We start from the raw sequence: 57671 nt of genomic DNA on the forward strand, positions 1-57671 counted from the left end.
GCGCAGGCGATAGAGGAACTGGCTTGTGAACGTGTTGTCGTCGGTGAGGCCTTCGAGGCTCTTCAGAAGCTCGCCACCGGCAGTCTCGTCGTTGAGACGAATGATCTCGTCGGCGGCGTCGTTGGCGCGGCGGCGCATGTTGCGCGAGCGATCGACGCGGCTGGCGATGCGGCGCAGGTTCTCGATGAGGACGAAGCGGATGAACGATGGCAGCGCCCAGAGTTCACCGATCTCCAGCGGCTCGTCGGTCTGGTAACCCTCGACCATCTCGGCCAGCGTTTCGCGCGAAATGCTGCTGTGGGTGTGCGCCACATAAAGCCATGCCAGCGAGAGAACGCGCGGGATTTCCTGGCTTCCGATCTTGGTCGTCGGCAACTGCTTGAAGAATTTCTTCGGGAAGTCGCGGCGGACTTCCTGGATCGCTTCCTCGACGATGTAATAGTTGTCGAGCAGCCATTCCGCGGCAGGCGTGATCGAGGCACCCGCATCGACATCCTGCGCGGCGGCGCGATAGACCCTCAGAATTTCCTTCTCGTTTTCCGCGTGGCGCGTGAAAAACTCGAATTTCATGAAGCCCGGCAGATCGGCTGCACCTTGCCGACCCAGCGTTTCTCCACATTGCCGAAGATCATCAGCCGTAAAATACGTCGCGCGGATCGAATCGTTATGATCGATCTGCTTGCTTTCCGTTTCGCGGGTAGAAGCCGAAGGCTGAATATCAGGGGACATGGATGAACTTCTGAATGAATTTCGTTTCACGAACTAAGATGCGAAGCATGAGATAGAGAGCGATCCTTATATTGCAAATCGTGGATCAATCGCTATCGCATCTGCTCACGCAGTAAGACATTGTCGGCTCTAGGGCCAACAGCCTGAATAAATGCTGAATGCGAGGCTGTTCATTTGCCTGAACGGTGATGGCACTGCTAAACGTGAACGATACGAGTGAGCAGCTTGGACGCGTTTGCAGGCAGATAGGGTGATGGAACGATGACGATCAAGTTTACCAACGACATGAGCGAAGTTGTGGCAACCCGCCACTTTCTGCATCAGCATCCCGAACTTGGCCTCTCAGAATTCACCACTTCGGACTATATCGCGGCAAAGCTTGAGGAATTCGGTTACGCCGTCACCCGCGGCCTCGGCAAGACCGGCATCGTTGCGACCCTGAAGAACGGATCGAGCGATCGGTCGGTCGGCATTCGCGCCGATATCGACGCGCTTCCGATCGAGGAAGAAACCGGCGCGGACTATGCCAGCCTCAACAAGGGCGTCATGCATGCCTGCGGTCACGATGGCCATACCGCCATGCTTCTGGGTGCCGCAAAGATACTCGCACAGCGCAAAAACTTCGACGGCACACTCAATCTGATCTTCCAGCCGGCCGAAGAAAATTTCGGCGGCGCCAGGCTGATGATGGAGGACGGACTGTTCGATCGCTTTCCCTGCGACGCCGTCTTCGGCCTGCACAATGACCCGAGCCTGCCCTTCGGCAAGATCTTCGTCAAAGAAGGGCCTATCATGGCGGCGGTCGACGAATGCCGTATCGTCGTCAACGGCCGCGGCGGCCATGGTGCCGAACCGCAGGATGCCGCAGACCCGATCGTCGCCGGCGCCAGCATCATCATGGCGCTGCAGACTGTCGTTTCTCGCAACATCCATCCACTCGATCCGGCCGTCGTCACGGTCGGCGCATTCAACGCCGGCATCGCCAGCAATGTCATTCCGGAGCGGGCAGAAATGGTTATCACCATCCGGTCCTTCGACCCTGCCGTGCGAGACAAGCTAGAGGAACGGATCCGCGGTGTAGCAGTTGGCCAGGCGGCAAGCTACGGCATGACAGCGACGATCGAATATACCCGCGGCTACGACGCGACCGTCAACCACAAAGCGGAGACGGACTTTGTCAGGGACCTGGCGAAGAAGGTTGTCGGCCCGGAAAACCTTGCCGAAATCGAACGGCCGATGATGGGCGCCGAGGACTTCGGTTATTTCCTTGCAGAGAAGCCAGGCACCTATTTCTTCTTAGGCACCGCAAGAACCAAGAACGATCCCCCGCTCCATCATCCGAAATTCGACTTTAACGACGACGCCTTGCCGATCGGGACGAATTTCTGGGTGGAACTGGCCGAAGCCTATCTGCCGACGACACAGGGCTGAAACAATAAGCCTTCCGATCCGGGCGCGGATCGGAAGGCTTCGTTGCTATTGAAACCTTGAATTTCGGATACGTGTCAGGCGAGAATACCGAGCGTGACTGCCCCGATGAACACGAAGGCGGCAGTCACAAGGCCTGCATATGCTACCCACTGCCACCTGCTGACGACGCCCGCGGCGCGGTGAGGGAATGCCCGAGTATGATGCTGGATCGGCTGCATGCGAACCTCCCGGTTTTGTGTCTCTTCCCATGTAGTTTAGCTTAACTCTACCAAGCTGATAGAGATAACTTTCTCCTGAGCACCACGTTCCTTGGAAAATACTTTTTTCTTAACGCCCCAACGTGCCGGTTAACGGTTTATTATGCCTGCGGCCTAAAACGAGACCTCAGGCGGCAAACCTGTCGAGCGCCAGGCGGAACACGTCCGGGTCGATATTGCCGCCTGAGCAGACCGCAATCACCGTCTCACCAAGGCTCTCGCCATGGAAAAGCGCTGCCGCCAGCGCAACCGCGCCGCCCGGTTCAACGACGATCTTCAGACGGTTGAAGGCAAGCGCCACCGCATGCAGTGCCTCATCGTCCGTCACCACGATGCCGGGGCCGCAGAGACGCGACATGATCGGAAAGGTGATCGCACCTGGCTGCGGCGTGACGATCGCGTCGCAGAGTGAACCCGATTGCGTGGCGTTCTTCTGAATCGTTCCGCTCGCAAGCGAACGGGTCACGTCGTCGAAGCCTTCAGGTTCGCAGGGATGCACGGTAAAGCCCGGTGCACGTGCTTCGAGCGCCAGCGAAATCCCGGAGATGAAACCGCCCCCGCCGGTCGGCACCAGAACACTGGCCTGGGTGATCCCTTCTTCCGAAGCCTGTTCGGCGATTTCCAGACCTGCCGTCCCCTGCCCGGCGATGACAAGCGGTTCGTCGAATGGCTTAATGAGGGTCAGTCCTCTTTCGCTCGACAGCTGCCGGCCGATCTCGTCACGATCCTCCCTGGCGCGATCGTAGAGCACCACTTCGGCGCCGTAGGCCCGCGTGTTTTCAATTTTGATGCGCGGCGCATCGGCGGGCATGATGATGACGGCCGGAATGCCATGCATCCTGGCCGCCAGCGCCACGCCCTGCGCATGGTTCCCGGACGAAAAGGCGATAACGCCCTTCGCGCGAACGTCCGCCGGAAGATACGAAATTGCCGACCACGCGCCACGGAACTTGAACGAGCCGGTCTGCTGCAGGCATTCGGGTTTCACGAAGATGCGCCGCCCGGCGATGTCATCCAGAAATGACGAGGACAGAAGCGGCGTGCGGCGGGCATGGCCGGAAAGACGGCCGCGCGCGGCTTCGATCATAGCAATATCGGTCATCGGGAAATCCTTGGGGACGAACAGGCGAGACCCCGAACCTATTCGCCGATACTGCAGGCGTAAAGATGCCGAGGACCGACAAGTGCCGCTATCCTTCAGCCGTTGAACCGAGTTTCACCACCGTCTTGATCGGAAGATGGTCGGACGCGAGACGCGCAAGCGGCGTGTCATGGGTCACGACCCTCTCGATCAGGCCCGGCCGGTTCGCCATGATGCGATCGAGTGCCAGCACCGGCAGGCGCGACGGAAAGCTTGGAACCGCCGGCGGCAGGCCGAATACGGTAGCGAGTGTGTTGAGCGCCGAGCGGTCACCCAGCCGCCACTCGTTGAGATCGCCCATCAGCACTGTCGGATGCTCGTCGCGGGAGCCGATGATCTCGAGCAGCATGCGCGCCTGCTGCTGACGCGACCGGTTAAGAAGACCAAGATGTGCCGCAATCACGCGAAGTGTGCTGCCATCCTTCATCTCGAGTTCGGTGATCAGCGCCCCGCGCGGCTCCAGCCCCGGCAGTTTGACCTGATGCACGTCGCGGACGAGACCTTCGCGGAAAAAAATCACATTGCCGTGCCAGCCATGCGCCTTGGCGACGCCGGAGATCGGCACCGGAAGCAGCCCCGTTTCACGCTCCATCCAGCCGAGATCGAGCAGGCCGCGACGTTCGCCAAACCGGCTGTCCGCCTCCTGCAGAGCAATCACATCCGCGCCGATTTCGCGGATCACGTGAGCGATACGGGCCGGATCGAACTTGCGGTCGATGCCGACGCATTTATGCACGTTGTAGGAGGCGATCAGCATGCCGCTGTCTCTGTCATGCACGGAATGAACGCCTTCGCCGCGGTTCTTGCGGGCCTTGATCGATGCCAGGATGCTGGCCGGAAGGTTGGGACGTTTCTGATGCATGATATCGCGCTTCGGTCTTGCCGGTTTAAAGATAGGGCGATCCCAACCAAAGAACTTTCTCGATCAGGCGAACGGGAAACGGCCGTGATCTCAGGCTGTGAAGCGTCACCTCGGTCGAAGAGGAAATCATCAAGTCTATCCTTCGTTCCAAAGTTCGCGCAAAAGCCTCGTCCAGCACTTCCAGATCCACCTCGAAATTCAGCCGCAGCGAACGCGGATCGAGATTGGAAGACCCCACATAGGACCAGCGGCTGTCGACGGACAGAAGCTTGGAATGATTGAAGGCGCCGCTTGCCCGCCAGATACGGCAGTAGTTCTTCAGCATCTGGTCGAACTGCGCCGTCATCGCCCGATCGACAAGCGTCAGGTTGTTCGCGCCGGGCACGACGATATCAACCCGCACACCGCGCCTTGCCGCCGTAACCAGCGCGGTAATCAGCTCCCGGTCCGGCAGAAAATAGGGCGACACGATGCGGATCGATGACCGGGCGACGGAAAATGCGCCCATCAGCATCTTGTGGTTGGTCTCGACGCTACGGTCCGGTCCGGTCGAAACGACCCGGGCAATGACCGCCTTGCCGGGTTCCGCCGCGGGCGCGACAAGCTCCCACGCATCATCTTCCAATGTCTCGCCCGTGGTGAACTGCCAGTCGGCTGCGGCAACGGCAAAAAGGTCGGCCACCAATGGCCCGGTAACCTTGAAATGCGTATCGAGCGAAAACCCATCGCCATTGAATTCGCTCGAGAAACTTTCGCGGATGTTGATGCCGCCGGTAAACGCGACGCGGCCATCCACGACCAGGATCTTGCGGTGGGTTCGAAGGTTTGCGTAAGGCAGCCGCAAGCCGACGATGACGTTGCCGTTGAAGACGCTGACCCCGACGCCGCCATCGCGCAGCATGCCGAGTACGCTTGGAACCGAGTAGCGGGCGCCGACCGCATCGATCAGCACACGCACTTCCACACCCCGCTTTACCGCAGCAATCAGGGCCTCGACAAACTGGCGTCCGATCCTGTCCCGATCGAAGATGTAGGTTTCCAGAATGACGCTCTTCTTCGCCTTGCGGATCGCACCCAGCATGGCGGCATAGGCGGCGTCGCCGGTATCCAGCGAAAGAATGGAATTTCCGGATGTGAGGTGATGGGAAGTAACCCGGTCTCCCAGCGTCTTCATCGCGCGGAACCGGTGACCAAAATCCTTGATGATCAGTGCATCTGTCGCGTCGTAGGAGGCAAAATGCGCCCACTCGCGGCCCTGCAGCAGGGCACGGCGATCACTGATGACCGTTCGGCGGATGCGATTGACGCCGGCAAGCATATAGAGCGACGCGCCGATGATGGGCGACAGGACGATGATGCCGACCCAGCCAATCGCCGAGCGCACCTCTTCCTTCGTCATGGCCGCATGGATAGCGGCTGCCGTGCCGGCAACGAGCGAAAAGACGAACAGGATGTGCGGCCAGTAGGTATGGAAGAGGTCAAGCATGAGGCGAATATATGCGCCCCATCGCTTTGGGCAATCGGAGCCGGACAAAGGTTAGCCCGGCTCCTGATGACATCAGGCGTCGAGCTGCTTTTTCAGCACGTCGAGCGACGCTTCGAATGTGTCGAACAGCACGTCCAGCTGTGACTCATTGATGATGAGAGGTGGGCAAAGCGCCAGCGAGTCGCCGATCGCACGGCTGATCAGCCCCTTCTCGACCATGATCGAAAACAGTTTCGGGCCGAGCTGACCGGTGGCAAACCCTTCGCGCGGAGCAAGTTCGAGTGCACCGATGAGACCGATGCCACGCGCTTCGATCGCCAGCGGATGACCTTCGAGTTCCTTCAGGCGCGACTGGAATTTTGGCGCAAGCGCCCGGACGTTTCCGACCAGATCGCGCTCTTCGATGATCGCGATATTCTCAAGCGCAACGGCCGCCGCAACCGGGTGGCCGGCGGCGGTGACGCCGTGTCCGAACGTGCCGATCTTCGCGGATTCGTCCGCGATCGGGGCGTAGACGTTCTCGTTGACGAGAAGCGCCGAGATCGGCTGGTAGGACGAGGAGATCTGCTTCGACAGCGTCATGAAATCCGGCTGCAGATCGAAGGTCTGCGTCCCGAACATGTTGCCGGTGCGGCCAAAGCCGCAAATCACTTCGTCGGCGATGAACAGGATGTCGTATTTCTTGAGGATGGCCTGGATGGCCGGCCAATAACCGGCAGGCGGCACGATCACGCCGCCAGCACCCATCACCGGCTCGCCGATAAAGGCTGCGACGGTTTCGGGGCCTTCGCGCAGGATCAGGTCCTCGAGTTCCTTGGCACACCGTTCGACGAAGGCAGCCTCGCTCTCGCCCTCGAGCTTGAAGGCGCGGTAATGCGGGCAGGATGTGTGGAAGATGCCGGGCAGCGGCAGATCGAACGACCGGTGGTTGTTCGGCAGACCGGTCAGGCTCGCTGAAACGGCGGTCACGCCGTGATAGCCCTTGATCCGGGAGATGATCTTTTTCTTCTCCGGCTTGCCCATGGCGTTCGACCGGTACCAGATCATCTTGATGGCCGTATCGTTGGCTTCCGAGCCCGAATTCGTGAAAAACGCCTTCGACATCGGCACCGGCGCCATCTGCACCAGCTTTTCGGCAAGCTCGATCGACGGGCCGTTCGCCCGCGATGTGAACGTATGGTAATAGGGCAGCTTGCTCATCTGCCGCGTGGCGGCCTCGACCAGCCGGTTTTCACCAAAGCCGACAGCGACGCTCCAGAGGCCGGACATGCCTTCGATATATTTCTTGCCGTTGTTGTCGTAGACGTAGATGCCTTCGCCGCGTTCCATCACCAGCGCACCGTCGCGCTCCAGAGCGCGGGCGTTCGTGTAGGAGTGCATGTGATAAGCCTTGTCGCGGGCTTCCATGGAATTGGGCTGTACCGTCACGAAGGGCCTCCTCTGCACCTGACTGATTTTGGCGTCATTCTTACGGCGAAACGCCGATCTTGGACAGCGCAAAACACTGTCCAAGAACTTCTCCGTTCGAAATAGTTGACACGACGGCTTACATGTTCACTTCACCGTCATTGCGGCGACCGGCGGCTCGGTACCGGCAGGCATCGGGCTGATATAGGCCTGGCCCTTCAGCCGCTTCCTCAGATCCGCCCAGGCGGCCTCGCGCAGCTGCTCGCTTTCCAGCGCCGCAAGACCCGTGGCGGCCATCGCCTTGGCAACGGACACCATGCCCTTGTGAGCAAGCTCGCTCTTGCCTTGCGCGACGACCTGCCATGTATGAAGCTGAGTTCCAATGGCAAGCGTTGCGCCATAGGCCTGCACGGTCGGCACCACCCAGCTGACATCGCCGACATCGGTCGAGCCGCCCATCTGACGAAGCTCGCCATGCGCCGGAAGCACGAAATCCGCCAGCGGAACATCGCGTTCGTCAAGCCGCTCCTGGCGCCAGCTCGCCGCGATATCCTCGGGCGTCAGCGTCGCACGGATCTTGGCCGCAAATTCCTGGTCGGCGGCATCAAAAGGCGGCGGGCCGAGGCTTTCCCAGACATCCTGCATCGCGTCCATCAGCGGTGTGTTGACGACGAGGTTGGAAACGCCGGCAAGGATCGTGCTTTCCACCTTCGTTTCGGTCATCAGCGCCGCACCTTCCGCGACCTTCTTGACCCGCTCGATCAGAGGCAGCAGGCCCGGCAATTCGGGTGCGCGAATGACGTAGCGAACCTTGGCATGCGCCTGGACGACGTTTGGCGAAATGCCGCCGCTGTCGAGAACCGCGTAGTGGATCCGGCAATCGGATGGCATGTGCTCGCGCATATAGTTGACGCCGACACTCATCAACTCGACGGCATCGAGCGCACTGCGGCCAAGTTCCGGAACCGCCGCGGCATGCGCCGCACGCCCGGTAAAGGTAAAATCGACACGGCAGTTGGCAAGCGATGTCTCGCGCTGGACGCCTGCGAAATTGCTGGGGTGCCAGCTGATGGCGATATCGACATCTTCAAACGCGCCGGACTGCACCATGAATGCTTTGGCAGCCCCGCCCTCTTCCGCCGGGCAGCCGTAATAGCGCACGCGTCCCGGCGTTCCGTTGGCTTCGAGCCAATCCTTGAGAGCCGTTGCGGCAAGAAGCGAGGCGGAACCGAGAAGATTATGGCCGCAGCCATGGCCGTTTGCGCCGGCAGTGATCGGATCGTAAGCGGTTTCGCCCGCCTTCTGGCTCAACCCGGCAAGAGCGTCGAACTCCCCGAGAAAGGCAATCACCGGTCCACCTTCCCCAGCCTCGCCGATCAGCGCGGTCGGAATGCCGGCCACGTTATCGCTGATCCGGAACCCTTGAGTTTCCAGCATTTCCCGATGCGCTGCCGCGGACAGGGTTTCCATGTAGCAGGTTTCCGGCGTCTCCCAGACGCGGTCGGACAGCTCCCGGAAAACCTCGGTCTTGCGGTCGATAAGAGTTAAGATGTGGGGAAGATTGGAATTTACGGTCGTCATAATATGCGCCTCGATCAAGCATTCGGTCCTGAAGGCGCCAAACCCTAACCGTTTCCCGCCCAATGACAATGGACCGGCAGCTTAAAAAATAAGCGCGGCTGAAAAAATCAACACGCCGCGCTCGGCAACGCAACGCGTGAAACTTGGTATCTCGACAAGTGCATCATAATCGCTATGCTCGCGCCCGACGTTACAGGAAGACCAAGGATACCGCAGAAGACGATAACAATTTTGCGTAAATAAGGCCGACGCCGTGAGTTCATGCTCATGAAAGCCGAATACTTGGAAATCCGTCGTCAATTCGAGAAAACGTGGGTTGAGTGCCGAAAAGGTATCGGAGATCCGTCGAAGACTGAAGAATACGGTCAGCAAACAAAAGATTTGCGACCAGGAGGTGAGACACACAAGCAGGATTGACGCGCACGTAAGCGTATCATCAAATTCAAAACACGGCCTAGCCTGGCAGTTAGCCGGCTCAAGGTCATTGGGAGACCGATATGAAATACAAGCTCGCCCTTGCCACAGCCCTGCTGTCGGCAACAATTTTCGCAGGCGCTGCGAACGCCAAGACCTTCGTGTATTGCTCCGAAGGCTCGCCAGAAGGCTTCGACCCCGGCATGTACACCGCCGGCACGACGTTCGACGCTTCGGCCCACCCGATCTACAACCGCCTGCTCGAATTCAAGCCTGGCACGACGCAGCCGGAAGCCGGTCTTGCCGAGAGCTGGGACATTTCGTCCGACGGCACCGTCTACACATTCAAGCTGCGCCCGAACGTGAAGTTCCAGACCACGGAATTCTTCACCCCGACGCGCGCGCTGAATGCCGATGACGTGATCTTCTCCATTGGTCGTCAGATCGACGAGAAGAACGCCTGGAACAAGTACATCAACGGCGCTTCCTGGGAATATGCCGACGGCATGGGCTTCCCGAAGCTTATCAAGTCGATCGAAAAGGTCGATGACCTGACCGTGAAGATGACGCTGAACCGTCCGGAAGCACCTTTCCTCGCCAACCTGGCCATGCCTTTCGCTTCGATCCTGTCGAAGGAATACGCAGACAGCCTCGACAAGGACGGCAAGAAGGAACAGCTGAACCAGAACCCGGTCGGCACCGGCCCGTTCACCTTCGTCGCCTACCAGCAGGATGCCATCATCCGCTTCAAGAAGAACGCCGATTACTGGGGCACCGCTCCGAAGATCGACGACCTCGTCTTCGCGATCACCAGCGACGCTGCCGTTCGTTACCAGAAGCTCAAGGCCGGCGAATGCCACCTGATGCCTTTCCCGAACGCCGCTGACGTCCAGTCGATGAAGTCGGACCCGAACCTCCAGGTTCTGGAGCAGGAAGGCCTCAACATCGCCTACCTCGCCTACAACACGACCCAGGCTCCGTTCGACAAGCCGGAAGTGCGCATCGCGCTCAACAAGGCGATCAACAAGAACGCGATCGTCGACGCCGTCTTCCAGGGCATGGCAACGCCTGCGACCAACCCGATCCCGCCGACAATGTGGTCCTACAACAACTCCGTCAAGGACGACACATACGATCTCGAAGCCGCCAAGAAGATGCTGGCCGATGCTGGCGTCAAGGACCTCTCCATGAAGGTCTGGGCGATGCCGGTTTCGCGTCCCTACATGCTGAACGCGCGCCGCGCCGCTGAAATCATCCAGGACGATTTCGCCAAGATCGGCGTCAAGGTCGAGATCGTTTCCTACGAATGGGCAGAATACCTGCAGCGTTCGAAGGCAAAGGACCGCGACGGTGCTGCCATGCTCGGCTGGACCGGCGACAACGGTGATCCGGACAACTTCCTCGATACCCTGCTGGGTTGTGACGCCGTCGGCGGCAACAACCGCGCTCAGTGGTGCAACAAGGAGTTCGACGAACTGGTGAAGAAGGCCAAGGTCACGTCCGACATGGCGGAGCGCACCAAGCTCTATGAGCAGGCGCAGGTCGTCTTCAAGAAGGAAGCACCTTGGGCAACCCTCGATCACTCGCTTGCTATCGTCCCGATGGCAAAGGGTGTGACCGGCTTTACCCAGAGCCCGCTTGGCGACTTTACGTTCGAGACCGTCGATATCGCTGAGTAATCCAGCCTAATCACAACTTTTTGCCGCGGGGAGCGTTGCGTTTCCCGCGGCATTTTCTTATGAGACGCCCAAAAATGCGGCGCGACGCCGAAATGGCTCGGTTCGTGGCTTGACACGGTCTGAAATCGACCGGAGCCCCTTCCACAAAGGCTTACAATGTTTGGTTTGCTACTGCGGCGCCTCGCCGTGCTGATCCCGACCTTCCTCGGGGTCTCGATCATCGCCTTTTCCTTCATCCGGCTCCTGCCGGGCGATCCGGTCATGCTCTTGTCCGGTGAGCGCGTCATGTCGCCCGAGCGGCATGCGCAGATCAGCGCCCAGCTTGGCATGGACCGCCCGATGGTCATCCAGTATTTCGATTATCTCGGCGGCGTGCTGACGGGTGACTTCGGCTCCTCGATCGTCTCCAAGAAGCCGATCCTCGACCAGTTCTGGGCGCTGTTTCCAGCGACCGTCGAGCTGTCCATCTGCGCAATGATCATCGCCGTTGCGCTCGGCATTCCCGCCGGCGTCATCGCCGCCATGAAGCGGGGTTCGATCTTTGACCAGGGCCTGATGGGCATCGCGCTGGTCGGCTATTCGATGCCGATCTTCTGGTGGGGCCTGCTTCTGATCATTCTGTTTTCCGGCACGTTGCAGTGGTTCCCGGTTTCGGGTCGCATCTCGCTTATGTTCTACTTCCCGCAGGTCACCGGCTTCATGCTGATCGACTCGCTGCTGTCCGGGCAAAAGGGTGCCTTCTCCTCGGCCATCAGCCATCTGGCGCTGCCGTCGATCGTGCTTGCCACCATCCCGCTTGCCGTCATCGCCCGCCAGACCCGCTCGGCCATGCTGGAAGTGCTGTCCGAAGACTACGTGCGTACCGCCCGCGCCAAGGGCCTGTCGCCGTTCCGCGTCGTCGGCGTGCATGCGCTGCGCAACGCGATGATCCCGGTCATCACCACCATCGGCCTGCAGATCGGCGTCATGCTTGCGGGCGCGATCCTGACCGAGACGATCTTCTCCTGGCCGGGCATCGGCAAGTGGATGGTCGATAGCGTCTTCCGTCGCGACTACCCGGTCATCCAGGGTGGCCTGCTTCTGATCGCGGCGATCATCATGACGGTCAACCTCATCGTCGACCTCATGTACGGCCTCATCAATCCCCGTATCCGCCACTGATCCGCCGAGATAAGAAGGAGAAAAATCCCATGGCAGATGCAATAACCGCCAAGACGCCAGAGATCGTCACGACCGGGCAGATGCGCCGCCAGATGCTCAAGGAGTTCTGGTTCTACTTTTCCGAAAACCGCGGTGCCGTCATCGGCCTGTTCGTTTTCATCGCTCTCGTCGTCGTAGCCGTCCTCGCTCCGGTGATTGCCCCGCATTCACCGTTCGAACAGTATCGTGACGCCGTGCTGCGGCCGCCGGTATGGGCCGAAGGCGGCAGCTGGAGCTTTCTTCTCGGAACAGACCCTGTCGGTCGCGACATTCTTTCGCGCCTGATCTACGGCGCACAGTATTCGCTGTTCATCGGCTTGTTCGTGACGACGCTGTCGCTGCTCGGCGGCATTCTCGTCGGCCTGATCGCGGGCTACTATCGCGGCTGGATCGATACGGTGATCATGCGCCTAATGGACATCATCCTGGCGTTTCCGTCGCTGCTTCTGGCGCTGGTTCTGGTCGCAATCCTGGGGCCCAGCCTCACCAACGGCATGATCGCCATCGCGCTCACCCTGCAGCCGCATTTCGTGCGACTGACCCGCGCCGCCGTCATGGAAGAGAAGACGAAGGATTACGTCACCGCTGCCCGCATCGCCGGCGCCGGTCCGATCCGTTTGATGTTCCGCACCATCCTGCCGAACTGCACCGGACCGCTCATCGTCCAGGCGACTTTGTCCTTCTCGAACGCGATCCTCGATGCAGCGGCGCTGGGCTTCCTCGGCATGGGCGCACAGCCGCCGGCGCCCGAATGGGGCACGATGCTGGCCGAAGCACGCGAGTTCATCCTGCGCGCCTGGTGGGTCGTCACCTTCCCCGGCCTTGCAATTCTCATCACCGTTCTTGCCATCAACCTGATGGGCGACGGCCTGCGCGATGCGCTTGACCCGAAACTGAAGAGGTCCTGATCATGGCGCTTCTGCAAATCGACAATCTCACCGTTGAGTTCGAAACCGCGACCGGCTGGTTCCGGGCCGTCGACGGCGTCTCGATCACGGTCGAAAAGGGCGAAGTGCTCGCCATCGTCGGCGAAAGCGGCTCCGGCAAGTCCGTTTCGATGCTGGCCGTCATGGGGCTTCTGCCGTGGACGGCGAAGATCACCGCCGACCGCATGCTGTTTGAAGGCAAGGACTTCCAGAAACTGAGCCCTGCCGATCGTCGCAAGCTGATCGGCAAGGATATCGCGATGATCTTCCAGGAGCCGGTGGCAAGCCTCAACCCTTGCTTCACGGTCGGCTTCCAGATCGAGGAAGTGCTGCGCATCCACCTCGGCCTCGACAGACAAGCCCGCCGCGCCCGCGCCATCGAACTGTTCAAGCTGGTCGGCTTGCCGGACCCCGCGGAACGGCTGAACAGCTTTCCGCACCAGATGTCGGGCGGCCAGTGCCAGCGCGTGATGATCGCCATCGCGATCGCCTGCGACCCGAAGCTGTTGATCGCCGACGAACCGACGACAGCACTCGACGTCACCATCCAGAAGCAGATCCTCGACCTGATCATGGACCTGCAGACCCGCACCGGCATGGGCCTGATCATGATCACCCATGACATGGGTGTGGTTGCCGAAACCGCCGACCGGGTCGTGGTGCAGTACAAGGGCCGCAAGATGGAGGAAGCCGATGTGCTTTCGCTGTTTGAAAACCCGCAGAGCAACTATACCAAGGCGCTTCTCGCAGCCCTGCCGGAAAACGCGACGGGTGACCGACTGACCACCGTCTCCGCCTTCTTCGACGGCAATCCGGACCAGGTTTCGGGAGTGAATGCATGACCGATATGACCAACACCGACATCATGCTGGAAGTGCGCGACATCAAGCGCGACTACGAACTGCCGGCTGGCTTCATGAAGCCGAAAAAGACCGTCCATGCGGTCAAGGGCGTCTCCTTCAAGCTGGAACGCGGCAAGACGCTGGCAATCGTCGGCGAAAGCGGCTGCGGCAAGTCCACGCTTGCCCGCATGATCACCTTCATCGACGAACCGACGGCCGGCGAACTGATCATCGACGGCCAGAAAATGGATACGCGTCCGGGCCACCTGACATCAGAAATGCGCCAGAAGGTGCAGATCGTGTTCCAGAACCCCTATGGTTCGCTCAACCCGCGCCAGAAGATCGGCGACGTTCTGGGCGAACCGCTGGCGATCAACACGTCGATGCCGGCATCCGAGCGGCGTGACCGCGCAACCGAGATGCTGATCAAGGTCGGCCTCGGTCCGGAACATTACAACCGCTATCCGCACATGTTCTCCGGCGGCCAGCGCCAGCGCATCGCGATCGCCCGTGCGCTGATGATGAACCCGAAGCTTCTCGTGCTCGACGAACCCGTCTCGGCGCTCGATCTTTCGGTTCAGGCACAGGTTCTGAACCTGCTTGCCGACCTGCAGGACGAGTTCAACCTGACCTACGTCTTCATCAGCCACGACCTTTCCGTCGTGCGCTACATCGCCGACGAGGTGATGGTGATGTATTTCGGCGAGGCGGTCGAATACGGAACGCGCGAAGAGGTGTTCTCCGCGCCGAAGCACGAATACACCCAGACCCTGTTCAAGGCGACGCCGCGCGCCGATGTCGAATCGATCCGCGCTCGTATTGCTAAGAAGAAGGCTGCCTCGGCCGCTTGAACGCCTAAGATGCACTGATAATGCCGGCAGCTGTCGGCATTATCACGGAATTGAGCTTGAAGTTGACGCAGAGAGAAATCTCTCGCATCAGAAGTCATGCAAGAAGAAACCTCTGTCAGCTCGCCGGAAAGCGGCGAGCGTCATTGTGGCAGGGTGGGAGTAGCGGCATGGCATTGTTGAACTTGTTCAGAGGCAGGCAGCAGGACAAAGCGCCGGAGCCCGCCTCGCTCAAGTCCCTGGTCGAGGGATACTCGATCGAGGTGATGCCGCGCACCGCGGCCAAGATCGACGACTTCACGACGCTGCTGCCCGCAAACACTCGGGTCTATATCGCCCATATCGACGGCACACCAATCGACGATATGGTGAAGACGGCCAAACGGCTGCGTGAAGATGGCTTCGAGGTCATGCCGCACATTCCGGCCCGCAGCATCGAGAGCCGCGCCATGCTCGACGACTGGGTAAGCAGATATCACAACGAGGCAGGTGTGGACCAGGCGCTCGTCCTCGGCGGCGGTCTGTCGCGTCCTGCTGGCGCTCTCAACAGTTCGCTGCAGCTGATCGAGACCGGCATCTTTGACCGTCACGGCTTCAAGCGCCTGCATGTCGCCGGCCATCCCGAAGGCAACAGGGATATCGACCTCGACGGCACGACCAAGCTCGTCGACGAAGCCTTGAAGTTCAAGCAGATCTATTCCGAAAGCACCGACGCGAAGCTTGCCATCGTCACCCAGTTCGCCTTCGATTCGCGGCCGGTGATCCTGTGGGCGGAGCGCATCGCCGCAACCGGCGTCCGCATGCCGATCCATCTCGGCGTCGCGGGACCGACAAAGCTTCAGACGCTGATCAAATTCGCCCTCACCTGTGGTGTCGGCCCGTCGATCAGCGTCATCCAGAAGCGGGCCATGGACATCTCCAAACTCCTGGTGCCCTACGAGCCGACCGAATTCCTGACTGAAATCGCCGACTACAAGGCCCGCAACCCGCAAAGCTTGATCGAGCAGATCCACGTCTTCCCGCTGGGTGGTATCAGAGCCAGCGCGGAATGGATGAACGAGCGTCAACCTGCGCCGGGCGATATCCGCGCGATATAGGCTTCAGCCGAGCGCGCGACGATCGCCTGGCCATCCCGGCGAATATTCTGGTTGGCGAAGGCTCCGTAGATCCGCTCGAACGGCCAAGCCGCCAGCCGTTCCGCGACATCCGCCACCTCAGCTCCGCTGAGCGGCATCATGTTGGGATAGCTCCACATGAAGGAAACCCGGTCTGCCCCCGGCGTCACCTGCACGATATCGCCGGCAAGCAGCACGCCTGCTCCATCCGGGGCTGTCCAGTGCATCACGGTGCCGCCAGCAAAATGACCGCCGGCATGAACGAGCGTGGCCGATGAGGAAAGCACCAGCGCATCCTCATCCCACAGCCGGACGTGATCGGACGGACGCTGGATCCACTGACTGTCTTGGGCGTGGATGTAGATCGGGCAATCGAAGGCCTCGGCCCAATCTTGCATGGTTGAGTAATAGTGCGGATGGGAGATCGCGATGGCGCTCAACCCGCCCAGCGATTTGACCAGCGTCTTCGTCGCGTCGTCGAGGAGCGCGATACAATCCCAGAGAATGTTTCCGGACGGTGTCTGCACCAGAAGCGCCCGCTGGCCGATAGCAAACGCGGGAACGGTACGGATGGAAAGGAGGCCAGGCTCGAGTTCGAGCCAGCTATTGGCATGCCCCTGCGCAAGCTTTTCAGCGGAAACCCACGCCTGGCCGGAAGCCGGGACATATTGCCGGTCGTCGAGGCAGATCGGGCAAGATGCGGGTGGTTCGGCACGATCGGGATAGGATGTGCTACAGGCATTGCAAAGAAAAACCGTCATGAGCCCCCCGCTCCGGATAACCGCGATCAATCGGTTATAGACGAGAACGGACTTCCCGATAGAGGCTGGGACCCACATTCCGGTAAAGCGGCAAGAGCAGCCGGCCTCATTCACGCTTTCCCAACGCGGCCGCGATACGCTGTAGCGATGTTGCGGTTGCCGGGAGGCTGTGATGACGGAAGCAAAGCCTGTGCGGCTCTTGAACCTCGATCTGCTCCGGCTGGTCTCGGCCCTGCTCGTCCTGTTCTTCCACTACGGTTTTCGCATGCAGATCACTGGCGAAGGCGCCGGGATCGGCTTTCCGGAGCTCGCGCCGATAGCCAAGTGGTTCGATATCGGCCTGCTGATCTTCTTTGCCATCTCCGGCTACGTCATCATGATGTCGGCAGAAGGTCGATCGGCCTTTGATTTTGCCGCTGGACGGTTTGCAAGGCTCTGGCCGACATTCGTCGTCTGCGCCACCATCACCGCAGTCGTCCTGTCGATCTGGCCGGTCCCGGCGCTCAGTGCCCCGACGATGCAGCAATGGCTGGCCCATCTCGTGATCCTGTCGCGCGTATTCGGCCAACCCTTCCTCGACGGAGCGTACTGGACGATCGCCTACGAAATCATCTTCTACGGCTGGATCTTCGTGGCTCTCGCGACAGGCCTGTTGAAGTCGCACTGGCGTCTCATCGTCACGGTCTGGCTTGCCATTTCGGTGCTGAACGAGACAGCGCTGCAAAGCGTCGTGCTGCAGAAACTGCTGATCACCCAGTATTCAGGCTATTTTGCCTTCGGATTGGCGCTGTTTCGGACGCGACTGGAAAACTCCCGGGCAAGCTTTGCAGTGCTCAGCCTCGCAGCCGGCTGGGCCATTGCTGCACCGTTCATAACGGAGCCGGAATTCATTTCCCTGTACGGTTTCGGGAGAAATACCGCGGGCCTGGCCGCGATGGGGCCGCTGGCGCTTGCGGCCGTGACGATCGCGATCTACGCGCCGACACTGCCGATCAAGAGAGGGCTCGCGATCTCGCTCGGCGGGCTGACCTATCCGCTTTACCTTCTGCATCAGAATATCGGCTATGCCGCCTTTGCCAATTTCGGCACGTCGGACAATCGCTTCGCCATTCTGGCTTTGTTGATTGGGGGATTGTTGGCTGTCGCGATGATCATCGCAAGAACAGTTGAGCCTGCCGCGAGACGGGCGATCATTGGGCTTTCAAAGCCCGTTCAGGCCAGCCTGACGCGACTGCGCGCCCGCTTTGCCTGAGGGACCCCGCGGCGGAAAAACCGCCGCAGGGTCTTGTGCACTCAGCCGTTGATGTAAGGCATGACTTCCAGAACGCCGCGGTAGATCATCTCCAGCGAAACGTAGAGGATGACGACCAGACCGACATAGGCAATCCAGCGATGCTTGTTGAGCAGGCGGGCGATGAAGCTTGCCGCGATACCCATCAAGGCGATCGAAAGAATGAGGCCGAAGATCAGCACTTCGGGATGTTCGTGTGCGGCACCGGCAACGGCCAGAACGTTGTCGAGCGACATGGAAACGTCGGCGATGACGATCTGCCAGGCAGCCTGGGCGAAGGTCTTGCGTGGCGCACCGCTGACGGACGCGTTCTCGCCTTCCTCGACGGCCTTCGAGACGACATTTTCGGCATCGTCCTCATGGCTGTGCGGGGTGCGCAGCTCGCGCCACATCTTCCAGCAGACCCACAGAAGCAGGACACCACCGGCAAGAAGCAGGCCGACGATCTGCAGAAGCTGGGTCGTGGCAAGCGCAAAGCCGATACGCAGCACGGTGGCGGCAATGATACCGATCAGGATCGCCTTGGCGCGCTGGTCCTTGGGCAGGCCGGCAGCGGCCAGGCCGATGACGATTGCGTTGTCACCCGCCAGGACAAGGTCGATCATGATTACTTGCGCGAGGGCGGACAGTGCCTCCGGCGTAAAGAATTCCATCATTTGGTACCCGATCTTTCAATACGGAGCACCCATGTCGTGGAGAGGGGCGACGAATTACCGGCGGAACTACACCGCTATCCATTCGATTGCCGTCAAGGTCGACTGACGACCCCCACAAACACCAGGCACCTGAAGTTGAACAATCCAGTCCGACATCACAGTTCATTCGAACTGCCAGAGGGGCCCGGTCCTGGTGCGCTGAGATTTATCTTGGGAGCCGCAGAAATCAAGCCCCAACTCACGAACCAGCTCACGGGAGTGTGATTTCTTCGCGGGAAAACGGCTTCTACTTGGTCAGCCGCTTGTGGAGGCTCTCAAGAATGAGCTTTCCAAGCCCCTCGTAATCTTCATCGAAATGGTGTCCGCCTTCGATGCCGACCGTCTCGATACCCTGCGGTTTCAGCGTCGGGCAAGGATCGTCGTCTTCGTCGGTACCATAAAGGCACTGCACGACATGCGGATCGATCTTGGCGATATCGGAAATGCTGTCGCCGTTCTTGCCCTCACCGGCAACACCAAGCCAACCGGTAACGGAAATCTCGAAATCGACCTCTTTCGACAGCGCCAGCAGCGAAATCTGTTTCACCCTCGCTTTGGTCGCAGCCGGCAGGACGTTGAAGGTCGCCGGCAGGATGTCGGCTCCGAATGAATAGCCGATCAGCACCACGTTTTTCACGTTCCACTGGCGCCGGTACGTGTCGATGATCTTGACGAGATCATCCGCCGTTTCCTGCGGCGTGCGTTCCTTCCAGAAATACCGCAGCGAATCCACCCCGACCACAGGCACACCCTGGGCCTGCAGATAACCGCCGAGCTCGCTGTCGATATCACGCCATCCGCCATCGCCGGAATAGACAACCGCCATCGTGTCGAGTGTCGGTTTCGTGTCCAGGACCGTTACTGGCAGATCGAGTTGATCGCTATTGCCGTCACCTTCAATCGCCGTGTCGAGGAGATCTGCGAGCGCTTCAGTTGCAGGCCCGGATACGTCCTTGAGCTCAAGATCCGGCCAACCGGCCTTGAGGCTGGTGGCGTGGTCCTTGCCGGCGGCATCGGCCGCATCGGTCAAGCCGATCGTCACGTCGGCCGGCAGCTTTCCATCGGTAAAGCCGTAGATCGTCCGGTCTCCGGCCTTTTCCTTGGTCGCGGGGGTGCAGAGAACCTTTTCGAGCGGAATGCCGGCCGTCGGATCGACTGCGATGGCTTTCGAGACTGTCGCAAACGGGCTCTGCGCGATCATGCCGAGCGCAAGTGCTGCGCCATCCCCGATTCCGGCAATGATCGGATGCCGGTAACTGGCATTGCCGATCCGGCGCTGCACCTGCTGCGACAGGTCTTCGATATCGGAGACCATGTAGATACAATCGCCGTCATCCTTGGCGAGCGACGCAATGTAGGAGGGATAATCGATACCGACCACCGCCGCCCCCTGATCGACAAGCGCCTTGGCTTGGCTTTCTTCCTCGGCACCCCAGCCTGCGCCCTTCGAGATCAGGAAGACCATCGCCTTCAGATCCTTGTCGGCGGGCAGAGTGATATGCGGCGAGACGATCATGCCGGTCTTGTAGTCATCCGTCTGCGAACCGGTTTGCTCGGAAGCAGGCTGCTGAGCGGAGGCGAAACCGGCACCGGCCAGCAGAATGCCGACGGCGAGAATTCGGGACAGCATCATCATTTTCCGACCACTCCTCTCAAGCCCCCGCCAATCAGCAGCGTCGCATCGACCATCGCAATGGCAGGACTGACGCTTGCCACCGCCAGATAGCGGGGTTCCCAGTGCGGGTGAAACTTGGTTTTGAATGCCTTCAGGCCTTTGAAATTGTAGAAGCGCTCGCCGTGTTCGAAGATCACGCTGCCGATCCGGTCCCAGACAGGGGCGGCTTCCCTCTGTGCCATGCCGGAAAGCGGCGCCATGCCGAGGTTGAAGGTCCGGTAGCTGGCGGCCTGCAGATATTCCATGCAGCGGACGAACAGGAAATCCATCGAGCCTCTGGGCGCATCCGGCGCAAACCGCATCAGGTCGACGGTTGCCTCCTGCTTCGTTTCGGTCAGCGACAGCGTCGCAAAGGCAACGATCTTTCCCTGCGTGCGCAGCACGGCAACCGGCTGGGATGCGACATAGGCATCCTGGAAGGCGCCAAGCGAAAACGTCTTTTCGCGTGTTTCATGGGCTGCGAGCCAGGTATCGGACACCCGGCGCAGATCCTCGATCGAGCCCATCACATCCGCCTGCTCGATGACGTCGAATTCGAGCCCCTCGCGAAGCCCCTTGTTGACGGCCTGACGCAGACCCGCAAGACGACTTCCCTTGAGATCGAAGCGCTCCAGATCGACGATCGCCAGTTCTCCGAGCTTGACGGCCCGCATGCCAGCATCGGCGCAGTAAGGCAGAAGTGCCGGCGAAATCTGGTAGAACACGGCCCGTCCGCCCTGAGCCCTCGCTTCTTCCACGAAGCTCCAGACCAGTTCGGGGATTTCCTCCGCCGGGCCGACCGGATCGAACAAGGCAATCCAGGAACGCCCCTGGATGCCGTACATGATGAAGGCCCTGCCGTTTGTGGAAAACATCAACCGCTTGTCGGCCATGCGCACGACATTCGCATCGGCGACGTCCTGCTGACGGACGATCGAGATCGCCCGCTCCAGTTCCTCCGGCGTGGATTGCGCCGTGCGGGTCGCAGCCGGCCGAAGCAGGCTGGCAATCGCAATCGTGCCGGCAACGATGGCCACACCCAGGATCGCACGAAGCCCGCGCGGCGCTTCTGCCGAAAACTCGAACTGCCACCAGAGCTCGCGGCTGTAATCCACCTCGCGATAGACGAACAGAAGAACTGTTATCGCTGCCGCCACCAGCACCAGCATCGCCACGACCCACGCAGGCGTCAGCACCTGCCGGAGGAGTGACGCCGGACGGGTGAACTGCCGGGCGCTGAGCAACAGGCCGGCGAGCAGAATGACCAGAAAGATCGCTTCAAACACCGCGACCGCACGCACGAAGGCGAGCAGCAAAGCCAGCGCGGAACAAGCCGTTGCCGTCCACCACGCCCCGTCGAGCCTCTGGCTCACACCGCGGGCCGAAGCAAAAAGAACGATGCCGAGAATGCTGGACAGAAAATGCGCACCTTCGACGACCGGCAGCGGCAGATAGTTATAGAGGAAATCCAGATCCGAATCCGGCGTCGGTGTAACGCCCGAAAACACCAGCATGGCACCAGCGATCATCGCGAATGCGGCAAGCAGCAGGGGCGCCAGACGGAATTCCAGCTTGCGCAGCGTCGAGGCGACCGGATGGTTGGAAAGCTGCTGCACCTCCATACCGATCACGAACAGCGTCGCGACCAGAAGCGGCAGCACGTGATAGATGACCCGGTAGAGAACAAGGCTGCCGAGAACCTGATCGATATCGACAGTGCTTCCGAGCGCCGCAACGATGATCGTCTCGAACACGCCCAGCCCCGCCGGAACGTGGCTGAGAACGCCGGCACCGACAGCTGTGGCATAGATCGCCAGGAACGACGGCCAGCCGATATCCGTCTGCGGCAGAAGCACGTAAAGAACCGACGCCGAGGCTGCGATATCGAGCGCCGTGATCAGGAACTGTTGCGACGAGGTTTTCGTATCGGGAAGCCGCAGCTTCAGCCTGCCCAACGCCACTTCGCGGCCATTCCAGCCGGCAACGACAAGCACTGAGAGCACCACGATGATCGCAACCGCAATGCCGCGCACCCAACCCTCGCCGATGCCGAGCAGGCTGCCGATCCGAGGCGCCGTGACAAGCGATGCGATCGCAGTCACCCCAAGCAGGCCGATCCCGAAGGCGAGCGTGACAAAGGCGATCACGCGGCCGATGTCGTCGGGGCTGAGGCCCAGCCGCGAGTAACCGCGGAATCGGATCGCGCCGCCGCTCAAGGCACCGAAACCGGCTGTGTTGCCAACCGCATAGGCGCTGAACGCGGTCATCGCGACCGGCACCGGTGGCAGCTTCTTGCCGATATAGGAGAGTGCGTTGAGGTCGTAACCGGTCAGCGCAACGAAACTCAGCGCGGTGAAGAAGATCGCGAGAAGGATGGACGATGCCTTCGTGGCAGCAAGCGCTGCAAGCACGTCGTCATAACTGACTTCGGTCGTCAGATCGTAGATCGCAAACGTCGTGAAGCCGAAGACCACGAGGATGATGAAGGGAACGAGATAGCCGCGATAGTTTTCAAACGTCTCGCGGAGGCCGGTCTTCTGCTGATCTGTGGACATCATTGGTCATGCCGGTTGTTGAAGCATTGCCGGGGATTTCTCCCCGAACGAGCCGGGCAGCTAAGGCGACCCGATCGCGGCAATAGTATGTCTGTGTTGCCGCTCTCATTACGTAGGCGCTCGCCTACTTTCAATAAGGGTTTAGCGCATCGACGTCGCAATAAAAAAGGCGGAAGCTGAAGCTCCCGCCTTTCGCTGTCTCTCTGTGATAAGGGTTCAACGGCGCTGGTTGTAGACGTCGACGCAGACGGCGCCGAGCAGAACCAGACCCTTGATGACCTGCTGATAGTCGATGCCGATGCCGAGGATCGACATGCCGTTGTTCATCACGCCCATCAGGAAGGCGCCGATGACGGCACCCGTGACCTTGCCAACGCCGCCGTAAGCCGAGGCGCCGCCGATGAAGCAGGCCGCGATGACGTCGAGCTCGAAGCCCGTGCCGGCCTTCGGGGTCGCGCTGTTCAGGCGAGCGGCAACGACGAGGCCACCAAGTGCTGCCAGCACACCCATGTTGACGAAGGTCCAGAACACCAGACGCACGGTCTTGATGCCCGACAGTTCGGCTGCGCGGGCATTGCCACCAACCGCATAGATCTGCCGTCCGATGATCGTGCGGTTGGTGAAGAAGCCGTAGGCGACGATCAGCACGGCCATGATGATCAGCACGTTGGGCAGGCCGCGGTGCGACGAGATCAGGTAGGCGACATAGCCGATGGCAGCCATGACAAGGATGTTCTTGCCGATGAAGAAAGCCATCGGTTCGGATTCGACGCCATGCTCGACACGCCGTGCGCGGCTTCTGAAGTTCTGCCAGACCATCAGGGCGGCCAGTACCAGGCCGATGATGAAGGACGTCAGATAAAGGCCGCCCGTCGAGGAGATCAGTTCCGGGATGAAGCCGGAAGAAAGCTTCTGGAAGGTCGGGTCGAAGGGACCGATCGACCGGCCGCTAAGGACCGCGATCATGAACCCGCGGAAGACCAGCATGCCAGCAAGCGTCACGATGAAGGACGGAATCCTGAAATAGGCGACGAAATAGCCCTGCATTGCGCCGATCACGCCACCGAGCACGAGGCAGATGATGCTCGCCGTGACAAAGTCGAAGCTGTACTGCACCATCAGCATCGCCGCGACCGCGCCGACGAAACCGGCGACCGAACCGACCGAAAGGTCGATGTGGCCGGTCACGATCACCATCAGCATGCCGAGCGCCATGATGACGATATAGCTGTTCTGGAGAACGATGTTGGTGATGTTGAGCGGCTTCAGCAGAACGCCCCCCGTTGCGACCTGGAAGAAGATGACGATCACGACCAGCGAGATCAGCATCCCGTAGTCACGAAGATTTTCCTTCCAGAAACCTGTCGCCGCCTTGGGAGCGGTAATTGCTTCCTGCGGAGTGCTCATAATTATCTCCCCTTGCGGCGCATGATAGCGCGCATGATATTTTCCTGCGTTGCCTCTTCGCCGGCGACTTCGCCGACAAATTCGCCCTCGTGCATGACCATGATCCTGTCGCAGATGCCGATGAGCTCGGGCATTTCGGACGAGATCACGATGACTGCCTTACCGGCATCCGCAAGTTCGTTGATGATGGAATAGATTTCGTACTTGGCGCCGACATCGATGCCGCGTGTGGGTTCGTCTAGGATCAGGATGTCCGGGTTGGTGAACAGCCATTTGGACAGCACGACCTTTTGCTGGTTGCCGCCGGAAAGCTTGCCGGTTTCCTGGTAGACGTTATGGCTGCGGATCCGCATACGGTCGCGGAATTCCTGGGCAACCTTCATTTCGCGGATGTCGTCGATCACGCCGCGTGACGAAACGCCGCCCAGGTGCGCGAGCGAGACATTCTTGCGGATGTCCTCAGACAGGATCAGCCCGAGATGCTTGCGGTCTTCGGTGACATAGGCAAGGCCCGCCTTGATCGCCCGGTGCACGTCCGAGGTATCCGCTGGCTTGCCATGGATCTTCACGGTGCCGGAAATATCGCGGCCATAGGCGCGACCGAACACGCTCATCGCGAACTCGGTGCGGCCGGACCCCATCAGGCCGGAGATGCCGACGACTTCGCCGGCCCGGACCTTCATGGACACGTTCTTGACCACCTTGCGGTTCGAATGCTGCGGATGATGGACGGACCAGTCGTCGACCTCGAAGATCACCTCGCCGATCTTCGGCTCGCGCTTCGGGTAACGGCTTTCGAGATCGCGATCGACCATGCGACGGACGATCTCGTCCTCGTCGACCGGACCTTCGTGACAGTCAAGCGTGCCGACCGTACGACCGTCGCGCAGCACGGTGATGCGGTCCGCAACTTCCGAGATCTCGTTCAGCTTGTGGCTGATCATGATCGAGGTAATGCCGTTGCGGCGGAATTCCTTGAGGAGTTCGAGCAGGGCTGCGCTGTCGGTTTCGTTGAGCGAAGCGGTCGGCTCGTCGAGGATCAGCAGGCGCACGTCCTTGGACAGTGCCTTGGCGATCTCGACCAGCTGCTGCTTGCCGACACCGAGGTTGGTGATGAGGGTTTCGGGCACCTCGGCAACGAGACCGACCTTGGCGAGCAGGGCCTTGGTGCGGATGTAGCGAGCATCGCGGTCGATCACTCCGTACTTGGATGGCGCGTTCGCGAGAAAGATGTTCTCGGCAATCGACATCAGCGGGATGAGCGCGAGCTCCTGGTGAATGATGATGATACCGAGCTTTTCGGAATCGTTGATGTCGCGGAAGTGGCGTTCCTCGCCGTCGAACAGGATCGAGCCTTCGTAGGAACCATGCGGGTACACGCCCGAAAGCACCTTCATCAGCGTCGACTTGCCGGCTCCGTTTTCGCCGACAAGGGCGTGAATCTCGCCTTCCTTGACGGTAAAGCTCACGTCCGAAAGCGCCTTAACGGCGCCAAAACTTTTTGAAATGCCGCGCATTTCCAAAATAGGCGGTTTATCCGCCGACAATACAGGATCAAGCATGAGAACTCCTGGAATAGGAAGCCGCGCGACGCTTGCGCCGCGCGGCCAGAGACTTACTTGAGCTGCGATTCCTGGTAGTAGCCGGTATCGACGAGGACCTTCCAGTTCGTCTTGTCGACGACAACTGGCTTCAGCAGGTAGGACGGAACGACCTTCTTGCCGTTGTCATAGGTCTTGGTGTCGGTGACAACCGGTTCCTTGCCGTTCATGGCAGCATCGACCATGTCTACGGTGACCTTCGCGAGTTCGCGCGTGTCCTTGTAGATCGTCGAATACTGTTCGCCGGCGATGATCGACTTGACCGAAGGCACCTCCGCATCCTGACCGGAGACGATCGGCATCGGCATGTCGCCGGAACCGTAGCCGACGCCCTTCAGCGACGAGATGATGCCGAGCGAGATACCGTCATAGGGAGACAGAACGCCGTTCAGCTTCTTGTCGGAATAGGTCGAGGACAGGATGGCGTCCATGCGAGACTGGGCAGTTGCCGGATCCCAACGAAGGGTCGCGACCTTGTCCATGCCGGTCTGGCCGGAGCCGACCTTGAGCGTGCCCTTGTCGATCAGCGGCTGAAGGACGCTCATCGCACCGTTATAGAAGAAGAAGGCGTTGTTGTCGTCCGGCGAACCGCCGAACAGTTCGATGTTGAACGGGCCCTTTTCGGTATCGGCCTTGAGACCCTTTACCAGCGAGGTTGCCTGCTGAACGCCGACCTGGAAGTTGTCGAAGGTCGCGTAGTAGTCGACATTCGGTGTTTCGCGGATGAGGCGGTCATAGGCAATGACCTTGATCTTCTGATCGGCAGCCTGCTGCAGAACGTCGGACAGCGTCGTGCCGTCGATCGATGCAATCACGAGAACCTTGGCACCCTTGGTGACCATGTTTTCGATCTGCGACAGCTGGTTCGGGATATCGTCTTCAGCGTACTGAAGGTCCACGTCATAGCCACGTTCTTTCAGAACCTTGACCATGTTGTCGCCATCGGCGATCCAGCGGGCAGAAGACTTGGTCGGCATCGCGACGCCGACGAGACCCTTGTCTGCAGCAAACACAGGCGACGCGAGCGCGACACCTGCGAAAATTGCAACCGTGGTCATGAGTTTCAAAATTTTCATAAGTAACTCCTCCGTTTCAAGCAGCTCACAATTAAGCTGCCGTATTATCCGGGAGAGGCTCCCCGCCTCCCCTCACGACCTTTTTCAGGTCAGTGATTGTCGCGCGGCAGACCTTCGGTCTGCGCAATGCGCTGGTATTTGACAGCCGGTTCGAGAACCGCGCCGGTTTCCATCTGCCCGACGATGCCGCGCTGGATTTCCTGCCACGGCGTCTGGTGCTTCGGATAGCGATAGCCGCCCTCGGCGTCCAGAGTGCTTCGACGTTGTGCAAGCTCATCATCCGAAATCAGGATGTTGGCTTCGCCGCGACCGAGATCGATGCGCACACGGTCGCCGGTCTTCAAAAGTGCAAGACCACCACCTGCTGCCGCTTCCGGAGACGCGTTGAGGATCGACGGGCTGCCCGACGTGCCGGACTGGCGTCCATCACCGATGCAGGCGAGCGAGCTGATACCCCGCTTCAGAAGGTAATCGGGAGCGCGCATGTTGACGACTTCGGCAGCGCCCGGATAACCGATCGGACCGGCACCGCGCATGAAGAGAACCGAATGCTCGTCGATCTCGAGCGATGGATCGTCGATGCGGTGGTGATAATCTTCCGGACCGTCGAACACGATCGCACGGCCTTCGAAGGCTTCCGGATCGTTCGGATTGGAGAGGTAACGCTCGCGGAACTCAGGCGAGATAACGCTGGTCTTCATGATGGCCGAGGAGAACAGGTTGCCGCGCAGAACGCGGAAGCCGGCCCGTGCCTTCAGCGGTTCGTCGTAGCGCTTGATGACCTTGTCGTCCTCGATGATCGCACCGCGACAGTTGTCGCCGATCGTCTTACCGTTCACCGTCATCGCATCTTCGTTGATGAGGCCCTGCGTCATCAGCTGGTTGACAACAGCCGGAACACCGCCGGCATGGTAATAGTCTTCACCGAGATATTCGCCGGCTGGCTGCAGGTTGACCAGGAGAGGCACTTCCTCGCCATAGGTCTGCCAGTCGTCGACCGTCAGTTCCACGCCGGTATGGCGGGCGAGCGCGTTCAGATGGATCGGCGCATTGGTCGAGCCGCCGATCGCGGAATTGACGCGGATGGCGTTGATGAAAGCGTCCTTGGTCAGAATATCCGAAGGCTTCAGGTCTTCCCTGACCATTTCGACGATGCGAAGGCCAGTGAGATACGAGACTTCCTGGCGGTCACGGTAAGGAGCCGGGATGGCGGCCGAACCCGGCAGCTGCATGCCCAGCGCTTCGGCCAGCGAATTCATCGTCGTTGCCGTGCCCATTGTGTTGCAATAGCCGGTGGATGGTGCCGAAGACGCGACAAGCTTCACAAAGCCCGCGTAATCGATCTCGCCCTTGGCCAGAAGTTCGCGTGCCTTCCAGACGATCGTCCCGGAACCGGTGCGTTCACCGCGGAACCAGCCGTTCAGCATCGGGCCGACCGACAGGGCGATGGCTGGAATGTTGACGGTGGCAGCAGCCATAAGACAGGCTGGCGTGGTCTTGTCGCAGCCGATCGTCAGCACGACGCCATCGAGCGGGTAACCGTAGAGAACTTCGACAAGGCCGAGATAGGCTAGGTTGCGGTCAAGGCCCGCGGTCGGGCGCTTGCCGGTTTCCTGGATCGGATGCACCGGAAATTCGATGGCGATGCCGCCCGCTTCGCGAATACCTTCGCGCAGACGGTTGGCAAGCTCGAGGTGGTGGCGGTTGCACGGCGACAGGTCCGAACCGGTCTGGGCGATGCCGATGATCGGCCGGTCCGACTGAAGTTCGGCCTGGCTGAGACCGAAGTTCATGTAGCGCTCGAGATAGAGCGCGGTCATGTCGACATTGTCAGGATTATCGAACCAGGCGCGCGACCGCAGCTTACGCGCGTCCTGGCGGCGCTCTCCGGTTTCGGCGATTTCACTTGAGGGCGCGTTTTCCGAATTGCTCATCTTCAGTCCTCGAATGCTTCAGTTTCAATGCGCCGGCCAAGCATGAAGGCATCCGCCACATGCACCAGCGGTGAGAAATCCGTATCGCTGTCACCCTTGGTGACGAGCGCCACGAAATCCCGATACAGATTGCGATATTCGCGATCTTCCTCGACGATCTGCGCCTCGCCGTCGACGATCAGGCGGCTGCCGCCGTGAGTGAGGACGATCGTGCCCTCTTCGGTCTCGACCCGGATGTCCCAGGTCTGCGGCCCCGTCTGACGCCAGTCGAATTCGGCCGCCACAGGCAAGCCGCTTTTCGTTTCGAAGGCAAGGCTTGCAGCGATCGGCGCTGCACGATTGGCCGGGAAGGTCAGTTCGGAGCGCACGAGATGAAACGTTTCGGGCATGATCCGCGTGACGATCGACAGAGCATTGATGCCGGGATCGAAAACGCCGAGACCGCCCGGCTCCCAGATCCACGCCTGACCCGGATGCCAGTGGCGAACATCTTCCTTCCACTCGACCGAAACGCTTTTCAACGTCCGCTCGGCGATCAACACCCTTGCAGGCTCGACAGCCGCGGCAGCGCGGGAATGCCATGTTGCAAACAGGCTGAGGCCTTTTTCTCTCGCCAGCGTTTCCAGCGCAAAGACCTCCGAAAGCGTCGCGCCCGGCGGCTTTTCGAGCATTACATGCTTGCCGGCTTCAAGCGCTGCCTTTGCCTGCTCGAACCGGCCCTGGGGCGGCGTACAGAGAGAGACAGCGTCGATTTCGACGCCGGAAGCCAAAAGCTCGTGAATATCAGCAAAGCACGCGACATTTTCGAGCGAGGCGTTGCGGCTGGCGACTGCGACGAGATCGATCCCGTCGGTCGCTTCGATTGCGCCGAGATGCTGGTCCCTGGCAATCTTGCCAAGTCCGACGATAGCGAGACGAATGGGGGTCATGGCCACCTCAGAGCGCCTTGATCGCGACAGGCGTTTCCGCTGCCACAGCCAGACGGTTCACGAGCGGAAGCTTGAACGGCGCCGCATCGATCTCGAACACATCGCCGGCTTCGGTCTTGATGCCATGCGAGACCGACAGCGTCGCCGTGCCGAAAAAATGGACATGCAGATCGCCCGGCTGGCGGAACAGGTCGTATTTGAAATTGTGGTATTCGAGGTTGGCGATCGAGTGCGACATGTTCGCTTCGCCCGACAGGAACGGCTTTTCGAAGATCACCTCGTCACCACGACGGATGCGCGACGTGCCTTCGACATGATCAGGCAGCTCGCCGACCAGAAGTTCCGGTCCGAGCGCTGCCTGGCGCAGCTTGGAATGGGCAAGCCAGAGATAGTTGCCCTTCTCGGTCACGTGATCGGAAAATTCGTTGGAGAGACAGAAGCCGAGGCGGAACGGCGTGCCGTCGGGGCCGATCAGATAGATCGCCGCCAGTTCCGGCTCCTCGCCGCCATCAAGCGCGAACGAGGGAGAAACGAGATCTTCGCCGGTTGCGCGCAGCTGCGTTCCATTGCCCTTGTAGAACCATTCCGGCTGAGCACCGACTTCGCCGTCCTTCGGCTTGCCGCCCTCGACGCCCATCAGGAACATGCGCATGGAATCGGTCGGCTTTTCTTCCGACTGCGCTGCCTTGTGCATCTTGTCGCGACCATCGGCGGAACCGAGATGCGTGAGGCCGGTGCCGGCAACGATGAAATGGGCTGGATCGGGATGCGAGACCGGAAGACCAAGACGTCCGCTCTGCGCGGCAACGTCGAGGTCGACTTCATCACCAAGCCCGAGTGCTTCGATCTGCTGCGCCAGACTCAGGCCTGCTGCAATGGCCTTCTGGGCAAGCTCGTAGGTTGAGGAAACGCCATTGACGACGCGCGGAGTATCTCCGCTCCAGGCGACAACCTGAACATCGCCAGACAAGCTCGCAACCTGAAGAATTCGCAACATATGCCCTGCCATCCGATAAGTCTGATAATATTGAAGCGCAGTGTCTCCCGAAACCGCGCCAACCCCTCCCATCAGATCACGATCCGATGCGTCATTAATACGACTATTGGATAACGGGACGTACTGTCAAGAACGAGATGGCTTCAGAGTGCCATCATCGTAAACAAGGGAGAATTCTAAATAGCGAGTGGAATCATATAGATAAATGAGGATCTCGCAAAATCGCGTTTCGAAAGCGTGATTTTTCGCAATTTTGCGTCTTGCAAAAGTATGATTATATGCCAAACCTTCGACCGTCAGTTTTCTTATCATCTCTGGGAGGATTTAAGATGAAGAGAGCACTATGGGCGGCTACCGCCGTTGTTACCGCATGCCTAGCGTCGAGCGTTTCCGCAAAATCCCTGACAATCGGCTTCTCGCAGATCGGATCTGAATCCGGCTGGCGCGCTGCCGAAACGACAGTGACGAAGCAGCAGGCCGAAAAGCGCGGCATCACCCTCAAGTTTGCCGATGCGCAGCAGAAGCAGGAAAACCAGATCAAGGCAATCCGCGGCTTTATCGCCCAGGGCGTCGATGCGATCCTGATCGCACCTGTCGTTGCCACCGGCTGGGACGCAGTCCTGAAGGAAGCCAAGGAAGAAAAGATCCCTGTCATCCTTCTCGACCGCGAAATCGATGCACCGAAAGATCTCTACCTGACGGCCGTCACCTCTGACCAGACCTTTGAAGGCAAGGTTGCAGGCGACTGGCTGGTGAAGGATGTCGGCTCCAAGGACTGCAAGGTCGTGGAACTGCAGGGAACCACCGGTTCCTCACCTGCCATCAACCGCAAGAAGGGTTTCGAACAGGCTATTGCCTCGCATTCGAACATCAAGATCGCGCGTTCGCAGACCGGTGACTTTACCCGCACCAAGGGTAAGGAAGTCATGGAAAGCTTCATCAAGGCAGAAGGCGGCGGCAAGGGCATCTGCGCCGTTTACGCTCATAATGACGACATGGCCGTCGGCGCGATCCAGGCCATCAAGGAAGCCGGGCTGAAGCCGGGCACCGACATCAAGGTCGTCTCGATCGACGCCGTTCCGGATATTTTCCAGGCTATGTCGAAGGGTGAAGCAAACGCGACTGTGGAGCTCACGCCGAACATGGCAGGCCCCGCGCTCGACGCACTCGAAGCCTACCTGAAGGACAAGAAGGAACCACCAAAGTGGATCCAGACAGAATCGAAGCTGTACACGGCTTCTGATGACCCGATGAAGGTGTACGAAGCCAAGAAGGGCCTCGGCTACTGATCTCCCGCCGCCCGATCTAGCTCTCGACCGAGCCGGGCAGTTTTCAACCGGGGCAGCTTTTTCAAGAGCTGTCCCGGCCTCCACTTATGCGGGCTGGAGCATGACAGACATACAGACTTCCTCAGAAAATTCGTTCTCCGCCACAGACCGAGAACGTCTCGATGACCCGCTCATGGAAGCAAGGGGCGTCGGCATATCCTTTCTCGGCGTCACCGCGCTTGAGGGCGTGGACTTCACGCTGCAGCGGGGTGAAATCCACGCGCTGCTTGGTGAAAATGGCGCCGGCAAATCCACGTTGATCAAGATCCTGACAGGTGTCTACACGCGTGACCGCGGCGAGATGCGGCTGGATGGCCAAGACGTGACGCCGGCCAATGTCGCGGAAGCGCAGGCGCTCGGCATCGGCACCGTCTATCAGGAAGTCAATCTTCTCGAAAACCTCACGGTGGCCGAAAACCTGTTCCTCGGTCGCCAGCCAAGCCGCTTCGGGTTCATCGATCGACGCGAGATGCGTCGCCGCGCGAAAGCGCTTCTCGCGAGATACGGCCTCGATATCGACGTCGATGCCCTTCTCTCCTCCTATTCCGTCGCGATCCGCCAGATCGTCGCGATCGCCCGTGCCGTCGATCTTTCCGGCAAGGTGCTTGTTCTCGACGAACCGACCGCGAGTCTCGACAGCCAGGAAGTCGAAATGCTGTTCGTCGTGCTGCGCCGGCTGCGCGAACAGGGTCTCGGCATCATCATCATCACCCACTTTCTAAACCAGGTCTATGCGGTGGCCGACCGGGTCACCGTGCTGCGCAATGGCAGACTGGTAGGAAGCCGGGCGCTGGCCGAACTGCCGCGTCTCGAACTCATCTCGATGATGCTCGGCCGCGAGCTGCAGGACATTACCCGAGAGCATCAGGCCCAGGAAGAAACCATCGCCCCGACCGGCGAGGCGCCCATTCGTTTCGCCGGCTACGGAAAACGCGGCAGCGTCGCCCCGTTCGATCTCGACATCCGCCCAGGCGAAGTCGTCGGCGTCGCCGGACTTCTCGGGTCTGGCCGCAGCGAAACGGCCTTCCTCCTTTTCGGCATCGACCGCGCAGACAGCGGCACAGCCAGCATCGACGGCAAGGAGATCGCCCTCTCCTCGCCGGTCGCGGCCATTTCGAACGGGTTCGGCTTCTGTCCGGAAGAACGCAAGACGGATGGGATCATCGGCGATCTTTCCGTGGCCGACAATATCGCCCTGGCACTGCAGGCCCGTCAGGGCTGGGCAAAACCGATCTCGTCGCGCGAGCGCCGGGCCCTGGCTGAAGGGTTCATCAAATCCCTCGACATTCGCCCCGCCGATGCGGAGCGGCCGATCAAGTTCCTCTCCGGCGGCAACCAGCAGAAGGCTATCCTCGCCCGCTGGCTGGCGACGGAACCACGGCTTCTGATCCTCGACGAACCGACCCGCGGCATCGATATCGGCGCTCACGCGGAAATCCTGAAAATGATCGAGCGGCTGTGTGCCGCAGGCATGTCGCTTGTTGTGATCTCCTCCGAACTGGAGGAACTGACGGCGATCGCCCACCGGGTCATTGTTCTTTCCGACCGCCGCCACGTGGCGGAACTCACCGGCAGCGACGTCAATGCCGACAATATCATGCAGGCGATTGCCGCACCGAACCGGACGGAGGCCGCCTGATGAACCCGATAACCCGTCGCCTCAAGCGACTTGCGCCGCAGCTGATCGCGCTTGCGATCATCCTCGGCATGATCACGGCGATCGCGCCCGGCTTCCTGACAATCTCGGTCCAAAACGGCCGCGTCTACGGCAGCCTGATCGACATTCTGGTGCGCGCCGCACCCGTGGCCCTTCTGACCATCGGCATGACGCTCGTCATCGCGACCCGCGGGATCGATCTGTCGATCGGCGCCGTGATCGCCATCTGCGGTGCCGTTGCCGCAACGCTGATTGCCGATGGATATCCGATCCCGGTCGTCATCGTCGTATCGCTCGGCATCGGCCTCGTCTGCGGTCTCTGGAACGGCATTCTCGTTGCCCTCCTCGATATCCAACCGATCATCGCAACGCTGATCCTGATGGTGGCGGGACGCGGGATTGCCCAGCTGATCACAGAGGGCGTCATCCTCACCTTCAATGACGACACGTTTTCGGCGCTCGGATCCGGTTCGTTCGCCGGCATTCCGATCCCGATCTTTCTCTGGCTCGGCACCGGCCTTCTCGTCGGCCTGCTGGTCCGCCGCTCGGCGCTCGGCTTTCTGATCGAGGCAACGGGCATCAACCGCCGTGCCGCAACGCTTGCCGGCGTCAAAGCCCGCTTCCTGCTATTCTTCGTCTATGCGATCTCGGGCCTCTGTGCCGCAGTCGCCGGGCTGATCGTGACCGCCGATATCCGCGGCGCCGATGCCAACAATGCGGGCCTCTGGCTTGAACTCGATGCGATCCTCGCGGTCGTGATCGGCGGTACGTCGCTCAACGGCGGGCGCTTCTCGATCACAGCGTCGCTGATCGGCGCGCTGATCATCCAGTCGATCAACACCGGCATTCTCGTTTCCGGCTTCCCGCCGGAATTCAACCTCATCATCAAGGCCGGCATCATCATCATCGTGCTGACACTGCAATCACCCGCCGTGATCACCATGCTCGGCTTCTTGAGGTCGCAGCCGAAAGGCAGCAAGAACCCGGTTTCCAAGGTTGAAGGGGCGGCAAGATGATCCACACCCGCAACCTTCCCTTCGTCACGACGCTTGCCATCTTCGTTATAGCCTACGGGCTCTGCATCCTGCAGTTTCCGAACATGCTGTCGACGAGGGTGATCGGCAATCTGCTGACGGACAACGCGTTTCTCGGCATCGCCGCTGTCGGCATGACCTTCGTCATTCTGTCGGGAGGCATCGATCTCTCGATCGGCTCGGTCATCGCCTTCACAAGCGTGTTCGTGGCCGTCGCCGTCGGCTCGCTCGGCCTGCACCCGCTGACTGCCTTCTTAGCCGTTCTCGTCATCTCCACCCTGTTCGGCAGTCTGATGGGGGCGATGATCCGCTATCTCGGCATTCCGCCTTTCGTCGTCACACTGGCCGGCATGTTTCTCGCGCGCGGTGCCGCCTACCTGATTTCCACGGCGTCGGTACCGATCAGCCACGAGATGATCGACGCGATCCAGGGTTTCTACTTCCGCTTTCCCGGCGGCGGGCGGCTGACGGCGCTTGCGATTTTGATGCTGCTCGTCTTCATCATCGGCGGGTTCATTGCCGGAAGGACGCGGTTCGGCGCGAATGTCTACGCGATCGGCGGCAATATCCAGTCGGCGGAGCTGATGGGCGTACCCGTCGGCTCCACGACGATCGGCATCTATGCCCTGTCAGGCTTCCTGTCGGGCTTGGCCGGCATTGCCTACACGCTTTATACCTCGTCGGGTTATTCGCTGGCCACCGTCGGCGTCGAACTCGATGCGATTGCAGCCGTCGTCATCGGCGGTACGCTTTTGACCGGCGGCGTCGGGCTTGTAGCCGGCACGTTCGTCGGCATCCTTATCCAAGGCCTGATCCAGACTTACATCGTCTTCGACGGAACCCTGTCGTCCTGGTGGACGAAGATCGTCATCGGCATCCTCCTTTTCGTGTTCATTGTGTTGCAGCGCGGTATCATCTGGTATTCAAACCGGCGATTGGCCGAGAGTCGGCTTAAGGAGATCTAGTTTGAGTTTGCTGGAAACGACGATTAACGGGCGAAAGCGCCGTAGCAACCACGCAACGGTGGTCGCTGGGCTTGGCCGCGGGATCGTTTCCGGCACGTTCCCGGAAGGCTCTCTCCTGCCCGGCGACACCGAGCTTTCGGCACGGTTCGGCGTATCGCGCACGGTGTTACGCGAGGCGATGAAGACGCTGTCTGCCAAGCGGCTGGTCGAAGCCAAGGCGAAGGTCGGTACCCGCGTCCTCGACAGTTCGAGCTGGAATTTCTTCGACGCGGATGTCTTGAGTTGGCGTTTCGAGACGAGTCTCGATTACGAATTCATCGAGCATCTGGCCGAAATGCGCACCGCGCTTGAGCCGGCAGCAGCAGCCGCGGCGGCTCTGAGGGCAACGAGCGATGACATCGTTTCGCTTTACGCGATCGCTGCCAAATTCGACAATCTCAACCACACGCCGGAATCGATCGCCAACGTGGATCTCGAATTCCATCTGGCCATCGCCCGCATGTCCGGCAATCCGTTCATGCGCTCCGCAAGCGCTTTGATTGAGGCGGCACTGGCGATTTCCTTCCAGCTGTCGTCACCGGCCGCGTCGCCGGAAATGATCGACGAAGTCGCCTCCAACCATCTGCGCATCGCCCATGCCATCGCGTCCCGCGATCCGCAAAAGGCGATGTCGGCGATGCGTCATGTGATCGACGTCGGCAAAATCCGCATCCGCACGTCGCTGGATGCTGCGGAGAACGTGCCAGGCAACAAGACCGCCGAGCTGCGCTTCCCGGATTCTACCCGAGTTCCAACGTCGTAACCCCGAAGATATCGGCTGTCCGCGCGCTCGGTGGCAGGCCGCGATACATTCGGGCCGTGGTAAAACCTTTTTGGAATCCGGCTTCCGCGAGATAGTCCGAAAATTCCTGCTGCGGCGCCGGCACATCGATATGCACGGTCTCGCCTCCGGTTTCCGCGACGAGTCTTTGCAGCAGCGTGACGGCTTCGGTCTTACCCATGGCGAAAAGCGGACCGATCTTGAACCCGTCGATACATTTGCGGCAGACGCCGTAGCCTCTGATCTCTCCACCCTTGATCAGGACCTTTGCAGTCCTCGGCGGCTTCAGCCATTTGTGAAGAAACGCTTCACGGACCTGCGGGAAGACCTCGCCATCGTAGCGGATGATAGCCGGCAAAATATTGGCGCTGACGTTGCTCACCGCGGAAGTTGCAGCACCCTCGAGACGGCCGCTCCAGCGGACGGTTTCATAGACCGGCTCGAACCCCATGCTGCGATAATTCTGCTGTTGCTCCGCAACGCCATCGAGACCGATCGTGCGTCCCTCCAGATGGGCCATGCCAGCATCCCATACACGCCGGCCCATACCCTGCCCGCGAAAATCGGGATGCGCGATATAGAGGCCGATAAAGCCGAAGTCGTTGCCGTATCGCACCGCGGAAATGCCTGATGCGAACACGCCATCGACGAAACAGCCGAAGAAACCATCGGGGTCCGCCGCATGGAAAGCCGCCGCATCGGCAAGCCCGGGGTTCCAGCTTTCCGCTCTCGCCCAGTCGAGAAGGCATTCCACCTCCCCAAGCGTCAAAGTCCGGATAACCGGCGAGCCCATCATCGGGCTGCAAGCCTGCCCGGCGCAAACCCTTCGAGAAGCCCGACATACGGCTTATCAACCGGCGTTGCATAACCGCCGTTTTTGGCGGTCGACAACCCCAATGCCACCAGCATTTCAGCCTGCTTCACGGCAGCCGCGACACCATCGACCACGGGAACCCCGCATTCGGCCCGCAGCTCGGCGGCAAGATCCGCCATGCCGGCGCAACCGAGCACAATCGCCTCCGCTTTGTCTTCCTTCAAGGCCAGCGCGATTTCGGAACGAAGGCGTTCGCGCGCGTTGGATGTCGGATCTTCCAGCGACAGGACCGGAATATCGGCGGCCCGCACCTTGCAGCGGCCGGCCATGCCGTAGCGATGGACGAGATGTTCGAGCGGCAGGCGTGAGCGCTCCATGGTCGTCACGATCGTGAAGCGTTGCGCGATAAAGGCGGTGGCAGAAAGCGCCGCTTCGCAGATGCCTATAACAGGGATATGGGCGAGAGCCCGGGCTGCATCGAGCCCCGTATCATCGAAACAGGCGATGATCGCCGCGTCGGCACCGGCCTTTTCACCCTTGGCAAGCTCGACCAAAAGGCCGGGGACCGCAAACACCTCATCATAATAGCCCTCGATCGACACCGGCCCCATGGACGATGTGACGGCCTCGATCTGCGTGCCGGAATTGGCAACGCGGGCGGCGCTGTCGGCAACGGTCGCCGTCATGCTGGCGGTGGTATTGGGATTGACGATCAGAATGCGCATCGTGTGGGATCAGCTCCGCAGTCGGCGACGGTTGATATAAACGATCAAGCCGAGCGTTCCGGCAATGACCAGGAACGAGAACACCGTCGTCACGGTCCCGAGCGCATAAAGCACCGGCGTCGTGACATTGGTGGTCATGCCGTAGATCTCGAGCGGGAGCGTATTGTACGTGCCAGCTGTCATCAGCGTGCGGGCAAACTCGTCATAGGAAAGCGTGAAGCCGAACAGTCCGACGCCGATCAGGCTGGGTGCGATCATCGGCAGCACGACATTGGAAAACGTCTGCCAGGACGAGGCGCCGAGATCGCGCGCAGCCTCCTCATAGGCCGGCGAAAAGCGGTTGAACACGGCAAACATGATCAGCACGCCGAACGGCAGGGTCCATGTCAGATGCGCGCCGAAGGCAGACGTGTACCAGGTAGGCTCCAGCCCGAACTGCTGGAAGACGACGCCGATGCCGAGCGATACGATGATCGACGGAACGACGAGACTGGCCACCGCCAGGTAAAAGAGCGCGGTAGCCCCGGCAAACTTGCGGCGAAAGGCAAGGCCCGCCAGGAGTGCCACGACGACCGTGACGATCATCACCATCACCCCGAGTGCTGTGGACCGCCGGAATGAACCGCCGAAATCGCCGACCGCCTGGGTCTCGAACAGGTTGACGAACCAGCGGGTTGAGACGCCGTTCAGCGGGAACGTCAGACCACCGTTCGGTCCCTGGAACGACAGGATCAGCACCGCAGACAGCGGCCCATAGAGAAACAGCACGAAGATGGCGAAGAATAGGGCAAGAAAATAGAATTCGCGGCCGCGCTTGTCGCTGTGCATCTCAAAGCTCCCCCATCTTCACAGTTCTTTGCGGATATCGACGATGCGCAGGATGCCCGCGACCATCAAGAGAACGAGGACCAGAAGAACCACCGCATTGGCAGCGGCAGCCGGATATTGCAGCAGCGACATCTGGTTCTTCATCATCAGCGCCACCGACGCGCTCTGGCCCCCGGACATGACCTGCACGGTGGAAAAGTCGGCCATCACAAGCGTCACCACGAAGATCGTGCCGATCGCCATGCCGGGCTTGGCAAGCGGAATGATGACATTGGTGAGGATCTGAAAGGATGTGGCACCGGCATCACGCGCCGCTTCGACGAGCGACTTGTCGATCCGCATCAGCGTGTTGAAGATCGGCGTCACCATGAACAGCGTGTAGAGATGCACCATGGCCAGCACGACGGCGAAGTCGGAATAAAGCAGCCACTGGATCGGCTCCGGCACGATGCCGGCGCTGACGAGCGCGCTGTTGATCAACCCGTTTCGCCCGAGAACCGGAATCCACGAAATCATCCTGATGATGTTGGATGTCAGGAACGGCACGGTGCAGACCAGAAACAGCACCATCTGCATCGCCGAGGTGCGAATGTGGAAGGCGAGAAAATAGGCGACCCAGAATCCGACGAACAGCGTGATCGCCCAGACGATCGCCGCAAATTTCAGCGTGTTGAGATAGGTCTTCCAGGTGACCCAGGATCCGAGCGTCTCCACATAGTTCATGGTCAGAAAGTCGGGATACATCTGGGCGAAATCGTAATCCCAGAAACTGACGATCACGATCATCAGGATCGGAAGCGCCAGGAAAAACCCAAGGATCAGCGTCAGCGGCGTCGCCTGCAGATAGGAGACGAGGCCGAGCGGGATGCGGATCTGCCGCTTCGGCTTCGGTTCGCCAACACCTAGGAATCGCACTGCCACCATCACCAAAAGGCTCCTGTCGTTTCGAAAAAGAGCGGTCCGGAAAGGTGCCCCTCATCCGGCTGCCGCCACCTTCTCCCCGCGGGCGGGGAGAAGGGATCTGTGGCAAGGTTGGTGCCCCACCCTCATCCCTGTGCTCGTCACAGGGATCCAGCAACCGCGCGTCTGCGCGGTTAGAGACCCTCTTCAGCCCAAGGGCTTGGGCTGGCTGGATTCCTGTGACGAGCACAGGAATGAGGGAAGGAAGATGTCGATCAAGCCGCGATGAATTCGTTCCAGCGGCGAACCATGTAGCGGTCCTCGTCCATCACCGAATTCCAGCAGGCGACGTGACCCATGCGTTCCTCAAAGGAACCGCCATCGCGAACCGCACCGGCCTTTTCCATGACCTTGCCATCGGGAGCGACGATATCGCCCTTTGCTGCCTTGCCTTCGATCCAGTAGCCCCACTCGTCGGCCGACATGTGTTCCTTGGCCGTGTCCATGGCAGCGGAATAGTAACCCTGGCGGTTGAGGTAGGCACCGACCCAACCGGATGTGTACCAGTTGATATATTCATAGACCGCATCGAGCTTGGCGCCGGAGAGATGGGCCGCAAGACCGAGACCGCCGCCCCACGAGCGATAGCCTTCCTTGAGCGGCTGATACTTGCAGGCGATGCCCTTGGAGCGGACGGCGGCAACGGCCGGCGACCACATCGACTGGATGATGACTTCGCCCGACGACATCAGGTTGACGCTTTCGTCGAACGACTTCCAGAAGGCGCGGAACTGGCCTGCCTGCTTGGCCTTGATCAGGAAATCGATGGTCGCATCGATCTCGGCCTTGGTCATATTGCCCTTGTCGGCATACTTGATGTTGCCCATGGCTTCCATGATCATCGCGGCATCCATGATGCCGATCGACGGAATGTTCAGGATGGACGTCTTGCCCTTGAACTTCGGGTCCATGATATCGGCCCAGGTCGTGATTTCACGGCCGACCAGATCCGGACGAATGCCGAGCGTATCGGCATTGTAGATCGTCGGCATCATGGTGAACCACTGGGTCTCTTCCTTGGCGAATTTCTTGTCGCCTGCCTTTTCGACGAAGCCGACCGTATGCGGCGCCGTGCCCTGGGCGATCACGCTGTCCGGCTTCAGCTTGCCATTCTTAAACAGCGGCACGACCTTGTCGTAATATTTCAGCTTCTTCACATCCATCGGCTGGATGACGCCGGCCGGATAGACCTTTTTGAGGATCCAGTATTCGATGTCGGCAATGTCGTAGGAGTTCGGCTGCGTGACGGCGCGCTGGGCAGCTGCATCCGAGTCGGTTGCGGTCATCTCGAGCGTGATGCCGAGATCCGCCTTGCACTTTTCGGCAATCGCATTGAGGTTCGAAACGCCGGTACCGAACTGGCGGATCGTGATCGGGTTCTGCGCCCAGATGGTCGGGAAGCCGGTAATGGCGCCTGAACCGGCGGCAAGGCCGGCAGCGGCAGATGCGGTCTTCAGCAGCGAGCGGCGCGAAAGTCCTTTCGCGGTCTTTTGAATTTCAGTCATTCCCATGTTCTCCTCTAGTTGATTATTGTGAGTGGGATCAGTGCTTGAGGCGCCCGAGGACAATGGCGTCCTCCCGGCCCCAGCAGAGGGGGATCGCCTCTCCGACCTTGACCGGATTGGCGAAGAAATCGGTGTCGGAGAGGATCGCGGTAAAATCCTCGATGCCGGCGCCGTTGACCGACAGCTTCACCGAGGAACCGCGATATTCGATATTGGTGATCGAGCCGGTAAAACCGAGGCCCGTTTCGGACTGCTGGCCGATCCGGACGTGATCGGTACGGATGGCGATATCGGCCTGATCGGTCAGGTCGCCATTGTCGCCGACGGCCAGAAAATCGGCACCGGCCGGCACCGACAGCATCAGTTCCTGGCCCGCGCTTTTGGTGACGCGACCGGAAATGACGTTGTGGTCGCCCATGAACTTAGCGACGAAGGCTGTCGCCGGCTTTTCGAACACGACGCGCGGATGGGCCGCCTGCTCGATGCGACCGTCGTTCATGATGACGATGATATCAGCAAGCGCCATCGCCTCTTCCTGGCTGTGCGTCACATGCACGAAGGTGATGCCGAGCGAGGTCTGCAGCTTCTTCAACTCCGCGCGCATACGGATCTTCAAGAACGGATCGAGCGCCGAAAGTGGTTCGTCGAGCAGCAGCGCTTCGGGATCGGTGATCAGCGCACGGGCAAGTGCCACGCGCTGCTGCTGACCGCCGGAAAGCTGGGCCGGACGGCGCGTTGCATAGCCTTCCATCTGCATCAGCCGCAGCAGGTCCATCGCCTTGGCGCGGCGGACATCCTTGTCGACACCCTTCATCTTCAGGGAGAAGGCGACGTTGTCGACCAGATCGAGATGCGGAAACAGCGCGTAGGACTGGAACATCATCGCCGTGCCGCGTTTGGCCGGCGGAAGATCAGTCACCACCGTGTTGCCGAGCCGCACGTCGCCAGACGTGATGCTCTCGTGGCCGGCGATCATTCTCAGCGTCGACGTCTTGCCGCAGCCGGATGGCCCCAGCAGGCAGCAATAGGTGCCGGCCGGGATCTTGAGACTGATCGCATGGACCGCCGTCGTCGTCCCATAGGTCTTGGTGACGGAGGCGATATCGATTTCGGCGGCTTTGCTCATTCGTGGCTCCCTGCTTGGGAAATGAGATGCATCCGCCGTGCCAGTTTCCCTAAGCCTTTGGCACTGCTGGAACTTCAATGCGGTCAGAAATGAGTTTTGCGTGCAGTGCGCAAAAATCATGCGATCGATGCCGATCCCATGCGCAAATCGTATGCAATCCTTGCCGTGGATCGAAGACATCCGTTCTGGCAATCTCTATTTGTCTGGAGTAATGGAGATTAACGGGATGTGGTGATGAGTATCAGCGAGCAGATCATTCTCAGCGAGACGACGCCGGAAGACCGGTCTATGGCGATACGCGAAGCGCTGCGCAACGCGATCATCGACCGTCGCCTGGCGCCGGGAACCAAGCTTTCGGAAGCCGAAGTCGGCTCGCTGTTCGATGTCAGTCGCACCGTCGCCCGCGCCGCGCTGCAGATGCTGACCTTCGAAGGCCTGGTAAAGACCGAGCGAAACCGCGGCGCCTTCGTCTCCAATCCGTCGCCGGACGAAGCACGCCAGATCTTTGCCTCGCGCCGGCTGATCGAGCCCGGCATCGTCGCGGCCGCGCTCGAACGTATCACGCTTGACGACATCGAGCAGTTCCGGCGCCAGCTTGAGGAAGAAGAGCGCTACATGACCGAGCGCGGTCCGGCCGCACGCCGCGCCGAGATCAAGGCATCGGGAGATTTCCACCTGATGCTGGCTTCGGTCGCCGGAAATGCCATTCTCCAGCGCTTCATGGACGAATTGATAGCCCGCTCTTCACTGGTGATCGCGCTTTACGGCCGATCAGGTGTGTCGAGCTGCGGCCACAGCGAGCACTTCGCGATCCTCGACGCGCTCAAGGACGGCGATGGCGACCGGGCAGCCGCTCTGATGCTGCACCATATCGATCATATCGAGGCTGATCTCGACCTGCAGGAGAAGCAGGGTCTCGGCTTGAAAGACGCGCTCGCGATCGGCTGATCGATCGCTATCTTCGCACTTACCTAGCCTATATTGCAGTGCGAAACCGCGTTGACTCTGTTTCGGAAGCTCTGTCTATTTGTTCCATGCTTTGCCGGTTCACTCCGCCGAGCCAATAAACGGGAACAGCCATCGGCACGCGTATGCCGATAACGTGGAGACATCACCAATGCTGAAGAGACACCTGCTGAAGGCCGCCGTCGGCGCCGCACTTCTCGTAACCACGGCGTTTTCCGCCCATGCCGCAGATGACGCGCTTGCCCGCATCAAGGCGGCCGGCGTCATGAAGGTCGGCACGGAAACCGCCTTTGCTCCTTTCGACTTTATCGATGCCGGCACGCATACGGGCCTCAACGTCGATTTCTTCGCAGAACTCGGCAAGGATCTCGGCGTCAAGATCGAATGGGTCGAGCTTCCCTGGGATGGCGTCTTCCCGGCGCTGGAAGCCGGCAAGTTCGATTTCGTCGCGGGCCCTGCCACCATCACCAAGGCACGCCTGGAACGCTTCAAGATGACCGCGCCGATCGCTGAAGCCACCGTCGCCATCCTGAAGAAAGCCGGCGATACATCGATCACCAAGCCTGAAGACATTGCCGGCAAGGCCGTCGGCGCCGGCAAGGCGACCGCGCAGCTTGCTCAGCTGCAGCAATATTCCGAGACTCTTCCGACCAAGGTGACCGCCCGCGAATACGTTTCCTTCAACGACGCCTACGCGGATCTGGCTGCCGGCCGTATCGTCGCCGTCGCAAATTCGCTGCCGAACATTGCCTTCGTCGCAAAGCAGCGCGCCGGCGTCTTCGAAGTGGTGACGCCCGCCTTCGGCAAGAAGGCCTATTTCGGCTTCATCGGCAAGAAGGACGCCGACAGCGCGAGCCTCGTCGAATACGTCAATTCCGAAGTCATCAAGATGAAGAAGGACGGGCGCCTCGCCAAGCTGCAGGAAAAGTGGTTCGGCACGACGTTCGATACGCCGGACGAAGTGAAAGAACCTGCGTTCTAAGACACCTTGCGAACGGGCAGGATAGGACAGCTCCTGTCCTGCCCGCTTCAATCCACTGCTCCATCCGCCCGCCGCATTCCCCGGGCGAGACGTGACGACAGATGACGTTCAAACTATTCACGCTTCTCCTGCAGGCGGCGGTGTCGACCATCGGCATCAGCCTGGTCTCGATTGCGATCGGATTCGTCATCGCGATCCTGCTTTCGGCCGCGACCCTGTCCGGCAAGACGATCTACTCGGCTCCTGCAAGACTGTTCGTCAGCTTCTTCCGCGGCGTGCCGCTGCTTGTCCAGCTGCTGTTGATCTACACGCTGCTGCCGGCGATCGGCCTCAACGTGCCAAGCATCGTCGCGGCGATTATCGGCTTGTCGCTCTGCACCGCGGCCTATCAGGCGGAAAACCTGCGCGGCGGCTTCTCCAGCGTGCCGAAAGGGTTGATCGAGGCAGCTGAGGTGACGGGCTTCAATCCGCTTCAGATCTTTGCGCGGATCCAGGTCCCAATCGCTCTTCGGTTGACCCTCCCGACGCTGGTCAACGAATCGATCATGATCCTGAAGGCATCGTCGCTTGTGTCTGTCGTCGGTATCATCGAGCTGACAAAGATGGCACAGGATCTGGCCTCCAGCACCTACCAGCCGATCCCAATCTTCCTCAGTGCCGGACTGGTCTATTTCGTGATCTGCTCGACGATCGCGCTTCTCGGTCGCTACGCGGAAAGATCCATGGCGAGGACCTCCGCATGATGTTCAATCCTCAGGTCATCATCGAAAAGCTGCCCGAACTCGGCAGCGGGCTGTTCGTCACGCTTCTGCTCTGGATCGCCGGCATTGCCGGTGGCGTCGTCATCGGCTTTCTCGTGGCAACCGCCCGCCGCTTCGGTGGGTTCGCCACCAACGCAGTCCTGGGCTCCGTTGTCGAAGTGCTGCGCGGCACGCCCTTCCTGATCCAGATCTTTCTTCTCTACTACGGCGGTCCGTTCGTCGGCCTGATGCTGGATCCGATCCCCTGCGGCCTCATCGGTCTGACGGTCTATAGTGCCGCCTATTACAGCGAGATCTTCCGCGCCGGCTTTGCCGCCGTTCCTGTTGGCCATGTGGAAGCCGCCGGCTGCCTTGGCATGACACGCCTGCAGACGATCCGCCGCATCCAGATCCCGGAAATGGCGCTGATCGTGTTGCCGCCGGCGGTCAACCTTTCGGTCATTCTGCTGAAGGAATCCGCCGTTCTGTCGATCATCACCGTGCCGGAACTGACGGCCACCGTCAGCGCCATCGGCTCGCAGCAATATGCCTATCTCGAGGCGATCTTCATTCTCGCTGTCGTCTACTGGGCACTTGTCGAGCTGACCGACCGGCTTGGCCGCGCCGCCGAATACCGGCTTTCCCGTTTGAGGTTTTCGAAAGCATGACCCTACCCGCCATCACCATCCGCAAGCTGGTCAAGCGGTTCGGAGAGACGACCGTTCTGCAGGATATCAATCTCGAGATACCCGAGGGAAAGGTCTCCTGCCTGATCGGCCCTTCCGGCTCGGGCAAGAGTACGCTTTTGCGATGCCTGGCCTTCCTGGAAGAATCAACCAGCGGCATGATCACCATCAACGGCGAGGCGCTGGGCTTTTTCGAAAAGCCTGACGGCAAGCGCGAACGACTGCCCCCGGCGCAGATCCGCGCTGTCCGCGCCCAAACCGGCATGGTCTTCCAGCAGTTCAATCTCTGGCCGCACATGACGGCGCTCGGCAATGTCAGCGAAGCCCTGAAGATCGTCCGGAAGCTGTCGAAAGCAGACGCCGAGGAAAAGGCCATGGCGCAGCTGCGCAAGGTCGGCCTGGAAAACCGCGCCGGCCATTACCCGTCGCAATTGTCCGGTGGCCAGCAGCAGCGCGTCGCCATCGCACGCGCCCTGGCACTCGAGCCGAAGATCATGCTGTTCGACGAGGCGACATCAGCGCTTGATCCGGAACTGACGGGCGAAGTGCTGAAAGTGATGCGGGATCTGGCTGATGAAGGCATGACCATGGTCGTCGTGACCCACGAAATTGGTTTTGCCGCGACCGTCGGCCAGCAGATCTCGTTCCTCGACCATGGCAAGCTGCTGTTCTCAGGCCCGCCCTCGGAGGTCTTTGCCAAGCCGCGCCATCCGCGTCTCGACCAGTTCCTCGATACCTATCTGGACCGCGGCGCCAGCATGCTGATCTAACGCGCCGTCAGAACCGCCGGGTCGGGCGGTCAAGCACGGTGCGGCCCATCAGGCTTGCGGTCAGGTCCACCAAGAGTGTCGCCGTGCGGCCCCGTTCGTCGAGAAAAGGGTTGAGCTCGACCAGATCGAGGCTGGTGACGAGACCGCTGTCATGCAGCATCTCCATCACCAGATGCGCCTCGCGGAACGTCGCACCTCCAGGCACCGTGGTGCCGACGGCAGGGGCGACCGACGGATCGAGGAAATCCACGTCGAGGCTGACATGCAGCAGCCCGCCGGCAGCCTCGACCTTCTCGATAAACGAGCGCAGCACGGCACCGACACCATGTTCGTCGATCGCCCGCATGTCATGCACCGTGATGTCACTCTTGTTGATCGCCGAGCGCTCCTGCGGATCGACGCTGCGGATGCCGATCATGCAGACATTGGCCGGATCGACCGGATGCGTCAGGGGCGGGAAGTAACCTTCAAAACCCGGCTGACCCGTGAAATAGGCCACAGGGACGCCGTGCAAATTGCCGCTGCCGGTCGTTTCCAGCGTGTGGAAATCCGTGTGCGCGTCGACCCAGAGAACGAAGAGCGGGCGCTGCTTTTCCGACGCCGTGCGGGCGAGACCCGCAACAATTCCGGCCGACATCGCATGATCGCCGCCGAGAAAGATCGGCATGCCCTCGGCACTTTCCCGGTGGGCGATCTTCGTCAGCAGTTCGACCCAGGCGACGATCTGCGGCAGGCGGCGAACCGCCGTGTTGGGATGCGTGATATCAGAGACCGGCGGCAGCGCCAGATTGCCGAGATCGCTGACCTGGTGGCCGAGATCGGCGAGCGCGCCGGCAAGGCCTGCCGTGCGCAACGCACTCGGCCCCATCTCGCAACCGAGCTGGGATGCTCCATCCTGAAGGGGAACGCCGATGAGTTTGCAATGCATGCTGTTTTTCCGTCGCTGACCGAATCTTGGGGCTCAAGACCTATCACGGAACGGGGCCGATAGGCAGCAGCCAGCCTCACCCTTAAGAAAATCGGGCGGAGGAAGGAGCGGGTACATGATATCCCGCTCCGTCCGATGTCAGAGTGCTGCGCGCTTGTCGTGTTTGGCGAGGCGTGCGAGCAGATAATCGACTTCTGCCTTGGCGGCCGATGTCAACATCTGGGCCGGCTTGCGCTGCGCATCGGAGGCAATCACGCCGCGGCGCTTGAGCACGTGCTTTCGCACGGCAAGACCGATGCCAAGCTGCTGCTCATAGCGGATCAGCGGCAGATGCGCGTCGAACAGATCATGCGCCTCGTCGCGCTTGCCGGCAGCAAACAGCTCGACCAGCTCGGTCAGCATATCCGGGAAGCCATAACCCGTCATTGCGCCGTCAGCACCACGCTCCGGCTCGAAATCGAGGAACATGCCGCCATTGCCGCAGAGAATCGAGAACGGCCGCAATTCGCCGGCCTTCTGCATGGCGCGCAGCTTCGAAATCTTTTCAAGACCCGGCCAGTCCTCATGCTTCAGCATCAGGCAGGAGGGGTGGTTGGTGATGATCTTGGCGACCACACTGGTCGCGATCACCGTGTTGAGCGTCAGCGGATAGTCCTGCAGCACCCACGGCACATCTTCGCCGACCGCTTCCACGGCACCTGCAAAATAATTGATGGTCTGGTCGTCGGTCTTGGCACCCTGCCCCGGCGCGATCATCACGCCTGCGGCACCCATGTCCATGGAGGAGCGGGCGAGCGACCGCATGGCTGCGAAACCCGGCGCCGACACGCCGACGATGATCGGCACCTTGGCACGGGAAACCACGCGCTTGATGATCGCGCGGCTTTCATCCGCCTCCAGCTTCGGCGCCTCTCCCATGATGCCGAGAATGGTAATGCCGGTGCAGCCGCTCTCCTCATAGAAATCGGTCAGCCGATCGACGGAATCGAAATCGATCGAACCATCCTCATGAAACGGTGTCGCGGCAATGGCGTAAACGCCCTTGGTTTCGGCATTGAATGTCATGAAATCTCCTCTCAGTATCGAACGAGCTGCAGGGTAATTCGCGTCAGGACCTCCGGTAATAGCAAAGGCCTGTCCGACTCCGGCTGTTCGACCGGTATCATGATGTGGACGAAGAACACCATGCCCGCCATTCCGATCGGCGGAGTTACGGTTTCAAGCCGTCCTCCGTCACCGATCTCAAAGCGAATCAGACCCGTTTGCCACCCTGGGCAACGAGACGTCCACCCTTGAACACACGCCTGTTGCCGGGGAAAGCAACGACCGCTTCCGGAATATTGGCAGCCGAAAGCGTCACGAAATCGGCTTTCGCGCCAATCTCGATACCATAGGACTCGATCCGCAGCGCCTTGGCGCTTTCAGACGTGACGATATCGAACACTGCCTTCAGGTCCTCGTCGGTATAGAAGCCCGAGCGATAGCCGATGATTTCCGCCCGGTGCAGCATGTCGCCATCGCCATAGGGCCACCAGCTGTCGCGAATATTGTCGCTGCCGCTGAACACGGTGACGCCTTCTCGCCGCAACAGAGCGACCGGCGGGAAATTGTGGTTGCCCGGCGCATTGGTCATGATCGAAACGCCGCTTTTCGCAATCGTTGCGGCAATTTTGCGCGCCGCATCAGCGCCGAGATCCCCAAGCCCATAGGCATGGCTGATCGCGACATGGCCCTGCATGCCGAGCGCCACCGTGCGGGCGCAGATTTCCTCGATGGTAAACGCGCCCATGCTGCCGGCATCGTGGAGGTGAATGTCGATATCGACGCCGTGCTTTTCGGCAACGCCGAAGACCACATCGAGATGGCCGGTGACGTCACGGTCGAAACTGGCCGGATCGAGACCGCCGACCAGATCGGCACCAAGCCCGATGGCCTCGTCCAGCAGCGCCGGTGTGCCGGGGCTCCTGAGGATGCCGCTCTGCGGAAAAGCCACCAGCTGGAGATCGATGAGATCCCTATAGTCCTCGCGAACCGCCAGGACCGTCTCCAGCGATTTCAGCCCGACCGAACCATCGACCATCACGTGGCTGCGCATGGAAAGCGTGCCATTGGCGATGCAGAGATCGAGCTGATCGCGGGCCCGCTTGTCCATCGGCGCCGCGGCGGCCATGTTCTCCGCCTGGAAGGTGACCCGCTCCTGCACGTCGAAACCGTTGGTGCAGGGCCGATGCGGCATCCATTTATCGCCGTAGAAGCTCGTATCCAAATGGATGTGCCCTTCGACAAAACCCGGAACCAGCAACTCGCCGCCGATGTCGATGACCTCGGCAGAAGGAGTAACCGAGCCTGCGGCTTCAATCGCAGATATCCGCCCCGACTCGACGTGAATATCGCGCAGAACGCCCTCCGCCAGCCTGGCATTGGTGAAAACCGTCGTGCTTTTGATCATGGGCTTCCTCAAATTCTAGCATCGTTTACAGCGTCAGGTCGGCGGCAACCCCCTGGTTTATACGGCTTATTGCCCGCTATGCGACCAATATCCGATCAAGATAACGGAGTTAGGTGTCGCGGCAGGCTTGCTCGCCAGAGATATCAATGCTTAAGATACTTTGCGTAGTCGGTGGCAAGAAAATTTGGCGTTGATACGGGCCGGGCATCACGGTGTTCATGGTGCTGGGGTTGATAGTGAAGCGGTGGCGCTATAGTTTGCCCATCGCAATTTCGCGGATTACATAGGAAACAGGTTTCTCATGGCGACAGGTACGGTTAAATTCTTCAACGACGACAAGGGCTTCGGCTTCATCACGCCTGAGAATGGCGGCCAGGACGTGTTCGTTCACGTTTCTGCTCTGCAGCGCGGCGGCTCGCTTCGCGAAGGTGACAAGGTCAGCTTCGAAGTCGGACAGGATCGCAAGACCGGTAAATCGAAGGCTGAAAACGTCTCGGTTCTCTAAGCGACGATAAAAAGCGCCTAGCCTGCTTTAGGGTGGGCTAGGCACATTCTGCGGGTTAATCCATCGGTTGTGCCGCCAAATATGGCTGGAAACCAAACCAGGTCTCACCGGTTCATTCGGCTGAGATCCAGTGCACGGTTGCGAATGATCGCCTCCATCGCGAAAAAGCCCGTCACCGTCGCGAGATCGAAATTCGTGATGAGCTTCTGATAAAATGCGTCATACCCGGATATTCCGCGGGTCACGACCTTGATCAGATAATCCCAATCTCCCCCGATCCTGTAAAAGTCGATCACCTCCGGCAGGCGATCGACATGCCTGCGAAAATCGTCAGCCCATTCCTTGGAATGGTGGCGTGTGCGAATCATCACAATGACCGTCAGATCGAAGCCCAGCAGGTCGAGATCGATCTCGGATCGGGCATTGCCGATGATCCCGCTTGCCTGCAGACGCTGCAGCCTGCGCCAGCATGCATTTTGCGAAAGTCCGACATGCTCTGCCAAATCACGCTGCGACAAGGCCGAGTTGCGTTGCAGGCTCGTGAGGATCCGTAGATCGATTTCATCGAAATTCAAGTCTTTCTCGATCATTTGACACAGTTCCTGGCAAAATCAGCGCAAATACGGTGAAGAATTCAGACCCTGCTTCAGTTTATAATCGCAGTCAACTCGTCAAGGAGATCGACAATGCGCCAGCTGGCTGACTGCATGCCACGAACCGAACCCGAAACTGCTCTTCAGGGATTTCGTCGCAGTCTGGCTGTCGCCGATCCGATTGCAGCACTGACCTCGGGAATGATTGGCGCATCCGCCAAGGTGGACGGGCCATACGGCCTGAAGGATCTCATCTATGCCGATTATGTGGCGTCAGGACGGGCGCTCCGGCAGGTGGAAACCTTCGTTCTTGAAGAGGTCCTGCCTTACTATGCCAACAGCCATACGGAAGCGTCCTTTTGCGGAGCGATGATGACCCGCATGCGCCGTGAAGCGCGTGCCACTATCGCCGAATGCTGTGGCGCCGACAGCCGCCATGCGGTGATCTTTGCCGGATCCGGTGCAACGGCCGGCATCAACCGCCTGGTCAAGTTGCTCGGCGTCGAGGATGCGGTCACTACCGGCAAACCCGCCCGCGTCATCATCGGCCCCTACGAGCATCATTCGAACATCCTCCCCTGGCGGGAAAGCGGCGCTGAGATCATCGAAATTCAGGAAGGTTGCGATGGAGGCCCTGACCTCATTCTCTTGGAAAAGGCTCTTGAGGACAGCAGGGACGTTCTGACGATCTGCTCGTTTTCGGCCGCATCGAACATCACCGGTATCCTGACGGATATCGAAGCGGTCACCCGGCTCGCAAAATCGGCAGGCGCAAAGATCCTCTGGGATTTCGCCGGCGCAGGTCCCTATATCCCAATCACGATGACACCGGCTGAAGGCGCCGAGATCGACGCCATCGTCGTATCGCCCCATAAATTCCTCGGTGGCCCCGGTGCCTCCGGTATCCTCGTGGTCAGACGCGAAGCAGTCGTCACCACAAAACCCTCTTGGCCAGGCGGCGGCACCGTCAAATTCGTCTCCCCGACGGGCCACGATTACAGCGACAATATCGAAGCGCGCGAAGAAGCCGGAACCCCCAACGTCGTCGGCGATATCCGCGCTGCACTCGCCTTCGTGGTCAAGCACGCAATCGGCCTCGAGAGAATTGCGAGCCTGAACGAGGATTTCACCGCGCGCGCATTCGAGGCTTGGCAGGGCATTCCCCAGATCGAGCTGTTGGGCTCGATGAGCATGTCGAGACTGCCGATCTTTTCGTTTCGCATCAGGGATGGAAAGGGTGGCTATGTGCATCAGCAGCTGATCACCCGCATGCTTTCCGATCGCTTCGGCATACAGGCACGCGGCGGCTGCGCCTGCGCCGGCCCCTATGTCCACCGCCTCCTGTCGATCGATGACGAGCATTCGGAGCGGATCAGGCAATCGATCCGGAACGGCAACGAAATCGAGAAACCGGGTTTCACCCGGCTCAATCTGAGCGTTCTCCATTCCGAGGAAAAAGTCAGGTTCATCCTGGAAGCGGTGATCCAACTCGCCCGGGATGCCCCTTCCCATACAGCGTCATACATGGTCGATCGCAGCCGGGCGATATTCTCGCCCCTCGCTCAACCGTTGGAGGCGACGGCATAGGCTTTTGCCAAACGCCTCCCATTTGGCGTGCCCACCCGGCCGCCTTGCGGGTATGACCCCCGTGACATAGCGCAACCTACCAGCGGAGGATGACGCTTTCGTGCTCAAGTTGATCAGGCGCTGGTCATGATTCCTGGCTCCCAGGGTGAGGCAAACTCATTAAGAGTTTCGCGGAAAGCGTGCGAACCGTCAGATCAGCCTCTGCAACGTCAGCGCGATCAGGCCCTTCGCGCGCGCATTTATCTTTTTTGAAAACCATTTGACTAAATACGTGACCGCTGACACACTTTCGTCATTCGGAGACATTCGAAATGGCGCTGCGCGGTACCAACCAGGAATCCGGAAGGCCCTACAACAGACGGATCGTCTTGGAAGCGATCCGCCTGACTGGTCCGACGACGCGTGGCGAAATTGCCGAACGGGTTCACCTCACCGTACAGACTGTCTCCACCATTGTCCGGGAACTCGAAGAACAAGAGCTCATCGTCTCGGTGCGCGAAAAGCCTCGGGGCCGCGGTATTCCGCCCTCGAAGCTGACCGTCAATCCGGAGGGTGGGCATGCGGTCGGCATTCACCTGACGCCGCTTGGCATCGACGTTGCCTTGGTCAATCTGCGCGGTGATGTCGTCGAGAGCCGCCACCGCAGCGCGTCCAACCCGACGCCGGACGAAGCCTTCGCTCTGATTGGCGAGATGGTGGACGAACTCAAGGCAAGCCCATGCCGCGGCCGCCTGCTGGGCGCCGGACTGGCTTTGCCCGGGCCGTTCGACGTGGAATCCATCAGCTTCGTTGGTCCGACAACGATGACCGGCTGGAAAGACGTCGACATCAATTCCCGCCTCACAGAGGCGACAGGTCTGCCGGCCTTTATGGAAAACGACATGGCGGCAGCGGCGCTCGGCGAGCAGCTCTACGGTCTCGGACAACAGATTTCGGATTACTATTACCTGTTCTTCGGCGTCGGCCTTGGCGGCGCGATGATGCATGACGGGACTGTGATGCGCGGCGCCTGGGGCAATGCCGGTGAAATCGGCCATATCCCCGCCGTTCCGGATGGGGAGCCCTGCCCCTGCGGCAACAATGGCTGCCTTGAGCGCTATCTTTCGCTCGAGGCCTTCACTCGGCGCGGCCTGCCCGAGGCCGAATGGGTCCGCGAGATCGCGCCGATCTTTCGCAATGCCATCCGCACGATCGAAAACCTTTTCGATCCAGAGACTGTCGTGCTCGGTGGCCTGGCGCCGCAGTCTTTGATCGAGCGGCTTGCCGCACTGGCCGACGGCCTGAGCAATTCGGTTTCCGCCCGCACCAGCCGCCCGCATCCACGTGTCGTCGTCGCCAGTGACTGCCAGCATTCGGCACTCCGAGGCGCAGCCGCGCTAGCCGTTTTCGGCGTCCTGTCACCGCGCTTCGGCCAGATGTTCGAGACTTCAGAGAAGGGGACTGTCGAATGACCGAAAAACTGCTTGTCCTGAATGATATCCGCAAGAATTTCGGCGCGATCGAAGCGCTGAAGGGCATCAGTTTCTCGATCGGAAAGGGCGAAGTGGTCGCCCTTCTTGGCGACAACGGCGCAGGCAAGTCCACGCTTGTGAAGATCATCTCGGGTGGTCTGCAACCCACGTCAGGTCAGATGCTCTTCGAAGGCGAAGAGTTCGAGGCAAAGACGCCTGCCGAGGCCAAGGCAGCCGGCATCGAGACGGTCTACCAGGACCTGTCTCTCTGCACCAATGTGGACGTCGTCGCCAATTTCTTCATGGGCCGCGAGATCACCCGCAAGATCGCGGGCATCCCCTTCCTCGATGAGCGTGCGATGGAGGAAATCACGACCAAGGCACTGACCAGTGCCGGCACCCGCATTCCCTCCATGCGCACCAAGGTCGAGCATCTGTCCGGCGGCCAGCGGCAGGCGATCGAGCTCAACCGTTTTGCCCATTGGGGTGGCAAGCTCCTCTTGCTGGACGAGCCGTTCGCCGCACTTGGGGTCGAACAGACGCGGCGGGGATTGGACATGATCCGCCATGTCGCCAGCCAGGGCATCGGTGTCGTCATCATCACCCACATCATGCAGCAGGCCTTTCAGGTCGCAGACCGCATCGTCGTCATCCGCCACGGCGTCGTCGCCGGCGATGTCGACAGAACCAAGACAAGCCCGGATGCAGTGATCGAAATGATCACAGGGCAAACCCTCACCGGCGCCGGACCGGTGGGCAAACAATGACAAGGGGTCCGGCGTAAAACTGGAGAGAACGATCATGAGACGAATAATGCTAAGCTTGCTGAGCGTTTTGGTGCTCGGCCTTTCAATGCTCACAACGGCGGCCGCACAGTCCAAGGGTACGGTCTATTATCTTGTGCCGACACTGCTCGACGAATTCCAGACAGGCTCGGTCAGCGCCTTGGAAATGTTTCTGAAGCAGACCGGCTACGAGATGAAAACCCTTAACGCCGACAACAAGACAGACGCACAGCAGTCGCAGATGAACGATGTCATCGCCTTGAAGCCGGCGGCGATCATCCTCGCCGCTGTCGACTTCAACGCATTGAAACCATCCATCGAGGCAGCCCGTGCGGCCGGTATTCCGGTCGTCGAGTTCGACCGTCAGGTCACCTCGACCGTGTCAGACTTCACCTCGGTCGCCGGGACGATCGAGATCGGCCATGTTGCCGCGCAACAGGCTGAAGCGATGCTCAAGGCCAAGAATGGCGACGTGAAGGGCAAGATCCTGCAGGTTCTGGGCGACCCTGGCGATCCCTACACGCTCGATATCCAGAAGGGCTTCGAAGAGAAGATGAAGGCCTTCCCGAAGGTGACCATCATCTCTGTGCCCGCCATGCAGTGGGAAGCCAGCAATGCAGGGACGATCGTCTCCGATCAGATGCTGGCCAATCCCGATATCAACCTGATCTTCCTGCATGCAGCCCATCTTTCGGTTGCAGCCGTTGCCTCTTTGGAATCAGCCGGCAAGAAGCCAGGTGATGTCATGATGATGAGCTCGAACGGCGCTCCCGTCGGCCTCGATCTGATCCGCAAGGGCTGGCTCAATACCGAAGTCGAGCAACCGCTTTATGCTCAGGCGGCAGCCATTGCCATGTTCATGGACAAGATCGTCGGCAAGCAGGAAATCAAGGCCGGCGACTATGACGTGCTTGGCCTGAAAGGGGTCGTGACGAAGGAAGCCTGGGGGCCGAACATCAAGATCCCGGGTGCGGCGATCACCAAGGAGAATGTCGACAACCCAGCCTTCTGGGGCAACATGAAAGCGCCGACAGCCTCGATCAAATCCGTCGAGTAACAACCCTTCATCCGGGGTCGAAAGACCCCGGACTCCTCCCCTCAAGTCCGGATTTGCCGCATGACGCCCCGTACGCGCAAAAGTCTAGAATCTGTACTCGATAACCTCGTCTGGTTCATGCTCATCGTCGTGCTTGCCTTGTTTTCGGCCCTGATCCCGAACTATTTCCAGATCGGCATTTTCACAAACATCATCGAAGCGTCGAGCGTGCTGGGCGTGATGTCGATCGGCCTGGCTCTGGTGATCATCGCCGGCCATATGGACCTTTCGGTGGAATCCGTTGCCGCTTTGGCGGCCATGGCGGTCGGCATCCTTTTCTGCTCGGCAGGGATCGGCATGGGGATCAAGCTCTCACCGCAATGGCTGATGATCCCAGCGTCACTGCTCGTTGCCTGCGGGATCGGCGCGTTGATCGGTCTCTTCAACGGTTTCCTTGTCGTGAAACTCAAGATGAGCGCCTTCATCATCACGCTTGCCTCCTTCATCTGGGTGCGCGGCATCGTGCTGGCGGTTTCCGGCGGACGCTCCGCCCAGGATCTGGATCCGGCCATCCGCTGGTTCGCTATTGAGCGTGTGGCTGGCATTCCGCTGTCAGCCTGGATTGCGATTGCCTGTTTCGTGGTCTTTTCGGTGCTGATGGCCAAGACGCCATTCGGCCGGCACCTGGTAATGATCGGCGGGAACGAGACCGCCGCCTACCGCGCCGGCATTCGCGTCACCCGCAACCTGATCATCGCCTTTGTACTGGCAGGCGCCATCGCCGGCCTGGCTGGATGGCTGCTTGCCATACGCACATCAGGCGCCACGGCAAACCTCGGCGTTGGACTGCTGTTCAACGCCTTTGCGGCAGTCGTCATCGGTGGTGTCAGCCTCAAGGGCGGTGTCGGTGCGCTGCCCGGCGTCTACGCCGGAGTGCTGCTCCTCTCGTCCATCAACACCGCCATCAACCTGATGGGCCTGCCGGCAAACTATACCCAGGTCATCCACGGCTTCCTGGTGCTTGCAGCGGTTCTTCTCGATACGTTCAAACAAAGGCTCCGCCAGAGGCTCGCATGACAGACAGATTGAAAGACAAGGTGGCGCTGGTCATCGGCGCATCGCGCGGCATCGGCAAGGCAATCGCCGTCCGCTTCCAGGAGGAAGGCGCAAAGCTGGTGCTGGCTGATTCCGAGGCCGACGACGGCAAGGCGGCAGCCGATGATCTCGGCATCGACTTCGTCCACACCGACATCTCGAAGATGGAAGACGCCGTTGCCGCGGTCGAATTCACACTCGAACGTCACGGGCGGCTCGACATCATCGTCCAGAACGCCGGCATCTATCCGTGGCAGCTCATCGAGAATACGTCTCCGGAAGACTGGGACAGCGTGATGGGGGTCAATCTGCGCGGATGCTTCAACGCCGCACGCGCCGCGCTGACGCCGATGAAAAAGCAGGGCTCGGGGCGTATCCTGTTTACGTCATCCATCACCGGCCCGCATGTTACAAGCCCGGGCCACGGCCACTACGCGGCGAGCAAGGCTGGCATCAACGGCTTCATTCGCTCAGCGGCGCTGGAGTTCTCGTCCTACGGCATCAATGTCAATGGCGTC

Annotated in this window: 52 protein-coding genes (2 of these 52 running past the window's edge); 25 read left to right on the forward strand and 27 right to left on the reverse strand. The window is 60.2% G+C overall.

The window, feature by feature from the left end; all coding sequences use genetic code 11:
* Positions 1-729, reverse strand: partial view of a GH36-type glycosyl hydrolase domain-containing protein gene (locus tag ACQY1P_RS21390; RefSeq protein ID WP_430255371.1) — the start only. Its footprint begins 7767 nt before the window's first position; 729 of the gene's 8496 nt are visible here — the first part of the coding sequence; the start codon lies at positions 727-729; its stop codon lies beyond the left edge, outside the window.
* Positions 730-990: 261 nt separating this feature from the next.
* Here ACQY1P_RS21390 and ACQY1P_RS21395 point away from each other — a divergent pair, with 261 nt between their 5' ends.
* On the forward strand, positions 991-2160 hold the full coding sequence (locus ACQY1P_RS21395; RefSeq protein WP_430255373.1) for a M20 aminoacylase family protein: 1170 nt from the start codon (positions 991-993) through the stop codon (positions 2158-2160).
* Between the two features lie 74 nt (positions 2161-2234).
* On the opposite strand, the gene ACQY1P_RS21400 is transcribed toward ACQY1P_RS21395, so the two are convergent.
* The 6 genes from ACQY1P_RS21400 to ACQY1P_RS21425 form a co-directional block, all read right to left on the reverse strand.
* On the reverse strand, positions 2235-2378 hold the full coding sequence (locus ACQY1P_RS21400) for a hypothetical protein (RefSeq protein WP_430255375.1): 144 nt from the start codon (positions 2376-2378) through the stop codon (positions 2235-2237).
* A 166-nt stretch (positions 2379-2544) separates the two neighbouring features.
* Positions 2545-3519 (reverse strand): threonine ammonia-lyase, encoded by a 975-nt coding sequence (locus ACQY1P_RS21405; RefSeq protein WP_430255377.1) that lies wholly within the window; start codon positions 3517-3519, stop codon positions 2545-2547.
* A gap of 88 nt (positions 3520-3607) precedes the next feature.
* Positions 3608-4420, reverse strand: coding sequence for an endonuclease/exonuclease/phosphatase family protein (locus tag ACQY1P_RS21410; protein ID WP_062462152.1), 813 nt, complete (start codon positions 4418-4420; stop codon positions 3608-3610).
* 25 nt (positions 4421-4445) lie between these two features.
* Positions 4446-5906: a phospholipase D-like domain-containing protein gene (locus ACQY1P_RS21415; RefSeq protein WP_430255379.1), complete on the reverse strand. Its 1461-nt coding sequence runs from the start codon at positions 5904-5906 to the stop codon at positions 4446-4448.
* Positions 5907-5978: 72 nt separating this feature from the next.
* Complete coding sequence (locus tag ACQY1P_RS21420; RefSeq protein ID WP_192077890.1) at positions 5979-7334, reverse strand: aminotransferase; 1356 nt, start codon at positions 7332-7334, stop codon at positions 5979-5981.
* 126 nt (positions 7335-7460) lie between these two features.
* Positions 7461-8894, reverse strand: a complete 1434-nt coding sequence (locus tag ACQY1P_RS21425; RefSeq protein WP_430255381.1) for a M20 family metallopeptidase — start codon at positions 8892-8894, stop codon at positions 7461-7463.
* A gap of 497 nt (positions 8895-9391) precedes the next feature.
* On the opposite strand from ACQY1P_RS21425, the gene ACQY1P_RS21430 reads away from it, so the two are divergent.
* The 6 genes from ACQY1P_RS21430 to ACQY1P_RS21455 all read left to right on the forward strand — a co-directional run bounded on the left by ACQY1P_RS21430 (position 9392) and on the right by ACQY1P_RS21455 (position 15900).
* Positions 9392-10987: an ABC transporter substrate-binding protein gene (locus ACQY1P_RS21430; protein ID WP_062581538.1), complete on the forward strand. Its 1596-nt coding sequence runs from the start codon at positions 9392-9394 to the stop codon at positions 10985-10987.
* Positions 10988-11143: 156 nt separating this feature from the next.
* A complete protein-coding gene (locus tag ACQY1P_RS21435) occupies positions 11144-12148 on the forward strand; it encodes an ABC transporter permease subunit (RefSeq protein ID WP_062462141.1) in 1005 nt (334 codons plus the stop codon).
* Positions 12149-12177: 29 nt separating this feature from the next.
* The gene (locus tag ACQY1P_RS21440) at positions 12178-13095 is read left to right on the forward strand and encodes an ABC transporter permease subunit (RefSeq protein WP_062462138.1); all 918 of its coding nucleotides are present in this window, start codon (positions 12178-12180) and stop codon (positions 13093-13095) included.
* 2 nt (positions 13096-13097) lie between these two features.
* Positions 13098-13955, forward strand: a complete 858-nt coding sequence (locus ACQY1P_RS21445; RefSeq protein WP_113111671.1) for an ABC transporter ATP-binding protein — start codon at positions 13098-13100, stop codon at positions 13953-13955.
* A 5-nt stretch (positions 13956-13960) separates the two neighbouring features.
* On the forward strand, positions 13961-14806 hold the full coding sequence (locus tag ACQY1P_RS21450; protein WP_062462611.1) for a dipeptide ABC transporter ATP-binding protein: 846 nt from the start codon (positions 13961-13963) through the stop codon (positions 14804-14806).
* A 167-nt stretch (positions 14807-14973) separates the two neighbouring features.
* The gene (locus ACQY1P_RS21455; protein ID WP_430255383.1) at positions 14974-15900 is read left to right on the forward strand and encodes a methylenetetrahydrofolate reductase; all 927 of its coding nucleotides are present in this window, start codon (positions 14974-14976) and stop codon (positions 15898-15900) included.
* On the opposite strand, the gene ACQY1P_RS21460 is transcribed toward ACQY1P_RS21455, so the two are convergent.
* Positions 15867-16679: an MBL fold metallo-hydrolase gene (locus ACQY1P_RS21460; RefSeq protein ID WP_430255385.1), complete on the reverse strand. Its 813-nt coding sequence runs from the start codon at positions 16677-16679 to the stop codon at positions 15867-15869. The genes ACQY1P_RS21455 and ACQY1P_RS21460 overlap by 34 nt on opposite strands.
* A gap of 172 nt (positions 16680-16851) precedes the next feature.
* Between ACQY1P_RS21460 and ACQY1P_RS21465 the strand changes: the two genes are divergently transcribed.
* Positions 16852-17931 carry an acyltransferase family protein gene (locus tag ACQY1P_RS21465; RefSeq protein ID WP_430255387.1) on the forward strand — a complete coding sequence of 360 codons (1080 nt, stop codon included), beginning with the start codon at positions 16852-16854 and terminating at the stop codon, positions 17929-17931.
* A 41-nt stretch (positions 17932-17972) separates the two neighbouring features.
* Here ACQY1P_RS21465 and ACQY1P_RS21470 read toward each other — a convergent pair whose 3' ends face one another.
* From ACQY1P_RS21470 to araD1, 9 genes are all read right to left on the reverse strand, one after another.
* Complete coding sequence (locus ACQY1P_RS21470; RefSeq protein ID WP_062462125.1) at positions 17973-18626, reverse strand: TerC family protein; 654 nt, start codon at positions 18624-18626, stop codon at positions 17973-17975.
* Between the two features lie 286 nt (positions 18627-18912).
* Entirely contained in the window at positions 18913-20301 is a 1389-nt protein-coding gene (locus ACQY1P_RS21475; protein WP_274598242.1) for a virulence factor family protein, read from the reverse strand.
* Positions 20298-22877: a bifunctional lysylphosphatidylglycerol flippase/synthetase MprF gene (mprF, locus tag ACQY1P_RS21480; RefSeq protein ID WP_430255389.1), complete on the reverse strand. Its 2580-nt coding sequence runs from the start codon at positions 22875-22877 to the stop codon at positions 20298-20300. The genes ACQY1P_RS21475 and mprF overlap by 4 nt, the downstream gene beginning before the upstream one ends.
* Positions 22878-23090: 213 nt before the next feature.
* A complete protein-coding gene (gene mmsB / locus ACQY1P_RS21485) occupies positions 23091-24281 on the reverse strand; it encodes a multiple monosaccharide ABC transporter permease (RefSeq protein ID WP_062462120.1) in 1191 nt (396 codons plus the stop codon).
* A gap of 2 nt (positions 24282-24283) precedes the next feature.
* Positions 24284-25843, reverse strand: coding sequence for a multiple monosaccharide ABC transporter ATP-binding protein (gene mmsA, locus ACQY1P_RS21490; protein ID WP_113165639.1), 1560 nt, complete (start codon positions 25841-25843; stop codon positions 24284-24286).
* Between the two features lie 53 nt (positions 25844-25896).
* On the reverse strand, positions 25897-26958 hold the full coding sequence (gene chvE, locus ACQY1P_RS21495) for a multiple monosaccharide ABC transporter substrate-binding protein (RefSeq protein ID WP_062462113.1): 1062 nt from the start codon (positions 26956-26958) through the stop codon (positions 25897-25899).
* Positions 26959-27047: 89 nt separating this feature from the next.
* Positions 27048-28892: an IlvD/Edd family dehydratase gene (locus tag ACQY1P_RS21500; RefSeq protein WP_062581527.1), complete on the reverse strand. Its 1845-nt coding sequence runs from the start codon at positions 28890-28892 to the stop codon at positions 27048-27050.
* A 2-nt stretch (positions 28893-28894) separates the two neighbouring features.
* Positions 28895-29827, reverse strand: a complete 933-nt coding sequence (locus ACQY1P_RS21505) for a Gfo/Idh/MocA family protein (RefSeq protein ID WP_430255391.1) — start codon at positions 29825-29827, stop codon at positions 28895-28897.
* Position 29828: 1 nt separating this feature from the next.
* The gene (araD1, locus tag ACQY1P_RS21510) at positions 29829-30818 is read right to left on the reverse strand and encodes an AraD1 family protein (RefSeq protein WP_062582998.1); all 990 of its coding nucleotides are present in this window, start codon (positions 30816-30818) and stop codon (positions 29829-29831) included.
* A 329-nt stretch (positions 30819-31147) separates the two neighbouring features.
* Between araD1 and ytfQ the strand changes: the two genes are divergently transcribed.
* The 5 genes from ytfQ to ACQY1P_RS21535 all read left to right on the forward strand — a co-directional run bounded on the left by ytfQ (position 31148) and on the right by ACQY1P_RS21535 (position 36604).
* Complete coding sequence (ytfQ, locus tag ACQY1P_RS21515) at positions 31148-32107, forward strand: galactofuranose ABC transporter, galactofuranose-binding protein YtfQ (protein ID WP_062581523.1); 960 nt, start codon at positions 31148-31150, stop codon at positions 32105-32107.
* Positions 32108-32279: 172 nt separating this feature from the next.
* Positions 32280-33785 (forward strand): sugar ABC transporter ATP-binding protein, encoded by a 1506-nt coding sequence (locus ACQY1P_RS21520; RefSeq protein WP_430255393.1) that lies wholly within the window; start codon positions 32280-32282, stop codon positions 33783-33785.
* Entirely contained in the window at positions 33785-34819 is a 1035-nt protein-coding gene (locus ACQY1P_RS21525) for an ABC transporter permease (protein WP_325265416.1), read from the forward strand. Before ACQY1P_RS21520 ends, ACQY1P_RS21525 begins: the two co-directional genes overlap by 1 nt.
* Positions 34816-35802, forward strand: coding sequence for a galactofuranose ABC transporter, permease protein YjfF (yjfF, locus tag ACQY1P_RS21530; RefSeq protein ID WP_082471961.1), 987 nt, complete (start codon positions 34816-34818; stop codon positions 35800-35802). The genes ACQY1P_RS21525 and yjfF overlap by 4 nt, the downstream gene beginning before the upstream one ends.
* A 1-nt stretch (position 35803) precedes the next feature.
* Positions 35804-36604 carry a FadR/GntR family transcriptional regulator gene (locus tag ACQY1P_RS21535; RefSeq protein ID WP_082471960.1) on the forward strand — a complete coding sequence of 267 codons (801 nt, stop codon included), beginning with the start codon at positions 35804-35806 and terminating at the stop codon, positions 36602-36604.
* On the opposite strand, the gene ACQY1P_RS21540 is transcribed toward ACQY1P_RS21535, so the two are convergent.
* The 6 genes from ACQY1P_RS21540 to ACQY1P_RS21565 all read right to left on the reverse strand — a co-directional run bounded on the left by ACQY1P_RS21540 (position 36582) and on the right by ACQY1P_RS21565 (position 42580).
* Positions 36582-37418: a GNAT family N-acetyltransferase gene (locus ACQY1P_RS21540; protein ID WP_325265413.1), complete on the reverse strand. Its 837-nt coding sequence runs from the start codon at positions 37416-37418 to the stop codon at positions 36582-36584. The two genes, ACQY1P_RS21535 and ACQY1P_RS21540, sit on opposite strands and share 23 nt — an antisense overlap.
* Entirely contained in the window at positions 37415-38161 is a 747-nt protein-coding gene (locus ACQY1P_RS21545) for an aspartate/glutamate racemase family protein (protein ID WP_325265411.1), read from the reverse strand. The genes ACQY1P_RS21540 and ACQY1P_RS21545 overlap by 4 nt, the downstream gene beginning before the upstream one ends.
* 9 nt (positions 38162-38170) lie before the next feature.
* Positions 38171-38989, reverse strand: a complete 819-nt coding sequence (locus ACQY1P_RS21550; protein WP_062462092.1) for an ABC transporter permease — start codon at positions 38987-38989, stop codon at positions 38171-38173.
* 18 nt (positions 38990-39007) lie between these two features.
* Complete coding sequence (locus ACQY1P_RS21555) at positions 39008-39913, reverse strand: ABC transporter permease (RefSeq protein WP_092659174.1); 906 nt, start codon at positions 39911-39913, stop codon at positions 39008-39010.
* Between the two features lie 251 nt (positions 39914-40164).
* Positions 40165-41454: an ABC transporter substrate-binding protein gene (locus ACQY1P_RS21560; RefSeq protein WP_430255396.1), complete on the reverse strand. Its 1290-nt coding sequence runs from the start codon at positions 41452-41454 to the stop codon at positions 40165-40167.
* Positions 41455-41491: 37 nt separating this feature from the next.
* Complete coding sequence (locus ACQY1P_RS21565) at positions 41492-42580, reverse strand: ABC transporter ATP-binding protein (RefSeq protein WP_430255398.1); 1089 nt, start codon at positions 42578-42580, stop codon at positions 41492-41494.
* 234 nt (positions 42581-42814) lie between these two features.
* On the opposite strand from ACQY1P_RS21565, the gene ACQY1P_RS21570 reads away from it, so the two are divergent.
* The 5 genes from ACQY1P_RS21570 (at position 42815) to ACQY1P_RS21590 (ending at position 46724) form a co-directional block, all read left to right on the forward strand.
* Positions 42815-43528, forward strand: coding sequence for a GntR family transcriptional regulator (locus ACQY1P_RS21570; RefSeq protein WP_174197210.1), 714 nt, complete (start codon positions 42815-42817; stop codon positions 43526-43528).
* Between the two features lie 169 nt (positions 43529-43697).
* Entirely contained in the window at positions 43698-44528 is an 831-nt protein-coding gene (locus ACQY1P_RS21575) for a transporter substrate-binding domain-containing protein (protein WP_062581505.1), read from the forward strand.
* A gap of 101 nt (positions 44529-44629) precedes the next feature.
* A complete protein-coding gene (locus ACQY1P_RS21580) occupies positions 44630-45271 on the forward strand; it encodes an amino acid ABC transporter permease (RefSeq protein ID WP_062462075.1) in 642 nt (213 codons plus the stop codon).
* Entirely contained in the window at positions 45268-45936 is a 669-nt protein-coding gene (locus tag ACQY1P_RS21585; RefSeq protein ID WP_062462072.1) for an amino acid ABC transporter permease, read from the forward strand. The genes ACQY1P_RS21580 and ACQY1P_RS21585 overlap by 4 nt, the downstream gene beginning before the upstream one ends.
* The gene (locus ACQY1P_RS21590) at positions 45933-46724 is read left to right on the forward strand and encodes an amino acid ABC transporter ATP-binding protein (RefSeq protein WP_430255400.1); all 792 of its coding nucleotides are present in this window, start codon (positions 45933-45935) and stop codon (positions 46722-46724) included. The genes ACQY1P_RS21585 and ACQY1P_RS21590 overlap by 4 nt, the downstream gene beginning before the upstream one ends.
* A 7-nt stretch (positions 46725-46731) precedes the next feature.
* On the opposite strand, the gene rocF is transcribed toward ACQY1P_RS21590, so the two are convergent.
* The 3 genes from rocF to ACQY1P_RS21605 form a co-directional block, all read right to left on the reverse strand.
* A complete protein-coding gene (rocF, locus tag ACQY1P_RS21595) occupies positions 46732-47652 on the reverse strand; it encodes an arginase (RefSeq protein ID WP_430255402.1) in 921 nt (306 codons plus the stop codon).
* A gap of 138 nt (positions 47653-47790) precedes the next feature.
* A complete protein-coding gene (locus ACQY1P_RS21600) occupies positions 47791-48717 on the reverse strand; it encodes a dihydrodipicolinate synthase family protein (RefSeq protein WP_430255404.1) in 927 nt (308 codons plus the stop codon).
* 187 nt (positions 48718-48904) lie between these two features.
* Positions 48905-50101, reverse strand: a complete 1197-nt coding sequence (locus ACQY1P_RS21605) for an amidohydrolase family protein (protein ID WP_430255406.1) — start codon at positions 50099-50101, stop codon at positions 48905-48907.
* A 301-nt stretch (positions 50102-50402) separates the two neighbouring features.
* On the opposite strand from ACQY1P_RS21605, the gene ACQY1P_RS21610 reads away from it, so the two are divergent.
* Complete coding sequence (locus ACQY1P_RS21610; RefSeq protein ID WP_012760580.1) at positions 50403-50606, forward strand: cold-shock protein; 204 nt, start codon at positions 50403-50405, stop codon at positions 50604-50606.
* A 104-nt stretch (positions 50607-50710) separates the two neighbouring features.
* Here the strand turns inward: ACQY1P_RS21610 and ACQY1P_RS21615 are convergent, their stop codons facing one another.
* The gene (locus ACQY1P_RS21615; RefSeq protein WP_062462056.1) at positions 50711-51196 is read right to left on the reverse strand and encodes an Lrp/AsnC family transcriptional regulator; all 486 of its coding nucleotides are present in this window, start codon (positions 51194-51196) and stop codon (positions 50711-50713) included.
* Positions 51197-51292: 96 nt separating this feature from the next.
* Here ACQY1P_RS21615 and ACQY1P_RS21620 point away from each other — a divergent pair, with 96 nt between their 5' ends.
* The 6 genes from ACQY1P_RS21620 to ACQY1P_RS21645 form a co-directional block, all read left to right on the forward strand.
* Entirely contained in the window at positions 51293-52786 is a 1494-nt protein-coding gene (locus ACQY1P_RS21620; protein WP_430255408.1) for an aminotransferase class V-fold PLP-dependent enzyme, read from the forward strand.
* Between the two features lie 311 nt (positions 52787-53097).
* Entirely contained in the window at positions 53098-54237 is a 1140-nt protein-coding gene (locus ACQY1P_RS21625) for an ROK family protein (RefSeq protein ID WP_430255410.1), read from the forward strand.
* Positions 54234-55004, forward strand: a complete 771-nt coding sequence (locus ACQY1P_RS21630) for an ATP-binding cassette domain-containing protein (protein WP_062462050.1) — start codon at positions 54234-54236, stop codon at positions 55002-55004. Before ACQY1P_RS21625 ends, ACQY1P_RS21630 begins: the two co-directional genes overlap by 4 nt.
* 34 nt (positions 55005-55038) lie before the next feature.
* Positions 55039-56079, forward strand: a complete 1041-nt coding sequence (locus ACQY1P_RS21635; RefSeq protein ID WP_062581491.1) for a sugar ABC transporter substrate-binding protein — start codon at positions 55039-55041, stop codon at positions 56077-56079.
* 60 nt (positions 56080-56139) lie between these two features.
* The gene (locus tag ACQY1P_RS21640; protein WP_062462043.1) at positions 56140-57135 is read left to right on the forward strand and encodes an ABC transporter permease; all 996 of its coding nucleotides are present in this window, start codon (positions 56140-56142) and stop codon (positions 57133-57135) included.
* Positions 57132-57671 carry the 5' portion of an SDR family oxidoreductase gene (locus ACQY1P_RS21645; RefSeq protein ID WP_062462040.1) on the forward strand. The gene runs 231 nt beyond the window's last position, so the window shows 540 of its 771 coding nt (coding positions 1-540); the start codon lies at positions 57132-57134; its stop codon lies off the right edge, out of view. The genes ACQY1P_RS21640 and ACQY1P_RS21645 overlap by 4 nt, the downstream gene beginning before the upstream one ends.

It is taken from the genome of Neorhizobium sp. DAR64872/K0K18, assembly GCF_050500175.1.
Lineage (GTDB): Bacteria > Pseudomonadota > Alphaproteobacteria > Rhizobiales > Rhizobiaceae > Neorhizobium > Neorhizobium soli.

Bases quoted from the DNA above. Each gene is read 5' to 3' on its own strand.
- ACQY1P_RS21415 (WP_430255379.1), bottom strand. From the start codon at position 5,906: ATGCTTGACCTCTTCCATACCTACTGGCCGCACATCCTGTTCGTCTTT.
- ACQY1P_RS21405 (WP_430255377.1), bottom strand. From the start codon at position 3,519: ATGACCGATATTGCTATGATCGAAGCCGCGCGCGGCCGTCTTTCCGGC.
- ACQY1P_RS21435 (WP_062462141.1), top strand. From the start codon at position 11,144: ATGTTTGGTTTGCTACTGCGGCGCCTCGCCGTGCTGATCCCGACCTTC.
- ACQY1P_RS21610 (WP_012760580.1), top strand. From the start codon at position 50,403: ATGGCGACAGGTACGGTTAAATTCTTCAACGACGACAAGGGCTTCGGC.
- ACQY1P_RS21630 (WP_062462050.1), top strand. From the start codon at position 54,234: ATGACCGAAAAACTGCTTGTCCTGAATGATATCCGCAAGAATTTCGGC.
- ACQY1P_RS21445 (WP_113111671.1), top strand. From the start codon at position 13,098: ATGGCGCTTCTGCAAATCGACAATCTCACCGTTGAGTTCGAAACCGCG.
- ACQY1P_RS21455 (WP_430255383.1), top strand. From the start codon at position 14,974: ATGGCATTGTTGAACTTGTTCAGAGGCAGGCAGCAGGACAAAGCGCCG.
- ACQY1P_RS21520 (WP_430255393.1), top strand. From the start codon at position 32,280: ATGGAAGCAAGGGGCGTCGGCATATCCTTTCTCGGCGTCACCGCGCTT.
- ACQY1P_RS21550 (WP_062462092.1), bottom strand. From the start codon at position 38,989: ATGCACAGCGACAAGCGCGGCCGCGAATTCTATTTTCTTGCCCTATTC.
- ACQY1P_RS21395 (WP_430255373.1), top strand. From the start codon at position 991: ATGACGATCAAGTTTACCAACGACATGAGCGAAGTTGTGGCAACCCGC.
- ACQY1P_RS21585 (WP_062462072.1), top strand. From the start codon at position 45,268: ATGATGTTCAATCCTCAGGTCATCATCGAAAAGCTGCCCGAACTCGGC.
- mmsB (WP_062462120.1), bottom strand. From the start codon at position 24,281: ATGAGCACTCCGCAGGAAGCAATTACCGCTCCCAAGGCGGCGACAGGT.
- chvE (WP_062462113.1), bottom strand. From the start codon at position 26,958: ATGAAAATTTTGAAACTCATGACCACGGTTGCAATTTTCGCAGGTGTC.
- ACQY1P_RS21580 (WP_062462075.1), top strand. From the start codon at position 44,630: ATGACGTTCAAACTATTCACGCTTCTCCTGCAGGCGGCGGTGTCGACC.
- ACQY1P_RS21470 (WP_062462125.1), bottom strand. From the start codon at position 18,626: ATGATGGAATTCTTTACGCCGGAGGCACTGTCCGCCCTCGCGCAAGTA.
- ACQY1P_RS21640 (WP_062462043.1), top strand. From the start codon at position 56,140: ATGACGCCCCGTACGCGCAAAAGTCTAGAATCTGTACTCGATAACCTC.
- yjfF (WP_082471961.1), top strand. From the start codon at position 34,816: ATGATCCACACCCGCAACCTTCCCTTCGTCACGACGCTTGCCATCTTC.
- ACQY1P_RS21460 (WP_430255385.1), bottom strand. From the start codon at position 16,679: ATGACGGTTTTTCTTTGCAATGCCTGTAGCACATCCTATCCCGATCGT.
- ACQY1P_RS21430 (WP_062581538.1), top strand. From the start codon at position 9,392: ATGAAATACAAGCTCGCCCTTGCCACAGCCCTGCTGTCGGCAACAATT.
- ACQY1P_RS21450 (WP_062462611.1), top strand. From the start codon at position 13,961: ATGACCAACACCGACATCATGCTGGAAGTGCGCGACATCAAGCGCGAC.
- ACQY1P_RS21575 (WP_062581505.1), top strand. From the start codon at position 43,698: ATGCTGAAGAGACACCTGCTGAAGGCCGCCGTCGGCGCCGCACTTCTC.
- ACQY1P_RS21600 (WP_430255404.1), bottom strand. From the start codon at position 48,717: ATGACATTCAATGCCGAAACCAAGGGCGTTTACGCCATTGCCGCGACA.
- ytfQ (WP_062581523.1), top strand. From the start codon at position 31,148: ATGAAGAGAGCACTATGGGCGGCTACCGCCGTTGTTACCGCATGCCTA.
- ACQY1P_RS21555 (WP_092659174.1), bottom strand. From the start codon at position 39,913: ATGGTGGCAGTGCGATTCCTAGGTGTTGGCGAACCGAAGCCGAAGCGG.
- ACQY1P_RS21625 (WP_430255410.1), top strand. From the start codon at position 53,098: ATGGCGCTGCGCGGTACCAACCAGGAATCCGGAAGGCCCTACAACAGA.
- mmsA (WP_113165639.1), bottom strand. From the start codon at position 25,843: ATGCTTGATCCTGTATTGTCGGCGGATAAACCGCCTATTTTGGAAATG.
- ACQY1P_RS21440 (WP_062462138.1), top strand. From the start codon at position 12,178: ATGGCAGATGCAATAACCGCCAAGACGCCAGAGATCGTCACGACCGGG.
- ACQY1P_RS21590 (WP_430255400.1), top strand. From the start codon at position 45,933: ATGACCCTACCCGCCATCACCATCCGCAAGCTGGTCAAGCGGTTCGGA.
- ACQY1P_RS21500 (WP_062581527.1), bottom strand. From the start codon at position 28,892: ATGAGCAATTCGGAAAACGCGCCCTCAAGTGAAATCGCCGAAACCGGA.
- ACQY1P_RS21540 (WP_325265413.1), bottom strand. From the start codon at position 37,418: ATGATGGGCTCGCCGGTTATCCGGACTTTGACGCTTGGGGAGGTGGAA.
- ACQY1P_RS21545 (WP_325265411.1), bottom strand. From the start codon at position 38,161: ATGCGCATTCTGATCGTCAATCCCAATACCACCGCCAGCATGACGGCG.
- rocF (WP_430255402.1), bottom strand. From the start codon at position 47,652: ATGCATTGCAAACTCATCGGCGTTCCCCTTCAGGATGGAGCATCCCAG.
- ACQY1P_RS21525 (WP_325265416.1), top strand. From the start codon at position 33,785: ATGAACCCGATAACCCGTCGCCTCAAGCGACTTGCGCCGCAGCTGATC.
- ACQY1P_RS21400 (WP_430255375.1), bottom strand. From the start codon at position 2,378: ATGCAGCCGATCCAGCATCATACTCGGGCATTCCCTCACCGCGCCGCG.
- ACQY1P_RS21570 (WP_174197210.1), top strand. From the start codon at position 42,815: ATGAGTATCAGCGAGCAGATCATTCTCAGCGAGACGACGCCGGAAGAC.
- ACQY1P_RS21410 (WP_062462152.1), bottom strand. From the start codon at position 4,420: ATGCATCAGAAACGTCCCAACCTTCCGGCCAGCATCCTGGCATCGATC.
- mprF (WP_430255389.1), bottom strand. From the start codon at position 22,877: ATGATGTCCACAGATCAGCAGAAGACCGGCCTCCGCGAGACGTTTGAA.
- ACQY1P_RS21475 (WP_274598242.1), bottom strand. From the start codon at position 20,301: ATGATGATGCTGTCCCGAATTCTCGCCGTCGGCATTCTGCTGGCCGGT.
- ACQY1P_RS21615 (WP_062462056.1), bottom strand. From the start codon at position 51,196: ATGATCGAGAAAGACTTGAATTTCGATGAAATCGATCTACGGATCCTC.
- araD1 (WP_062582998.1), bottom strand. From the start codon at position 30,818: ATGTTGCGAATTCTTCAGGTTGCGAGCTTGTCTGGCGATGTTCAGGTT.
- ACQY1P_RS21605 (WP_430255406.1), bottom strand. From the start codon at position 50,101: ATGATCAAAAGCACGACGGTTTTCACCAATGCCAGGCTGGCGGAGGGC.
- ACQY1P_RS21635 (WP_062581491.1), top strand. From the start codon at position 55,039: ATGAGACGAATAATGCTAAGCTTGCTGAGCGTTTTGGTGCTCGGCCTT.
- ACQY1P_RS21560 (WP_430255396.1), bottom strand. From the start codon at position 41,454: ATGACTGAAATTCAAAAGACCGCGAAAGGACTTTCGCGCCGCTCGCTG.
- ACQY1P_RS21565 (WP_430255398.1), bottom strand. From the start codon at position 42,580: ATGAGCAAAGCCGCCGAAATCGATATCGCCTCCGTCACCAAGACCTAT.
- ACQY1P_RS21425 (WP_430255381.1), bottom strand. From the start codon at position 8,894: ATGACGACCGTAAATTCCAATCTTCCCCACATCTTAACTCTTATCGAC.
- ACQY1P_RS21465 (WP_430255387.1), top strand. From the start codon at position 16,852: ATGACGGAAGCAAAGCCTGTGCGGCTCTTGAACCTCGATCTGCTCCGG.
- ACQY1P_RS21620 (WP_430255408.1), top strand. From the start codon at position 51,293: ATGCGCCAGCTGGCTGACTGCATGCCACGAACCGAACCCGAAACTGCT.